This window comes from Gemmatimonadaceae bacterium, assembly GCA_035606695.1.
Lineage (GTDB): Bacteria > Gemmatimonadota > Gemmatimonadetes > Gemmatimonadales > Gemmatimonadaceae > JAQBQB01.
Genome location: DATNEW010000012.1, coordinates 57,672 through 110,931, shown reverse-complemented (window position 1 = coordinate 110,931; position 53,260 = coordinate 57,672). Strand labels below are relative to the sequence as shown.

Sequence of the window (53,260 nt, the reverse complement as noted above, 5' to 3'; positions counted from 1 at the left end):
CTTGCCCGACTGGAAATCGCCGGGATCGTGGAAGGCATCGGCAAGGGCACCGCATTCGTCGCAACGGGCGCCGTGCTTGCGCTGCTCGGCGGACTCTCCTTGTTCACCGGTCTCGTGCTGCTCGTCGGCGACCAGTGGCTCCCCGAAGATCTGTACTGGCTCGGGGCGCTCATCGTGTTGGTGATCACCGGCGCGCTCGCGGTCTGGTTTGCGAAGCGTGGCCTGGCTCTCTTGTCGCCGGCGGCCCTCGCGCCCGACGAAACGGCGACGACGCTCAAGGAGGACAAAGAATGGCTGAAACAACGGCTGACGTCCGGCGCGACATCGAGCTGACCCGCGAGCGGATGTCGAGCACGCTGGCCGAGCTCGAGCAGAAGCTCAACATGATGCAGCTGGTGAAGGATCATCCGTGGCCGGCGATCGCGCTGGCTGTGGGCGCGGGTGTGTTGCTCAGCGGATCGGGCGCGGACATCAAGGCGGCGGCGGTCACCGCGACGGCCACGAAGGGCGCGAGCAGCAAGGTCGGCTCGGCGCTCGACGACATGGTGGCCACGTTGTTGTCCGGCGTGCATCAAGCGTTCGATCAGCGCGTCACGAGCTGGGTGGACGAGCTCAAGGGCGCGATCGGTGCGCCGCGTACGTCCGGCTCGTCTGGGGTCGCGGCGCGAGCAGACTGAGCGCGCATCGCCTGGAGCGCTCGAGGTTCCAGCAGTACAAACAAGCATTGACGCGCGGGTGTCGAGAGCGTTTGTGAGCATTCTCTCAACACCCGCGCGTCGTCTGTTGTCGACTTTGCAATTGGACAAACGTTCAGGCACGGCACGTGCTTTAGATCACACTCGAAGGGCAAGCCAACTTGAACCCCCGAAGTCGTGGAGAAGCACAATGCAGCGCGTCGTCCAGTTTCTGAAGAATGAAGATGGTCTGGCCGTGACGGAGTACGGTCTGCTCCTCGCGCTCGTGGCCGTCGCCGTGATCGCCGTCATCAAGACGTTCCGCGATCAGCTGAAGTCGATCTTCACGACCGCCACCAGCAGCCTCGCGGCGCCCTGATCGCGCGTAGCGCCCGATCCGGGCCTTGCATCGACCAGTCGCCCAAGAGGAATGCAGGACATGCGGTATGTGAAGAGTTTTCTGAGCAATGAAGACGGGCTCGCGGTAACGGAGTACGGGCTGCTCCTCGCGCTCGTGGCGGTCGCGGTCATCGCCGTGGTGAAGGCGTTCGGCCAGCAATTGCAGAGCATCTTCACGACGTCGACGAGCAGCCTCGCCGCGCCTTGAGCGCGGCGAGTCGAGCGGAGTGAACCGCCCCGACATGTTTCACATGTTTCACATGTTTCACATGTTTCAGCAGAACATGGGCACGCTCGTCGCGGGCGTGATCTTCACCGCCCTGCTCGTCGCCGTCGCGGCGAGCGATCTGCGATCGCGCCGCATACCAAATCGCCTGGTGCTGATGCTGTTCGTCGGCGGCATTGCGTTCTCGATGTCGTCGCTGCCGCCGCTGTACGGACTCGGCTTCGCCGTCGGCGGGCTCGTCACCGGATTGTTGCTCTGGCTTCCATTTCATGCGCTGCGATGGATCGGAGCAGGTGACGTGAAGCTCGCCGCGGCGTGCGGCGCCTGGCTTGGCTTTCATGGCGTGTTGCGCTCAGCCGCGGTCACGGCGATCGCCGGCGGCGTGCTCGCCGTCTGCATGTTGCTGTGGCAGCGCCGGCCGAATCACATCGCGGCCGACATGATTCTTCTCGTCAACACGATTCGCCGAAAGCCGATGAGCATCCGCGTGCGTCCCGACGCGGCCGCCGTACCGACCGCGCAGCTCATGCCCTACGGCGTGGCGCTCGTGATCGGCGCGCTCGCCGTCGGTTGGTTCCGTGTGTAGAACGCGAAGCGCGCGCACATTCTTGCGCGGCGAGCTCGGTTCATCGTCGGTCGAGTTTGCGCTCATCGCCGTTCTCTTCTTCATGATGGTGTTCGGCATCATCGACATGTCGCGCGTGTTCGGCATGCACGAGCGATTGCGCGCCGCCGTGCGCGAAGGCGCGCGTGTCGCCGCCGTACAAACGGATCCAGTAGGGAACGCGTCGCTCGCGCGCACGGCGGTGAAGAACGCCGCGTTGCCCATGGGCGGCTCGGGCGTGACCGACGCGCAGATCAACGTCTCGCTCGACGCTTCGTCGAAGCTCGTGACTGTGAGCGTACTGAGCTATTCAATGCCTCTCATAACGCCGTTCGCCGGGACATTCGGGCACTCGAGCGTCACGCTCAGCGCGACGTCGACGCTGCCCTGGCATCGCGCCCCTTGAGCATGAAATAGGAGGTCCGCGTTACCGTCGGGAGCGGTCCGATTCATGCCTTGTCGTACTCCACAAGTGATCCTTGTCACAACTTGACAACCGCTGGTTGTCTGTTGTCGACAAGACCGTTGCGCAGTCCGCTGTCGATTCGGGTTGTCGCCTCATGCCGAAGCGTCGTCTCAGCATTCGTTCGATGTTCTATCTCGCGATCTTCGTGGCGCTCGTCGCGACGGTCGGAGCATATCGCGCGTTGCAGGCCTCGAAGCCGCAACCCGAACAACGGACGCGTCGCGTCGTCGTCGCGGCGGCCGACATTTCCGAAGGATCGACGATCAAGCTCGATGCGCTGAAGATTGCCGAGCTGCCGTCGGCCGCGGTCGCGCCGAATGCGTTCACGGTGACAGATTCTCTCGTCGGCCGCATCACGCGCGTCCCGATCTTCGCCGGCGACGTCATCGTGCCCGGACGACTCGCCCCCAAGGGCAGCGGACCGGGACTCGAGGTGAAGATCTCGCCCGGCATGCGCGCGATGGCCGTGAAGGTGGACGACGTCGCGGGATTGAGCGGTCTCATTAACCCCGGAAGTCACGTCGACGTGCTCGTCACGCTCACCCCCGAAGCGAATGGCCGGCGAGTGTCGAAGCTGTTCATGGAAAACGTCCGCGTGCTGTCGGTTGGCAGCGTGGTGCAGCGTGACAACTCGGGCAAGCCCATCGAAGCATCCACAGCGACGCTCGAAGTCGATCCGGCGCAAGCGGAGCGTCTCGCGGTCGCGATGAATCAGGGCACGATTCAACTCGTGCTGCGCGGCTACGGCGATCCCGCACAAATCACGACGGCCGGCGCGAGCTCGTCGGACGTGCTCTCGCAGCTGCGCAATGCGCCGGAGCGCGTCGAGCCCGCGCCCGAGAAACCACGGTCCGAAGTTCGGCACAGCGCGCCCGCGCGCGTGCAGGCGCCGGCAGTCGCGCCGCCGCCCGTCACACCGGTGCCGGCGGCGCCAAAGGCACAATCCGAGACCGCGGTTGTGCGCATCTATCGCGGAGGCGGGGAAGGGGTGGAGAAGAAAGTCGAGAAGGCCGATAGCCTCAAGCACAAGCCGCGGGGTTCGCGGTGAATCGATCGTCGCTTCGTTCGATTGCTGTCGCGCTCGTCGCTGCGACGTTTGCGCTCTTCGCCGTCGCCCCGAGCGCGAGCGCGCAAGGCCCGGCGTTACAGATCGCGCAGGAAGGGCCGATCACGCTGCTGAATCTCGGAACGGGTCGCTCGTTTCCGATCACGACTCCGCAGGCGATCACGCGCATCTCCGTCGCCGACACCGCCGTTGCCGACGTGGTCGTGGTCAGCGATCACGAGCTCGTGATCAACGGAAAGAAATCCGGAACGACCGACGCCATTCTGTGGCTCGCCGGCGCGCCGCGACAGCAATATCGCGTGCAGGTGCGCTCGTCGTCGGATCGGCAGCAGATCGTGCTCTACGTCAAGTTCGCCGAAGTCCGGCGCGATCTCGTGCGGTCCATCGGCAACTCGATCCTCTTCCGCGACGATCACACACGCGCCGGAACCGGCACCTTCAACACCGACAATCCGTTCACGACCGATTCCAAGGGCAAGGACATCATCAACCTGCCCGGCGACTCGAAGTTCGGGACGATTCTCACCGACTTCGGCACCAAGCATCTGCTCGACCTGCTGCAGCTCGAGGAACAAACGGGCCGCGGTCGCGTGCTCGCCGAGCCGAACTTGATGGCGGCGAATCGCGAAGAGGCGACGTTCCTGGCCGGCGGCGAGCTGCCGATTCCAGTGGTGCAAGGTGGAACAACGGGCTCCAACGGCCCCGCCGTTTCCATCATGTACCGTGAGTTCGGCGTGAAGCTGCGCTTCATCGGCGAGATCATCAATGACAGTTTGATCAAGCTCACCGTCGCGCCCGAAGTGTCGAGCCTCGACTACTCGAATGCGGTGACGCTCGAGGGATTCCGGATTCCGGCGTTTCGCACGCGCCGCATGTCGAGCACCCTCGACGTGCATCGCGATCAGAGTCTCATCATCTCGGGCATGTTCGACAACGAGGTCGATGACATCAAGACGGGCATTCCGCTGCTCAAGGATCTCCCGATCCTCGGCGCGCTGTTCTCGAGCCGCGACTTCCAGCGGCACGAAACGGAGTTGATCGTCGTCGTGACGCCGGTCGTCATCGATCCGGCCAACCCGCGACCAGTCGACGTTGCCCCCGTAAAGCCGGACACCATCAAACCCGCGGTCGACGCGCTGAAGCGTGAACCGGCGATGGGGTCCAAGCCGCCAATCAAGAAACCGTAGCCGTGATGTTGTCTCGCCGTGCCCTGATCGTCGCCGATGCCGCAGGATCCGAGGACACGTCTGCGCCGGTGCTGAAGCGTTTCGGCTTCGCATCGATCGCGCGCGCCAACGATTTCGACGAAGCGCTGACGATCGTTCGCTCATCGCCGATCGATCTCGTCATTCTTCCCATCCAGGATCTCACGCCGGTGCAACTGGCGACGATCGAGCGACGCGTGCGCGCCGAACGCCGCATGGTGCTCATCGGCACCGCACCGAAGCTCGATCCCGAGTTGATCCTGCGCGCCATGCGCGCCGGCATTCAGGAATTCGTCGTTTGCCCGCCCGATCCATCGGAGCTTGCCGGCGCGCTCGATCGCGTCATGCGTCGCATTCCCGTCGAGCAACAGGCCGGACGGGTCGTGGCCGTGTACAGCAGCAAGGGCGGCATCGGCAGCACGAGCATCGCCGTGAATCTGGCCGACGCGTTCACGCGCAATCATCCGAATGGACGCGTCGCGCTCGTCGACCTGGTGGTCGAAGGCGGCGACGTTCGCGTCTTCCTCAATCTCAAATCCGCATACCACCTCGGCGACCTGGTCGAAAAGCTCGATCGTGTCGACGCCGAGCTGCTGTCGTCCCTGCTGACGCCCACGCCGAGCGGCGTCTGGGTGCTGCCAGGTCCGGACGATCCGGAGCTGGACGACGCACTCGACGCGAACACCATCGCCGCGATGGCCCGGCACCTTCGCGCGCATTTCGCGTTCACGGTGCTGGACTGCGAGCATCATCTGAGTGAGCGCACGCTCGCCGCCCTCGATGCGGCGGATCGCGTGGTGCTCGTGACGCAGCTCAACGTGCCGGCGCTCCGCAGCACGCAGCGTACGCTCGAGATCTGCAAACGACTCGGGTACGCGTCGGACAAGGTCATGGTCGTCGTGAACCGCTTTCAGCTCGACGACGTGCTCTCGCTCAAGGATGCCGAGAAAGTCCTCGGCGCCGAAGTATTTCAGAGTCTGCCGAATGACTATCAACTCGCCACGGCGGCGTTGACGAAAGGCGTCGCGGTCTCGCAGGCCGATCCGGATTCGAAATTGTCGCTCGCCTTCGACAAGCTGGCGTCGCGACTTGGCGGTTCGGGCGCGGAACCGGCGGTCGTGGAAGCGCCGCCGAACCGGCCGGGTTTGCGCCGTCTCTTCGTGCGTCGCCGTCGAGCGTGACGCGGAGCGTGAGGGTTTATGTCGCTGCGTGATCGTCTTCGCCGCAAAGGTGGCGCACCGCCGACCGACCGGGTCAGCGGCGAGCATCAGGTACCTGAGAACAGCGTCGCCACCGAAGTCGACGCTGCGCCGGAGGTCGAACGCGTTGGTTCGTTCCTGCCGCCGAACGATTCGATGCGGCCGGCAATCGAAACGAGTGCGCATTACACGGCGCCGACCGATGAGCTGAGCCAACTCGAGCAGCTCAAGGTCGACGTGCATCGCCGGCTGATCGAGCGGCTCGATCTCGAGGCGCTGGAAGAGATCACCGACGAGACGCAGCTCACCGCGCAGATTCGCGAGGCCGTCGTCGAATTCCTTCGCGGTGAAGCAACACCGCTCTCGCAGAGCGAGCGCGAAGAAATCGTCGAGCAAGTCGTCTACGAGATCACGGGACTTGGACCGCTCGAGCCCCTGTTCCGCGATCCAACGATCTCGGACATTCTCGTCAACGGCGCGCGCGACATCTACGTCGAGCGGAAGGGCCGCCTGCAGCCGGTCAACGCGTCGTTCCGCAACGACGCGCATCTGATCGCGGTCATCGATCGCATCGTCAGCCGCGTCGGCCGCCGCGTGGACGAATCGTCGCCGATGGTGGACGCGCGTCTGCCCGACGGCTCGCGCGTCAACGCGATCATTCCGCCGCTGGCGCTCGACGGCCCGGTGCTCTCGATCCGCCGCTTCGGCAGCAAGCTCGCGATGGACGACATGGTCGCGACGGGCACGCTGACGCGCCAGATGGCAATGCTGCTGGCCGGCTGCGTACACGCGCGACTGAACATTCTGATCTCGGGTGGTACGGGCTCGGGCAAGACGACCCTGCTCAACGCGCTCAGCTCGTACGTGCCCAGTTATGAGCGTATTGTAACAATCGAGGATGCCGCGGAGTTGCGGCTGCAGCAGGAGCACGTGGTGCGGCTCGAGACACGACCGCCGAACGTCGAGGGACGCGGTGAGGTGGTGGCGCGCGACCTCGTGCGAAACGCGCTGCGCATGCGACCGGACCGTATCATCATCGGCGAGGTGCGTTCGGCGGAAGTGATCGACATGCTGCAGGCGATGAACACCGGCCACGAAGGCTCGCTGGCGACGATCCACGCCAACACGCCGCGCGACGCGTTGGCGCGCCTGGAAACGATGATCCTGATGTCCGGCACCTCGCTGCCGGTGCGCGCCATGCGCGAGCAGATCGCCTCGGCCATCGACGTGATCGTGCAAGTCGCGCGTCTGGCCGACGGCACGCGGCGCGTCATCAGCATTGCCGAGGTCGCGGGCATCGACGGCGACGTCGTCACGACGAGCGAGATCTTCGAATTCCGCCGGCGCGGCATGGTGAGCAACAAGGTGGTGGGAACGTTCGTGCCGACCGGGGTGCGCCCGCGCTTCATGGAGCGCTTTCAGATCTCCGGCATCACGCTGCCGCCCGGAGTGTTCGACGAAACCGTCGAGGTCACGGCGGAGCCGACCGTCGATGGTGAGACACCGGCGACGCCAAAGCCGTGGACGCCGAGCGTGGCGGACGCCGATCTTCCGGCGCGCCGAAGACTCGCCGAGCTCGAGACACGACTTGCGTCGGTCGAGCGCGAGCATCAACGCAGCACCGAGCGCACGCGCGGTATGTCGATGGCGATGCTCGCGTTCCTCGAAGCGCTCGACGAAGCCCAGGATGCCGCGCGCGCATCGTCGGACAGCGGTATTGGTCAGAGTGTCGCGGCGCTGTCGAAGCGCGCGCAGTGGTTCGTCGACGCATTCGGCATGTCGCCGATCGAGCCCAAGTCGGGCGACAAGTTCGACGAATCGATTCACGAAGCCGTGCGCACCGTGCCGCCGAACGGCGTGCCGCGCGGGCGAATCGTACAAGTCACGCAGCGCGGCTTCCGTGCCGACGGCAAGATCGCGCGCCGCGCTCAAGTCGTCGTCGCGGGGTAACGGCACATGACGACGCTGCTCGTTCTGATCGGCGTATTCGTCGCCACGCTGAGCTTGTGCGTCGGCGCGTACCTCTACGTGAACCGGGACCAGCTCGCGGCCGCGCAAACGGCGCGCGAACGCCTGCGCACCGTGATGAACTTCGCGCGTATCGACACGCGAAGCATTCTGCGCGACGACAGCGCGAGCGAGTTGGAGCTGCTCAACAAGCTGTTGTCCGGCAAGGCGATCACGACGCGCATCGCGCGCACCATCAGCGACGCGGGGCTCGACATCAAGCCGGGAACGTTCTTCCTGGCCGTGCCGATCTGCGGCGTGACGGCAATGCTCGTCGCCGGCACGTTCGGCATCGGCGGCGCGCCGTTGTGGCTGATACTCGGCGGCGCCGCGCCGTTCATCTGGCTGCGGCGCAAGCGCAAGGAGCGCCGCGCCGCGTTCGAGGAGCAGCTGCCCGAAGCGATCGACATGCTGATGAGCGCGTTGCGCGCGGGCTATTCGTTCCAGGCCGCGACCAAGTTCATTGGCGAAGAGCTTCCCGCGCCACTCGGCCGTGAGTTCGCGCAGTTTTATGACGAACAACGACTGGGTGTCGACGTGCGAACCGCGCTGTTGTCGCTGCAGGACCGGGTGCCGAGCACCGATCTCAAGATGTTCGTGACGGCGGTGCTCATCCAGCGCGAGACGGGCGGCAATCTCACCGAAGTGCTGGGCAACATCGCCGAAGTGATGCGCGAGCGCGCGGACATCCATCGGAAGATCGACTCGTTGACCGCCGAGTCGAAGATGTCGGCGCGGTTCCTGTCGCTCTTGCCGGTGATCGTGTTCGTGCTGATGCTCGTCTTCGATCCCAACTTCGTGCATCCGATGATCGCCACGCCGATCGGCCTCATGCTGCTGATCTTCGCCGGCCTCTCGGTCGGGATTGGCTATTTCATCATGATGCGCATCGCCACCATCGACGTCTGACGCGGAGCGCGAGATGATTCCATTTCTCTTCCTCGTCTTTGTCGCCGTCATGTCGGCCATGCTCGCCGGCTATGCGTTGGTGATCGACCACCGGCGCCGGCTGATGATCGACCGCGCGCTGGGCCAGGATACCGTCGTCATGTCGCCGATACCGCGCGCCAAGCTCCTGGCCGCGCGACGTTCGGCGGCGGTCGACGAGCTGCGCAGGCGCCTCGATCGGTTGGTGCCGAATGCGTGGGTGAACGATCCGGCGACGCGCGAGCGCATGGTCCGCGCCGGATACGACGGCGACGCCCCGCTGTTCCTGTACGCCGTGTTCCGTGTCGGCTTGCTCGTCATGCTGCCGCTCATGACGCTCGCCTTCGGCGCGGGCGAGACGCCGCTCGAGCGATTGCTGTTCTTGTTCGGCGCGCTCGTGCTCAGCTGGATCATTCCGCGCGGCTCGCTCGACAGTCTGGTGCGGCAGCGGCAAGAGCGCATCAAGCGCGCGATTCCCGACGCGCTCGACTTGATGATCGTATGCGTCGAAGCAGGGAGCAGCCTCGAGTCGGCGATTCTTCGTGTGTCGCGCGATCTTTCCGGGATTCACCGCGATCTCGCGTTCGAGCTTGGCAATGTCGTGCGGCGCACGAAGGCCGGCGTTCCGCGCGCGGAAGCGTTGCGCGGATTGTGGGATCGAACGGGCGTTCCGGAGTTGAGAACGCTGGCCGCGAACATCGCGCAGAGCGAGCGCTGGGGAACGAGTGTCGGTCGCGTGTTGCGCGTAACGGGCGAGACGCTGCGGCGGAAACGGCGTCACAGTGTCGAGCGCCGCGCATCGATGGCGACGCTCAAGATGACGATTCCGCTCGTGACGATGATTCTGCCGCCGCTCTTTCTCGTGGTGCTCGGCCCTGGTGTGCTGCAGTTGATCGGCGCGTTTCACGTGGTGAAGTAGCCGTGCTACTGCGTGCTACTGCCTGCTACTGCATCAACATCGGCTTCGGCGCCGAGATCGCCGACGCGTTGAGATTCAACCCGGCGCCGTTGATCGATACCTGATTCGCCATCACGGATCCGTTCACGAACCACGTGCCGGAGCTGTTCATCGTGAGCGAACCATTCGGCGCGGCGACGATGCCCGTCCACGTGCCGCCCGAGCCGGTCATGAAGGAGCCGCCGGTCCCGTTCGCGTACGCCAGCACGTTCCCCGAACCACTCGCCGGAGACAACGTGGATCCCGAGCCGCTGATGTTGAACGTGGTCCCCGCCACGAACGTCACCGCTCCCGATGCAGTCGTACTCAGCGTGATCGATCCGCTCGCGCAGATGAACTGCGACTTCAACTGGCCCGGCGACGTCCAGTATTGAGTCATCGACGCGGTGATCGTGAGATTGCCCGCGAACGTCGATGAACAGTGCGAGGTGAGATCGCTGTACGACGGCGTCACGCCCGCCGATCGCGCGCTGACTTGTTTAGGCGCCGGCACGCTGCCGCCCGCGCTCGTCACCGACGGCGGCGGACACACGTACTCGAGCGGCCCCGTGATCGTCGAGCCGGACGTCGTCATCGCGAGCGTTCCATTGCTGTGAATCGGTCCGGTGATGTTCGTGCCGGACGCGTTCCAGCTGATTCCTCCCGTCGACCCACCGCTGCATCCGCCGCCCGCATACACCGCATCGAGACCTCGACCCGACGTCGCGACCGCGCGCGCCGAGACGACGACCTGCCGAAAGCCGAACATCCGCATGAACATGATGTTCACGGTGTCGTTGACCTTCACTTCGATTTGCGTCGAATCGCCGAGATACGGCGTCGTCACGATGACACCGATGCCCGCCGTTCCATTCGGATGCTTGTTCGCCGTCGCGATGCGCTGCGCGGTCGTTTGAGCGCTCGTCGGACTGCCCGGCAGATCGAGCGTCGCGCTCATCGCCGCGAGATCGGCCGCATTCTGCGCGGCATCGCGATGCGTGAGCAGGTTCGACGTATCCAGCGCGAGACCAGCCGCGCCGAGAAGTACAGGGAGCACGAGCACCATGAGAACGAGCACCTGTCCTTTCCGCGCGCGAAGTCGCACGGAGCTCGGAGTGCTCACGGTGCTCACGGTGCTCGCGGCGCTCGCGGCGCTCACGGCGCTCACGGCGTCACCCGAGTCACCGCGGCCGCGTTCACGGTGATCGTTCCGGTCGGCCACACCCAGCGCGACAGCGGCGCGAACGACGTCACGGTCGTCGACGCATTCACCACCAGCGAATCGCTCGCACGCGTGATGGTGATCGAGGCCGGGCTGAGGTTCAACGACCCCTCTGCCGCGATGACGATCGATTTGACGACTGAATCGGTGAGCGTCTTGTCGATGGCGCGGATGGCGCCCGTCGCGACGGCGCGATGCAGCGCGGCCGACGTCGTCATGACCCGACCGACGTCGGCGATGCCGAGTATGAAAATCATGAGCACCGGCAGCGCGAGGACCAACTCCACCGTCGCGTGCCCGCCACGTACGCTATGTGCGCGGTGTACGCCGTGTACGCGCTGTCCGCGTGGCGACGCCATCACAACCCCCTAAGTACGACTGTGCACCCGTCCAACCACGACGGGTGCAAAGGGTATTCCAGCTCAGCCGTACAATGACAATGCTGTGGGTGCTGTCTGATACGTCGTGACGCCTCGAATCAGCGTCCGCGGAAATCCTCGAGACACGCGCCCGCGCCATCGCCGAACCCGGCGCGGAAGTTCTGCACGCGTTGGTCACGCGTGCCGTGACTTTGCTTCGCCAATCGCGCCTGAATGATCGCGTCGTAGCGTGCGTTGCCCGTCGGCTCGGGCGTCGGATCGCCGGCAAGCGACATCCCGTACAACGCCTCGTCGACGTCGCCAGCCTCGAGCTCGCCATCATGCTCGGCCTGCTTGGCGAATGCACCGGCCAGGCAATCGGCGGTCGCTTCGTTGTCGTACGACGTGCGATAGAAATGGCCGAGTTGCATCGCGACGGCGTGGCCGGTCTCGTGGGCGATGATGCCGATCGCCGCCATGTCGCCGTCGGTGTTCAACGCGGTCGCGGCGCGCTTCGCCATGCCGGCGGCGAAGACCTCGTCATAATAGATCGTGTTGTCCCGCTCGCAGTATTCGGCATTGTTCGGCCGAATGACGCCGCACGGCGACATGACGGTCGATTCGTACCGCGCGATGCGCGGTACGACGAAGCGATGTCCGATCTGTCGGAAGTCGTTGGTCCACATGGTCGCGAGCGCGTCGTACGCACTCTTGATCTTGGCGTTCGACGCCTGGACGTCGCGCGTCGTGACTTCAATCGGGCGACCCGGGGCTTTGGGCACTATGGGTGCGAAGGCCATCGCGCCCATCGCCAGCGCGCCGAATCGGCTGCGCCACATCGTGATGAAACTCATACGCCACCTCCTCCCTGATACCTGGTACCCCGGGGAGGGCGGCGGGTTGCTCGAGCGGCTGGGCAGCGCCCGGCGGTCATTGGAACGTTGGAACTCTTGGAACTTTGGAACCGTGATGCGACGGCGAGCCGGTGCGATACCAAGGGGGCTCAGATCACACCGGCGTCGCCGACGCGCGGCCGTCGTACAGAGTGCTACGCAGTGCTATGCAGTGGTACGCAGTGCTAGACCTGCCACTCTCGGCCGAGAACCTGCCAGGATCCCGCGCTGTCGTCGAAGTACTCCCAGAACGCCCACTCGGATTTGTCCGAGGAGATGCCGCGGCTGGCCGCGCCGGGCGAGTCGTACGTGCGGCCGTCGACGAGAATCTTGCCGCCTTGCACCGTGGCCTCGAGATACTTGCCGCGCACGCTGGTACGCAGCCGCTGACCGTTCCGCACCTTGCCGTTCGACGCGTAGGAGAGATTCTCCGGCTGCGCGACAGCCGCGCGATCGAGCGGCTCCGGCGTGATGTCCTCGAAGTCGACGTTGAAGCCGGTGAGCACGTCGCGCTGCTCGGTGCTGACGCCGACGAGATGATACGGGCTGCCCCAGATGCCCTCGGGCGTCAGATCGTCAAACGGGGTGTGCAGCCGCTGCAACGCGGCGACGGTGTCCTGGTGGATGCACAACAGGCGCATGATCCAACTCTCCAATTAGCGTTTTATAATTAACGACTACTTACAACCGTCAGGATGTCTGGCCCGGCTGCCAGTCGCGATCCAGCATGCGCCACTTCCCGGCGCCGTCGTCGAAATACTCCCAGAACACCCAGTCGCCCTTGGAGGGCGCCACCGAGCGTGTGGCCGCGGCCGGATTGTCGAACGATTGGCCGTCGAGCAGGATCTTGCCCTGCTGTACCGAGGCTTCGCGATACTTGCCACCGATGCTGACCCGAAGCCGCTTCGGCGCGTGGTCGGTCGCCGGCGCGGTGTCAGCCGAAGAAATCTTGCCGCTGGTCGCCGGTGCATTGGCAGCGCGCGGCCGCACGGCGGTCGCTGCCGTCGCCGCCCCGTTCGAGGCCCCGTTCGAAGCGCCGTTCGTTGCCGCCGGCGCGACATCCGAGCGCGCCTCGGCCGCCGCGGCCGCGCGTTCGACGATCGCACGCTCGGCCGCCGCATCGCCCAGCGGATCGCCGTGGTGCTTTGGCTCCTCGTGCATCGGCACAGGGACTTCCGAATCGCGTTGCGACGATCGGTCCGGCTGTGCGGCGGATGTGTCGGCGGCGAATGCGGGTGCGGGCTGACGAGGACTTGTCGCCCGCTGCTCCGCCGCGGCATCGCTCACGGGACGCGGCCGCTGCTGCGGCCAACTTTCCTTCAGTTGCGGTGCGACGTCGGCTGACGTGAGTACGTCGGGCGTGATGTCATTGACCTCGAGGTTCCACGAATCGAGGACCGCCCGCTGTTCAGCAGTGACGCCGATCAGATGGTACGGTGAGGCCCAGAGCCCTTCAGGTGTGACGTCGTCGAATGGAACGCGGAGCCGTTCGAGCGCACGAACGGCGTCTTCATGGAGTGAGATGAGACGCATCGGTGTCCGTCCCTAGGACAAAGGGGACATTGAATTGGCGTGAACACCTGATGCGGGAAGCGTGCCGGGCGGTAGTCGTAGGGACGGGCCCGCTTCAGTGAGGGCGGCGACGCGCTTCGCGCGCACCAGTGGTGAGGCCGGCGCGCGAAGCGCCGCCGGCCTCACCGCTCGCGCGAACCGGCTCTCTCACGCGTATCGAATCCATTTAGCGAGCTCAGAAAAGCTCGGCTTCTTCCCATACATCAACATCCCCACTCGATAAATCCGCGCCGCCAACCACACCGCGCACACCGATCCCAACAACGCAACCACCAGCGATCCCGCGATCGACGCCGGCGACACCGCCGTCAATCCCATGCGAATCGGCATGATGATCGGCGATGACCATGGCAACCACGACAACACCACGGCGGTCGTGCTGTTCGGATTGATCAAGACCGGATTCACGAAAATCCAGCCGCTCATCAACAGCAGCATCACCGGCATCACCGCCTGCTGCGCTTCCTGCTCGCTGTTCACCATCGAGCCCGCCGCCGCGAACAGCGTCGCGTAGAACGTGAAGCCCACCAGGAAAAAGCCGAGCGAAATCGCCATGACCGCCGGGCTCATGCCGCCCATCGAGAACGTTGGCGCGGCACTACCCGCCGCCGCGGCACCACCACCCGCCGCCTTCAGCACCAGCGGGCCGAAGAACGTCGTCAGATACAAACCAATCCCCAGCCACGCCACGATCTGCGTCAACCCGACACCGCCGACGCCGAGTACTTTTCCGGCGAGCAGCGACTCCGGTTTGATGCTCGAGATCACCACTTCGGCAACTCGCGTCGTCTTCTCCTCGAGCACACCCCGCATCACGTTCTGGCCATGGACGATGATCGCCATCAATAACAGCACGCCAATGATGATTCCCGCGAACAGTCCCGCTTCGCCCGATCCGCCGCGTCCTTTCTCCGTGAGCCGTTCCGCGGCAAGCTGCAGGTGCGATTTCGCCAACTCGTCGATCGTGCTCTTGTTCACACCCTCGCGCTCGAGTCGCGCCATCAACACGGCCTGCCGTGTCGACGCCTCCAACTTGTTCATGTCCGAGATCGTCGACGCATTGCGGCCCTCGTAGCGCGCGCGCTTGCCCGCGAGCGAGCTGTCGTCCAGCACGAGGAATCCCACGAGGCCCTTCGGCTTCATCACTTCCGCCTCGGCCGCCTTCTCCGCGGCGGGCAGCTCGGCCGGCGTCAGCGTCATGACGAACGGGCCCTGGACCGTGTCCGACACCGTGCTGTCCGCGCGCAGCGTCGTCGCGAGGCGGGCGCCCACCGACGCACCCGTCGCATCGAGAATGCGAATGCGCCGCACGTTCGGCGATGCACTCGACTTCGCGCTCATGTAAAGCGGAATGAGAAACACGCCGGCCATCAATACCGGCACGAGCAGCGTCATCACGACGAACGAGCGCGAACGCACGCGCTCCAGGTACTCGCGCTTGGCGACGATCAGAATCTTATTAACCATGTCCGGACATCCCCGTCTCGACGCCAGAGGCACCGACACGCTGCAGGAAGATTTGGTGGAGCGAGGGTTGCACGAGCTCGAAGCGCTCGATGTTCGCGCCGGCGTCGATCAGTCTGCGTAGAAGCACCTGCGCGTCCGCATTGGGCGCGAGCTCCAGCTCGAAGTAGTTGTTCGTGTCGTCCAGCTTCGACACGAGCTGCGGATCATGCAGCACCGCGCCGACGCCGTTCTGCGCACCGCCCGCCAGCGCGAGCGCGATGTTTCGCCGGCCCGCGGCACCCTTGACGCCGGCGACCGTGCCGTCGAGCACCTTCTGACCGCCCGCGATGATGCACACCGAATCGCACATCTTTTCGGCGTTGTCCATCACGTGCGTGCTGAAGATGACGGTCTTGCCGCGACGTTTGAGCTCGAGCACCGCATCCTTCAACGCCTGCGCGTTGATCGGATCGAGCCCGCTGAACGGCTCATCGAGAATGACGAGCTCCGGATCGTGCAACAGCGTGGCGATGAACTGCACCTTCTGCTGCATGCCGCGCGACAGCTCGTCGACCTTGGCGTCGCCCCAATTCTTGTCGGCGTTCGAGAGGCTGAACCGCTCCAGCCACTCGTCGATGCGTCGATTTGCCTCGGCCGGCTTCACGCCCTTCAACTCGGCCAGAAAGCCGAGCACGCGGCGCACCTGCATCTTTTTGTAGAGGCCGCGCTCCTCGGGCAGGTACCCGACCTGGTCGAGGACCTGAGCATCGGTGTTTGGTCTGCCGAGAATCGAGATCGAGCCCGAGTCCGGCAGGATGATGTCGAGAATCATGCGGATCGTCGTGGTCTTGCCGGCGCCGTTGGGGCCGAGCAGACCATACACCGACCCGCGCGGCACCTGGAGCGACAAGTCGCGCACGGCGACATGCTCCTCGTACCGCTTTACGACATTGCGAATGTCGATGGCGAGTTCAGACATTGATGTAGGATGAGGAACGTGCGGAGGAGGCGGGAGCCAGGCGTCGCGTCGATGCCGCTACCTTAGTATAAGTCTGCTGGACGCAGCCCGTCATCCATACTGACGGCCGCCTTGCCCCGGAAGTTTCGACGCGGCGTTTTGGGGCGTCTTGGCGTTCTTGGCGGCCGCACGCTTTCTTATCTCATGCTCTTCGTCGCGGATACGCTCGTTCTATTCCTGGCAGCGAGTCTCACAAAACCGCTTCAGCCGGTCCTGGACAGCTTCGCGCTTCGCTCCGGCACGGTCATTCAGCGTGAGAGCGGCGCGTCGCTCGAGCACGCGCGCAAGCTCACCGAGCTGCATCGCGTTCCCGACGTGCTCATGCTTGCCGATGCCGACGTCTTTCCACAGCTCCTCGTGCCGGCGTATGCGTCGTGGTACGCCGACTTTGCGCGCAACCGCATGGTCGTCGCCTACACGTCGCGCTCGAAGCACGCGGCCGACATCACTCGCGGCAACTGGACGCGGGTGCTCCGCGGCCGCGACGTCGAAGTCGGCCGCACCGATCCCGATCTCGCGCCGGTCGGCTATCGAACATTGCTCATGATGAAGCTCGCCGAGCGATTCTATCACACGCCGGGCTTGAGCTCGGCGCTGCTCGACAACGCGCCAGCGCGAAACATGCGCCCGAACGCGGCCGAGCTCGCGGCGCTGCTGGCGTCGGGTGAGCTCGACTACATCTACGACTATCAGTCGGTCGCCGAGTCGAACGGCTTTCGCTTTATCGCGCTGCCGAGCGAGATCGATCTTGGCGACCCGGCGCGCGCGCGGGCGTACGCCAACGTGTCCGTGAATGTGCGCGGCACGGAGCCCGGCAAGCGCACCGTCTTTCGCGGCGCGCCGATCGTCTACGGGCTCAGCGTGCCGCGGGAAGCACCGCACTCCGCCGCGGCGATCGCGTTCCTGAGATATCTCGAATCGCCCGAGGTCATCGCCCGCCTTCGCGCCGCGCACGTCGACATGCTCGATGGCCTCGTGATTCACGGCAGCGGCGCGCCCACTCAGCTCCCGCGTGCACCCCGGCCTGCCCGACGTTAATCAGCTCGAGCCGATGGGCGCGCGCGCGCAGCCGAATCGGCTCGCGCGCGCGACGCTCAGCGTGTTCGTCGCGGTCCTTGCATCGCTGTTTCTGTTGTTCGTCGTCGGCCCCGTCGCGGGCTTGGTGTCGTCGGGCGGTGTACGCGGCTTGAGCGCGCTCGCGCGCGACACCGAGCTGCGTCAGTCGCTCATTCTCACCGCCCTGACCGCCACCACCGCGACGATCCTCGGTATCCTCGGCGGAACGCCTGTCGCGTATCTGCTCGCGCGCCGGTCGTTCACCGGCCGCGCGGTGCTCGCGGCGCTGATGGATTTGCCGTTGGTCATTCCGCATCCGGTCGCGGGCATCGCGCTGCTGCTCGTGCTGGGTCGCGCGAGTCCGGTTGGTTCGGCACTCTACGCCGCGGGACTCCGCGTCGCGGGCTCACCGACGGGCATCGTCTGCGCGATGCTGTTCGTCTCCGCGCCGCTCTACGTCAGCGCGGCGCGCGAAGCCTTCGCGCGAGTCGATGCGCGCTATGAATCGGTTGCACGAACGCTGGGCGATGATGCCTGGCGCGCGTTCCGTCGCGTCACGCTCCCACTCTCGGCGCGTGGGCTCACGGCCGCCGCCGTCGTGATGTGGGCGCGCGCCGTGAGCGAGTTCGGCGCGATCGTGATCCTCACCTACAATCCGAAAGTGGTGAGCGTCTTGAGCTACGATCGCTTCACGAGCTACGGATTGAGTGAAGCGCTACCCGTCGCGGCGGTACTCGTGCTGTTCGCGCTCATTCCGCTCGCCGCGCTGCGCGCGCTGCGTCACGGAGATCCGGCGCCGCGATGATCTCCCTCGATCACGTGAACGCGCGCGCGGGAAACTTCGCGCTGGCCGACATCACGTTCGAGGTGCCGCAAGGCGCGTACGGTGTGGTGATCGGTCCCGCGGGAGCGGGGAAGACGACGCTGCTCGAAACGATCGCGGGCGTCGTTCGCGCATCGTCGGGCACGATCACGCTCGGCGGGGACGACATGACACAGGCGCCGCCGGAGTCACGACGGTTGGGGATTGTGTATCAGCATGCGTATCTCTTTCCGCATCTCACGGTTCGGCAGAACGTCGAATATGGCGCCGCGAACGCGCGCGCGGCCGACGAGGTCATGGAGCGATTCGGCGTCGCACCGCTCGCGGGTCGTTCGGTCGTTTCGTTGAGTGGCGGCGAACGGCAGCTCGTCGCCATCGCTCGCGCACTCGCGCGACGCCCCGAAGCGCTGCTGCTCGACGAGCCATTCAGCGCGCTCGATCCGCGCACGCGCAACGTCGCGCGACGCGTGCTCCGAACGATCTACTACGAGCGCCGGTTCACCGTGCTGCAGGTGACGCACGATTTCGGCGAGGCAGGGCTGCTGGGCGACATCGCGATCGTACTCGACAAGGGTCGCATCGTGCAGAAGGGTGATCCAGAGCAGATCTTCCGCCGCCCCGCCTCGCCGTACATCGCGGATTTTCTCGGTGCCGAGAATGTCTTTGCGGGAATCGCGCAACCGATTCGCGCGGCCGCGCCGGATTGGGTCGAGAGCAGCGAACACGAATTTGTGCAGCATGCCGTCGCCTTCACGACGGGCGCGCTGACCTTCTACGCGCTCGGCGACGTGGTGCCGGGACCGACGCACGCCGTGATTCGCGCCGAGGAAGTGTCATTGTCCGCGGAGCCGTCGATGTCGTCGGTGCAGAATCAGTTTCGCGGGCGCATCGTGGAGATCGTGCCGGCCGGCGCGCTGAGCCGCGTCACCGTCGACGCCAGCGGCACGCCGATCGTCGCCGCGGTCACGGCGCGCTCGGTTCGCGAACTGGCGCTCGAAGTAGGATCCGAAATCGTCGCGGGATTCAAGGCGACTGCGGTGCATCTGTGTTGAGTCGAGCGTCATCAAATGTTACCATCCACTTCATGACCGACATGCGATTCATGTTTGCCGCGATACTGGCGTGCAGCGCACAACTGATCGGCGCGCAATCGCCGATTCCGTCGAACAACGCCAAGGTCCTCGCGGCCCTCGACATCATCAAAGCGGACAACGCGTGGACGCTGCAGCAGCAGACGGAGTTGACGCAGATTCAGTCCGCGCCGTTCAAGGAGGCCACGCGTGCCGCTGAGTTCAAGCGGCGACTGGAGGCGCTCGGATTCAAGAATGTGACGATCGACTCCGTCGGCAACGTCATCGTCGAACGCCGCGGTACGGGAAGCGGCCCGACGGTGGTGTTGGCAGGTCATCTCGACACGGTGTTTCCTGAAGGGACGGACGTCACGATCAAGCACCGGGGCGATACGCTGTACGCGCCCGGCATCGGCGACGACGATCGCGGTCTCGCGACGGTGCTCGCCGTGGCGCGCGCGTTCGAGCGCGCCAATGTGCAGACCCCGGGCACGATCTACTTCGTCGGCGACGTCGGCGAAGAAGGACCGGGCAATCTGCGCGGCATGCGCTATCTCTTCGGCCAGGAGTTGAAGGGGAAGGTCGACTACTTCATCTCTGTGGACGATGCGGGTCTTGGCATCGCGAGCCGCGCGGTCGGGAGCAATCGCTACAAGGTGACATACAAGGGACCCGGCGGGCACAGCTACGGCGCCTTCGGCATCCCGAATCCGATTCATGCGCTCGGCCGCGCGATCGCCGGGATCTCGAACATTCAGGTACCGGCGAAGCCGAAGACGACGTTCAACGTCGGCGTGATTTCGGGTGGCACCTCCGTCAATTCGATTCCGTTCGAGGCGTCGATGGACGTCGACATGCGTTCCGAGGACGCCAAGTCGCTCGCCGCGGTCAACGCGAAGATGATGAGCATTTTCAAACAGGCGCTCGTCGCCGAGAACGCGCGGTGGACCGGCCCGCGCGCGGCGAAGGCGAAGCTCACCATGACGATCGACACGATCGGCATTCGGCCGACCGGCGCGCAGTCCGACGCGGCGCCGATCGTGCGGACGGCGATTGGGGCGGGGAAGACGCTTGGCTTCACGCCCGCGACGAGTGCCTCGAGCACTGATGCGAACATTCCGATCAGCCTCGGCATTCCCGCCATTCGTATGGGGGGCGGCGGCAACGCCGGCGGCTCGCATTCACTCGGCGAGTGGTATGAGGATGGGCCGAAGGGATATGTCGGCGTGCAGTGGGTGGCGCTGACGGTGGCGGCGTTGGCGGGGGCGAAGCCGTGACGATGGGCCGCGATTGTGAGGAGCCGTTGTCATCCCTCGACTCCGGCGCGACGCGCCTCCATTCGGGACGACACAGCGCGCGTTCGTGATGTCGGCTTATATATGATAAAACACTCATTAGTATTTACGCTGTTCGCGGTATCGGCTGCGAACGCCCAGCAAGTCGCCCCGACGACGTTCCATCAGCTCGGCCACGCCATTCTCCGCGAGCTGATCGAAACGAACACCACGGGGTCGGCCGGCAACACCAGCGACGCCGCGGGGCAATTGCAGACGCGGTTCACCGACGCCGGATTCTCGCGCGCCGACGTCCAGCTCGCCGGCCCGACGACGAAGAATCTCAATCTGATCGTGCGCTATCGCGGCAGCGGCCGCGCGAAACCCATTCTGCTGCTGGCGCACCTGGACGTCGTTGAAGCGCGCCGCGAAGACTGGACGTACGATCCGTTCCACCTCACCGAAACCGGCGGGTATTTCTACGGCCGCGGCACGCAGGATCAAAAAGGCGGCGCGGCGATGCTCGTCACGACGCTCATCCGCCTCAAGAAGGAGAAGTACGTTCCCGATCGCGACATCATCCTCGCCCTGACCGCCGGCGAGGAAGGCGGCATGCCCTACAACGGTGTCGAGTGGCTGCTCAAGAACAAGCGCAGTCTCATCGATGCCGAGTACACGATCAACGTCGATGCGGGCGGTGGAGAGCTCGAATACGGCAAGCCCACGCTCTTCGACGTGCAAGCCGCCGAGAAGGTGTTCCACTCCGTCGCGCTGACCGTGCGGAATCCGGGCGGACATAGCTCGCTGCCGCGCAAGGACAACGCGATCTACACGCTCGCGCGCGCGCTCGATCGCGTGTCACACTACGAGTTTCCGCCAAAGCCGAACGACGTCGTGAAGGCGTACTTCGACAAGGCCGCGGCGACGGTTTCACCAACCGTCGCTGCCGACATGCGTCGCGTTGCCTCCGGTAAGGCGGACGCGGCGACGTTTGCGCGGTTGAGCGAGAACACCGAATACAACGCGCTGCTGCGCACCACGTGCGTCGCGACGATGCTCGAGGGCGGACACGCGCCGAACGCGCTGCCGCAGATGGCGAAGGCCACCGTCAACTGCCGCATGCTGCCGGGCGACAATCCGGCGGCGGTGGAACAGGCGCTCGTGCATGCGATCGGCGATACGGCGGTGCATCTCACGCCGATCGACACCGCGCGTCCCAGTCCGGCCTCGCCGCTCCGGCCCGCCTTGCTCGCCGCGGTCGACAGCTCGGTCAGAGCGATCTGGGGACCGGTGCCCGTGGTTCCCATCATGGAGACCGGCGCAACCGACGGTCTCTATCTGCGCAACGCCGGCGTGCCCGTCTACGGCTTCAGCGGATTGTTCATCGAGACGAACGACGTCCGCGCGCACGGCAAGGATGAGAGAATACTCATCAAGGCGTTCGACCAGGGGCTGGATTTCACGTACGACCTGGTGAAGCGCGTCACGCGCTGATTTGCAGATTCGTCATCCCGAGCGGAGGCGCGAAGCGCCGGAGTCGAAGGACCCCCTTCTCAGCGGAGCGCTGCGTAGAACTCCTCCGTCGTGACAGGGGTCCTTCGATTCGCTGCGCTCGCTCAGGATGACAGCGCCGCTTACTCCGACACCTTGTCCAGATCCTCTTTCCCGATCCCCACGTTCCACGCGATCACTTCGTACTGCGCCAATCCGAATGTGACATACGGATCGCCGTCGCGGACTCGATCCAGCGTGCCGTTCACGTCGTCGTCGGGCACACGCAGCAGCAGCACGCCGCCCGTACGCGGATCCATCGGCCCCGACGCGACCAGCAGGCCGTCGTCCTTCAGGTCCTTGAGGTAGGCCCGATGCTGCTCCGTGACCTCCACGACTTCTTCGAGCGGGCGGCGATAGCGAATCAACGCAAGTGCATACATCAGCCGAACACCTCGCGAGCGCGTTGGATGCCGGCGACGAGCGCGTCGACGTCGGCGTCGGTGTTATACACGTAAAACGAAGCGCGCGCGGTCGCATGCACGTGCAGTCGCCGCATCAACGGCTGCGCACAATGATGCCCCGCGCGCACGCACACGCCCGACTCGTCGAGAATCGTCGCGAGATCGTGCGGATGAATGTCACCCACCGTGAAGCTCACGACGCCGCTGCGATCCGCCGGCGGCGGCCCGTACACGCGCACGTCGCCGATGCCCAGGAGCCGCTCGGTCGCGAGCGCGGTCAATGCCTGTTCATGCTCGCGGACCTCGCGCATGTCGAGGCCGTCGAGATAGTCGCACGCCGCGGCGAGACCGATCGCATCGGCAACGTTCGGCGTGCCGGCCTCGAACTTGTGCGGCAGCACGTTCCAGGTGCTGCGGTCGTCGGCGACGTACTCGATCATGTCGCCGCCGGTCTGATATGGCGGCATCGACTCGAGAATGTCGCGCTTGCCGATCAACACGCCACAGCCCATCGGGCCCAACATCTTGTGCCCGCTGAACGCGTAAAAGTCGACGTCGAGCGAATCGACGTCCAGCGGCAGATGCGGCGCGGCCTGCGCGCCATCCACTACGACCAACGCGCCACTGCGCCGCGCGATCGCCGCCATCTCCGCGACCGGATTGATCGTGCCGAGTGCGTTCGAGACATGATTGAACGCGACGACGCGCGTCTTCGGGCCAACCAGCGACGTAAAATGTCCGACGTCGACCCGGCCCTCGGCCGTGAGGTCGGCGATTCGCAGCGTCGCCCCTTTCGCCAGCGCGAGCTGCTGCCACGGGACGAAGTTGGCGTGATGTTCGAGACCTGTAATAACGATCTCGTCACCCGCGCGCACGTTCGCGCCGCCCCACGCCGTGGCGACGAGATTGAGTGACTCCGTCGTGCCGCGCGTGAAGATCAGCCGCGCCGGATCGCCCACCCCAACGAACCGCGCGATGCGTTCGCGTGCATCGTGATAGCTCTGCGTGGCCCGCGCCGAGAGCGCGTACGCGCCGCGATGCGGATTCGCGTTGTCGCACGAGTAGTACTGCATCATCGCCTCGAGCACGGCACGCGGCTTCTGTGACGTCGCGGCCGAGTCGAGATAGTGCAGCTCCCGGTGCCGGGCAAGCAGCGGAAAATCATTGCGGTCGACCTTCATGCCGCCGCGTCCTTGGCGCTCGGCCCGACCAGCACGCGCCCATTCTCGATCCGCACGACATACACCGGCAACGGATCCTCCGCCGGTCCACGACATACGCGTCCCGTGCGGCAGTCGTACCGCGCGCCGTGCCACACACACTCGAGCGAGCCATCGCCGCGCAACGCACCATCCGACATCAAGAACTCGGCGTGCGTACAGATGTTGCTGACCGCGCCGATCGTCCCGCGGAAATTGAAAAGACAGATCTCCGTGCCGTCCGCGCGGCACACGCCGACGAGCGCGCCGTCGGGAAGGTCCGCGACGTCGGCGAGGTATTCGAATTCGCTCATGCGCCTTCGCCGGGCGGCGGCTCGGGCCCCTCGCGCTCGGTCGAGACGGCCTCCGCCTGGGATTCCAGCGCCGAATGCAGCGCGTGCCACGCCAGGCTCGCGCACTTCACGCGAAGCGGAAACTTCGAGACGCCGCCAAGCGCGCGCAGTGAGCCAAGGTCTGACTGCTCGGACTCGGGCAGTTGCCCCAGCACCAGCTTATGAAAGCGATCGAACAATCGCTCGGCATCGGCGCGCGACTTTCCCTTGACCGCCGCCGTCATCAGCGATGCCGAGGCCTTCGAGATCGCGCAGCCCTGACCCTTGAAGCTGACGTCGGCGACCGTGTCGCCGTCCATCTTCACCCACAGGGTGAGCGAATCGCCGCACAGCGGGTTGCGTCCCTCGATCGTGCGATCGGCGTCGCCCATCTCCCGGAAGTTGCGCGGCTTCCGGTTGTGCTCGAGGATGATTTCCTGGTAGAGGGCTTCGGTCGTCATGGGCGCATGGGCGTATGGGCGCGTGGGCGTATGGGCGATTTGACGGCGCTCTTTCGCCCATACGCCCATACGCCCATACGTCCATACGCCCGCCTCATACAAACCTCTCCAACGTCATCCTCTCCAACCCTTCTCGCACCTCGTCCACCTCGAGCGTCTCCAGCACGTCCGCCGCGAACGCATACGTGAGCAGCCGGCGCGCCAGCGCATTGTCGATGCCGCGGCTCTTGAGATAGAATAGCGCCATCTGATCGATCTGCCCCACCGTCGCACCGTGCGTGCACTTCACGTCGTCCGCGAAGATCTCGAGTTGCGGCTTCGTGTCGATCTGCGCCGTGTCGGAAAGCAGCAGCGTGTTGTTCGTCTGCTTGCCGTCGGTCTTCTGCGCGATCGGATGGACGTACACCTTGCCGTTGAACACGCCGTGCGAATACCCGTCGAGCACACCCTTGTACAGCTCGCGGCTGTAGCAGTTGGGCTGCGCGTGGACGATCTGCGTCTGATGGTCGGAGTGCTGCTCGCCGTCGAGCATGTAGAGGCCGTTGAGCGTCGAGCCGCAGCCTTCCCCGTTCAACGCGGTGTACACGTTGCTGCGCGACAGCGTCGCACCGGTCACGAACGAGAACGAGACATAGTGGCTGTCCTTTGCCTGATCCACATCGATCGTGCCGACGTGAAACGCGCGCGCGCCTTCACGCTGCAGCTTGTAATGCCGCAGCGTGGCGCCTTCACCGACGGCGACTTCAGTCACCGCGTTCGTGAGATACCTCGCGTCGCTCAGCGATACGTAGCTCTCGATCACCGTCGCCTTCGAGTGACGGCCGGCGACGATGAGGTTACGCGGATGCAGCATGCCCTTCGCCGCGGTCGCGTCGGTGACGAACAAGAGATGAATGGGCTTCGCGACCTCGGTCTCCTTCGCGATCTCGATCACCGCGCCGTCGTGCATGAAGGCGGTATTCAGCGCCGTGAACGCCGCATTCTCATAGCTCGTGATCTTCCCCAGCCGCTCGCCCACCACCGCCACCTTCCCCCACGCCGACGCAAGATCCCACACGCGCACGCCGTCGGGCAGCGCGGCGAGATCCGACAAATCGGGCTCGAATCGGCCGTTGACGAACACCATCGTGTGCCAGTCGGCGGCGAACGAGAAGGCCTCGAGCTCGTCGCGACGCACGTCACCCGAGCGCGCCGTGATGAGCTGGAATTCCTGGTCGGCGATCGAGGCCACGCTCGTGAAATGCCAATCCTCGATCTTCGTCGTGGGAAAGCCGAGCGCCATGAATCGCTCGAAGGCGGCGCGGCGCAACGCCTGGACGTCCGACGGCACGCCCGAGCTCGCGGCGAGCTCTTCGAACGCTCCGGCGTACGACTCCACGGCGCTCGGAACCGCCGCCGCTGCCGCCGTCACGCCAACGCTCCGACGCCGGTGCCCTTGCTGCCGGCCACGTTCGCGCTCGTCACCCAGTCGTAGCCCTTTTCCTCGAGCTCGAGCGCCAGGTCCTTGCCGCCCGACTTGAGAATGCGGCCATTCGCCAGCACGTGCACGAAGTCCGGAACGATGTAATTGAGCAAACGCTGATAGTGCGTCACGACGATCGTCGCGTTGTCGGGCCGCTTGAGCTTGTTCACGCCGTCGGCGACGATGCGCAACGCGTCGATGTCGAGTCCCGAGTCCGTCTCATCGAGAATGCCGAGCGTGGGCTGGAGCACCGCCATCTGGAGAATCTCGTTGCGCTTCTTCTCGCCGCCGGAAAAGCCCGTGTTCACGGAGCGGGTGAGCATGCCGGCGTCCATGTCGACGAACGCGAGCTTCTCGTCCATGAGGTCCGCGAACTCGAGCGGATCGATCTCCTCTTCGCCGCGCGCCTTGCGGATTTCGTTGAACGCCGCGCGCAGGAAATACGCGTTCGACACGCCGGGAATCTCGACCGGATACTGGAACGCCAGGAAGATGCCCTGCTGTGCGCGCTGTTCGGGCTGCATCTCGAGCAGGTCCTTGCCCTTGTACGCGACCGATCCGCCGGTCACCTCGTACGCCGGATTCCCCGCGAGCACCTGCGCGAGCGTGCTCTTGCCCGAGCCGTTGGGCCCCATGACGGCGTGAATCTCACCCTCGTTCACGGTGAGAGAGAGGCCCTTGAGAATTTCCTTGTCGCCAACGTTGGCGCGCAGATTCTTGATTTCGAGTAGTGGCATAAACCTTGGACAGTCACCCTCGCGAGCGGAGCGAGTCGAGGGCCTGCTCTCATGAACGCTGTTGAATTCCGGACGACAAATGTGACCCAGAAGCAGATCCTCGACTCACCGCTTCGCGGTTCGCGAGGATGACGATCAGCCCACGGACCCTTCCAACGTGATCCCCAACAACGCCTGCGCTTCCAACGCAAACTCCATCGGGAGCTCCTTGAATACCTCTTTGCAGAACCCGCTGACGATCATCGACACCGCCTGCTCGGCCGACAACCCGCGCGCCTTCAGATAGAAGATCTGATCTTCTCCGATCTTCGACGTCGACGCTTCGTGCTCCACGATCGCGCTGTTGTTCCCGACTTCCACATACGGGAACGTGTGCGCTCCGCAGCGATTGCCGACGAGCATCGAATCGCACTGCGTGTAATTGCGCGCGCCGTGTGCCTTCGGCAGCACCTGCACACGCCCGCGATACGAGTTGTTGCCCTCGCCCGCCGAAATGCCCTTCGACACGATCGTCGATCGCGTGTTGCGGCCGATGTGAATCATCTTCGTCCCCGTGTCGGCTTGTTGGTGGTTGTTTACAACCGCCACGCTGTAGAACTCGCCGACGGCGTTGTCGCCCTGGAGAATCACGCTCGGATACTTCCACGTGATCGCCGAGCCCGTCTCCACCTGCGTCCACGAGATCTTCGCGTTCTCCGCGGCCTTGCCGCGCTTTGTTACAAAATTATAAATGCCGCCGACGCCATCCTTGTCGCCCGCGTACCAGTTCTGGACGGTCGAGTACTTGATCGTCGCGCCCTTGAGCGCCACGAGCTCCACCACCGCCGCGTGCAGCTGGGTCGTCGCGCGCTTCGGCGCCGTGCACCCCTCGAGGTAGCTGACGTACGCGCCCTCGTCGGCAACGATGAGCGTTCGCTCAAACTGGCCCGTATCCGCCGAATTGATGCGGAAGTACGTCGACAGCTCGACCGGACAGCGCACACCCTTCGGCACATACACGAACGATCCATCCGAAAACACCGCGCTGTTCAGTGCGGCAAAGAAATTGTCGCTGTACGGCACCACCGAGCCGAGGTACTTCTCGACGAGATCGGGATGCTCGCGCAACGCCTCGCCGAACGAACAGAAGATGATGCCGTGCTTCGCCAGCTCCTCGCGCATCGTGGTGCCGACCGATACCGAGTCGAAGATCGCATCCACCGCCACGCCGGCCAGCACCTTCTGCTCGGTCAGCGGAATGCCGAGCCTCTCGTACGTCTTCAGCAGCTCCGGATCGACTTCGTCGAGACTGCCAAGCGGCTTCTTGGTCTTCGGCGCCGAATAGTAGCTCTGTCCCTGATAGTCGATCGGACCGTACGTAACGTTCGGCCAGTGCGGCTCCTTCATGGTCAGCCAGCGGCGATACGCCTTGAGCCGCCATTCGAGCATGAACGCCGGCTCGTTCTTCTTGGCCGAGATCGCGCGAACGGTCCCTTCGTTCAGCCCCGGCGGCAGCGTGTCCGACTCGATGTCGGTCACGAAGCCAGCCTCGTACTCCCGGCTGATCAGTGATTCGATGGAACTACTCATAAGTCCTTGTCCGTGAATCGTTTGCGGGCATGTTCGGCTCCGCGGTCAGCCGAATGGTCCGCCGAGGCGTCAGGCGAATTCAGCCAAGCAGATAAAATTACTCGGGTTTCCCGCCGGATGCAAAACGGACCCGACGTTTTGCCGTGTCCGCGCTCAGCGCACCGCGAACGCGGCGTACACGACGCCGGCCAGCACGACCGCGATCGCCACCCAGAGCCACGGCTTCCATTTCGTGGCCGCATCCGGCGTCACCACCGAAATCTTCGACGTCGCCAACGTCGGATTGCGCCGCGACCACAGCTCCTCGCGATCGTCCGCGGCTCCCGGCTGCTCCGCGTCCCCGACGTCGCCCGAGAATCGCAGCTTCGTGAACGCGACCTCCACGACGTCGCCGACGTTCAACAACACCGGCGCGGTCGCCGCCGCACCATTGATCGCCGTGCCCGACGACCCCATCGAGTGCAGCACGAACCCGCCAGCCTCGCGCCGCACTTCGGCATGAAAGCGTGAGGCGGTCGCATCGCGCAGCAGAATCGCGTTCGACGGATCGCGGCCAATCGTCGTCGACCGATTCACGAGCTCGTGCGCGGTGTTCGTCGCCTCGTCGATCAGAAACACGCGACTTGCCGCCCCCGCCCCCGCCGCCGTCACGACCGTCGGCGGCGCATTCTCGCCGAACACGAAACGCTCGTTGCCGGCCAGAATCTCGTCGCCGTCGTTCAGAAGGTGCGACGCGACGCCGAGCTGCCGACCGTTCACGACGACGACATTGTCCTGCGACGTCGGCTTGAGCGATGCGTTGAGCCCATGCACGATGATCGTGAAGTGCCGCGGCATGAGATCGGCCGACGGCACGCGCCAATCCGCATCGGCTCCGCCACCCACGACGATTTCGCCGTCGCGCAGCTCGCGCGTTGCCGAGCTGGTGGCGAGCCACACTTACGCGAGCTCTCCCATCGCCTGGCGCAGCAGCGACGCGGCCAACTCCACCTTATATGCATTCTTTGACAACGGTTTCGCGTCGTACAACGCACGCTCGGCCAGGGTCGAGATCGTGTCGTCGTCGAGCCCACCCGACGACACATCTTCTTCGACCGACGAGCTGACGCGCCACGGACGCGGCGCCACGCCGCCGAGCACGATGCGTACGTCGCCGTTCACGCGCTTGCACGCGGCGATGCTCACGAGCGCAAAATCCCACGCCGCGCGCTGCATCGCCTTGTGATACTGCTGCACGCCTCCGCGCGACTCGGGCGGTATCGTAATCGCGGACACGAACTCGCCCGGCGTGAGAATCGTCTCGTGATCCATCCGCTCGCTTGGCAGCACGTAGAACTCGGCGATCGGCACCGTGCGGCGACCGCCGACCGCCGCGAGCTCGACGCGCGCGTCGAGCGCCGTCAGCGCCACCGCCGGATCGGATGGATGCACGATGTAGCACGGCCCGCCGTCGAGAATCGCGAGATACTGATTCTCGCCATGCGCGGCCGGACAGCTCGATCCGCCGTTCTTGAGACACGGAATGTTCTGACGATAGTACCAGCAGCGCGGACGCTGGCAAAGATTGCCGCCGAGCGTTCCCATGTGGCGCAGCGCTGGTGTTCCCACGACTTCGCACGCCTGGGAGAGCAGAGGAAATCGTTCTCGCACGAGCGCGTTTCGCGCGATCTCCTCCACGCGCGCCGCCGCGCCAATGCGCAAACCGCCGCCTTCGATCTCCTCGATGACGTCGCCATGCGGGACGGTGCGCAGATCGACGAGCAGATCCGGCTGCACCAGCTGCTCCGCGACCGTGACGAGCAGATCGGTCCCTCCGCCGAGCGGAACGGCGCCCGCGTCTTCGAGCCGCTGCGCGGCGTCGTCGGTGGACGTCGCTCGATAGTAGAGGAACGGATGGGTCACGACAGGTAAGAAATGAGTTCAGTGCGCTTTGCGCAACGCGGGGCGGGCGCAAAAAAAAGGACCTCTGCGGAGCAGAGGTCCTTCGCGTCGATCGGGCGTTACTGGCCTTCCGGCGGCGCCGTATCCCCCGAGCCCTTGCCATGCCAGGTCACGTCGGTCGGATGCTTGTACGTCTCGCGGTGGATGTACGTCGCGACGACGATGCACAACACCACCAGGCCGATCACGAAACTGGCGAAGCCCCAGCCTCCGTTCGTCTCGGCAGGTACGTAGCGATCGATGTGAAGAGCCATCGTTCCCTCAGGTCGGACAATCGTTCGGTGAGCGAGAAATGTACTCGATTCGTCCCTGTCACAAAGCCCCCAACGAACGCGGCCGGAACGATCCGGTCGGGATTCGGTAAGAAATCGCGTAGCGCCGCAACCATTATAGACGTCCGTGCTGTCTTAAGTGGTGAGCGGGTCGTACTTTGATTCAACCCGCCGCTTCTCCGCATTCGACGTGACGGTTCTTCGAGACGAGCTTCAGCGCACACTAGGTACTGCCTACACCCTCGAGCGGGAGCTCGGCGGCGGCGGCATGTCGACCGTGTTCGTGGCGCGCGACAACACGCTCGGCCGCGCCGTCGTCGTGAAGGTCCTGCCGTACGAGCTCGCGGCAACGGTCTCGGTCGATCGCTTCAAGCGCGAGATCATGCTGTCGGCGGGACTGCAGCATCCGCACATCGTCCCGGTGTTGAGCGCCGGCGAAACCGACGGGCTGCCGTTCTTCATCATGCCGTTCGTCGAAGGCGAGTCGCTGCGTGCACGTCTCGCGCGCGGACCGCTGTCAGTGCGCGAAGCCGTGAGCATCCTCAAAGACGTCGCGCGCGCGCTCCAGTACGCGCACGGCCGCGGCATCATCCATCGCGACATCAAGCCCGACAACATTCTGCTCTCGGCGGGTTCGGCGACGGTGACGGACTTCGGCGTCGCCAAGGCGTTGTCCGCGTCGCGCGAAGCGAAGCCCGCGCCCGGAACGCGCACCGGAACGATCACGCTCGTCGGCACGTCGATCGGCACGCCGGCCTACATGGCGCCCGAGCAGGCGGCGGGCGATCCGTCCACCGACCACCGCGCGGATCTCTACGCGCTCGGCATCGTCGGGTACGAGATGCTCGTCGGCACGCCGCCGTTTCACGGACGCTCGCCACAGCAGCTGCTCGCCGCGCAACTCACCGAACCGCCGCCGCAGATTGGCTCGCGGCGCTACGACGTGCCCGAAGCGCTCGCGTCGCTCATCATGCGCCTGCTCGAGAAGGAACCGGGCAAGCGACCGCGCACGGCCGCCGAGATCGTGCGCTCGCTGGAGGATCCCGCGGTCGTCAGCGGGACCTTTGTTTCCGCGCCGGCGCCGACTTCCGTAAAACCGAAGCGCGTGATCTGGGCGCTCGCCGGCGCCGGTATTCTCGCGTCGGTTGCCGCGGGCGGAGCGTGGTTCAATAATCGGCGCACGTCCGGCACGGAGAGCGCGCCAGTTCCCGCCGCGGCCGCCGCGACGACCAAGTCCATCGCGGTCATTCCGCTCGTCAACATCAGCCGCGATACGAGCGACGCGTACTTTTCCGCGGGCATGACCGCCGAGCTCACGAATGCACTCAGTCGCATTCCGGGCCTGCGTGTCGCGTCGGGGACTGAAGTCGCGCCGAGCGATCAGGCGTCGAACCCGGTGGAGCTTGGAAAGGCGCTGAAAGTGAACATGGTGCTCGTGGGCACGGTGCAGCGCAACGCGAATCGTCTGCGCGTGACCGCACGCCTGGTGAACACGGCGGACGGGTTCACGATCTGGTCCGACATGTTCGATCGCGACGCGAAGGATGTGTTCAAGGTGCAGGACGACGTGACCTCGGCGATCGTGTCGGCGATCTCACCCGAGCTGTCGACCGCCGCGGCGGCGCCGGTGGCGACGGCCGTCGAGACGGGCAATCACGGCACGAACGATCTCGCGGCGTACGATCTCTATCTCCGCGGCCGCTACTTCTTCGACAAGCGCGGCGAGGCGTCGCTGCGTCGCGCGCTCGACTACTTCGAGCAGGCGACGAAGAAGGATCCGTCGTTCGCGCGGGCCTACGCGGGCATCGGCAACGTGTACGCGCTGCTGCCGCTCTACGCCAACGTGCGCGTCGACTCCGTGATGCCGCTTGCGCTCGCCGCGATCGATCGCGCGGTGACGCTGGACAGCACGCTGTCCGAGGGCTTCGCGTCGCGCGCAACGTTGTATCAGGCGAGCTGGAAGTGGGCGGATGCCGAGCGCGACTACCAGCGCGCGCTGCGCCTCGATCCGCGGTATGCGGCGGCGCATCAGTGGTATGGCGAGATGCTGTTGCTCGGCGGCCGGCCGACGGAATCGGTCGCGCAGCTCAAGCGCGCCTCCGATCTCGATCCGCTGTCGCCGATCATCTCGGGGTCGTACGCGTTGGCGCTCGTGGTGTCCGGCGCGAATGACGCCGCCGTCGCCGCCGGCCGCCGCGCGGTCGAGCTCGACTCGGGGCTGGTGGTAACGCACTTCATGCTCGGCGCCGTGTACTTGCAGGCGAATCGCGCGGCCGAAGCGGTCAAGGAGCTCGAGGCGGCCAGCCGACTCGACACCGCATCGGTGCAAACGCTCGGTCTACTAGGATTTGCGTATTCCAAGACTGGAAAGACGGCGCAGGCGGCCTCGATCGTGCGCGAGCTCGAGCAGGGCATCGGCCACATGAGTGGTGCGGCGGCGGCCGCGGCGCGCGTCTATCTGGGCCTCGGCGACAACAGCCGCGCGCTCGATTTGCTCGAGCGCGCGGCCGCCGGCCACGATTCGTTCTTCTCCAGCGAGTCGATGGCCGAACACTTCTTCGATCCGATCCGCTCCGACCCGCGCTTCGCGGCCGTCGTTCGGAAGGTGGGCCTCGACCCGGCGAAGCTCGTCAATCGGTAGGCGGCTACATCCCCATCGCCATCTTGTCGAGCATGTTCTTCGCCGCGTCGCGATGCGCGACAAACGCGGGCGCGACCGTCGTCACCAGGTTCTTCAGCTCGGCATTCTGAATCGCCGGCAGCAGCGTCTTTTGCACCGCCGCGATCACCGCGTCGTGATACCCGACCTCGTTTTCGAGGAACGCCTTGTCGAACTCGGCGCCCTCGAGGCTGCGCAGCTTCTTCATTACCGCCGCGTGCTGGCGGACGCTGTCGTCATCCTTCGGCGGCGTCGGGGTTACGCCGAGTTTCTTGGCCAGGTCGCGGCCCTGCTGCCGCACCGTCTTGTGATCGCGCGCGAGCATCGCGCCGAAATCACGGATGGCCTTGGTCGAACCCATCTTCGCGCCAAGCTCGCCTGTCTCGATGTCGGCGGTGTTTGCCGCGTCGAAGATCGCCACGATAGTCGGATCATCGAGCGCGGCTCCCGGCACGGATGAAACGACGGGTACGGGTACGGGGGCGGCGATGGCGGTGCGAAGCGTGAACGCAACGGCGCCGACAGCCAACACCGATGCGATCGGAAGAGCGCGTTTCCACGACATGTCGAGCATCTCCTGAGTGAAGTCTGAGTGAGGCCTGAGTGAAGCGTGAGCGAAGGTGGTCGGCAGGAGTACGCTCGATTGGCCGAACCGGATTTCCGGTTCTCTCGCGGCCGTGCAACCATCTGCGCGGCGGATCGTCAAAGGGGTGATGCGCATCACGACCTGCCTCGCGCTGATGCTGGCCTTTGCCGCCACGGCCTGCTCGCGCCCCGTTCTCTATTATCCGCCCGAGATCGCGCCGGTCGCGAAGCCCGAGCCACAGCCTGTGCTCGCCGGCAAGCCGACCGCGGTCGCGCCGGAAGCGGCCTCGCTCACCGACGTCGAGTATCTCACCGCGCGACACCTCGTGGTTCCGGTCGCCGGCGCCGACATGTCGAAAGTCGATGACACGTTCCTCGATGGTCGCGATGACGGTGGACGCACGCACCACGCGATCGACATCCTCGCGCCGCGCGGCACGCCCATCCTCTCGGCCGACGATGGCAAGATTCTTCGCATGTCGACGAACACGCTGGGCGGCATCACGATGTACACCGTCGATCCGCTGAACCGCCTCGTGTACTACTACGCGCACATGGATCACTACAACGATGCCATGACGCCCGGCCGCACGATCGCGCGCGGCGACACGCTCGGCTACGTCGGCACCACGGGCAACGCGCCGAAGGACACGCCGCATCTGCACTTTCAGATCATGCGTTGGCCGGCCGATGGGAAGTATTGGAACGGCGAGCCCATCGATCCGTTCGAGTTCCTGGGCGGCGTGCATCGCGAGCACGCGCACCACACCGGGGCGCAGCCGCTCGACTGGTAGCACGAGCCTTCGCTTAGACGCCGTTCCTTCCTGTAGTAAGCCGTTCGAGGCATTCCTGGCTTCGTTCGATGATGCGGCCGGCTAGCGGATCGACATGTTGTCGATCGAGCCCGTCCTTCGCGGCGCGATGCGCGACTTCCAATACCGCATCGGGAATCTTGGGAAGCAGGGACTCGATCCGACCGATCACGTAATCCGGTCGGAGACGGCTGTTCTCGGCTAACCTCATCCAATCGCGACGAGCAATTCGACGCGCTGAGTACTCCCGGCCCACCCGCATGGCCAACTTGACGTCATGCAGCCGGTCATCCGAGTAGGGGAGATAGCTCGCGAGGTCGTAGAACGGCGCCAATCGAACGCCGCCGCCAGGAACGTGAAGCAACGCATAATTCTTTGCGTGGGCGTCTGGCGCAGCGAGCACCCAATTGAGGGCCAGGATGTCGATGAACCGATCCACGTCGGATTGCGGATCGAGGGATGACTCTTGAATGAGCGCGACGATCTCAGCGACGCCTGGGCCGCCGTCGCTTTCGTATTTATTCCATGGCTGGACTGAAAGCGCCTGGCAAACATCTTCTTGATGTATCCGGCGATACCCGTGCTTGGTTGGCTGGCGATCGAAGCGTTGCACAACAATCGCGATTTGATCGTCGAATCGCTTCACCTCGGAACGAGCGGCTCCGAGGTCCAACTCAGACGCGAGCTCCAAACTGAGATGTTCGTTCTCGGCAAATCCGGAGTAATTGCCCGACGGAGGCTTGAGGATGTGCGTCGTCGGCGTGCGGCCGAGGGGGCGTCCCCATTTATCGCCGCGTCGGAACAACGCGATCTTGGGCTGGGCGCCGGCCAGGCTGAAGCGGCCGATCGTTCGCGTGTCGCGTCCCGGCAGACCAGTTTCCTTCGCCGCCCGCAACGCTCGCGCGATCTCGTCTTCCTCGATCCATTCCACTCGCTCGCGCGTAGTTGGATTTACGATTTCTGATAGCCGTTCGGGAGGAGTGAGTTGCACAGCACCGGCACAGTCGGCGCCGATGTGCGCGAGCAGCGCGACGGGGTTGCGTGCCGATACGCCGAACGTTCGTGCATAACGATCCAGGACACGCTCGTTGTCGGGCAACAGCCCCCACAAGTACGCGCTCGTCGCTGCGTGGTCATGCTCCGCGGCGGTGAGCGGCATGGACAGGGAGAGCGGATAACTCTCGTCGTCCGATCGCCATGCGTCGTCGTAACTGAAACGCAAGCGCGCGGTCGCGGCTTGCACGACGTGGCCGACCAGTCGGCCGTCCAACAGAACGACCAAGGCCAGCCGTTGTTGGCTTGCCGGCGTGGCGCTCATTCGGCGCGACGCTTCGTCGAGTTGACGATGTGACTGATTTCCCGCGCTGCCGGCGACTCACGGCGCGGTCGGACGGACATCTCGAGACCGAGCGCGAGGAGCGCGCGAAGCAACATGCGAAGGTCCGGGCTGGTTTTCCCTTGCTCGACTTGGACGACCCAACGACGACTGACGCCGATCGACGTCGCCAATTGGGCTTGTGTAAGCAGCCGCGCTTTCCGGGATTCGCGGATCAAGAGGCCTAGGTCTTTTCGGGTTCTGATCCGCATGGGCGGCCGCCGCCGGGTCAGGGTCGGTTCTGTGATGTTAAGATCACTACTTCGTAGTGTAATCTTTAGATTACTTCTGTCAATAGCGATCCAAAAATCACATATATGAAACGTGATCCATTGATCACCTCCCGATACAGATTAACTTCTGGTATGCCACTGTCATCGAAGGAGCGCGCCGCGCTACGCGGAGAAGCGCATCATCTCACGGCAGCCGTGCACATCGGCCAGCACGGACTCACCGAGTCGCTGAAGCAGTCGCTCGACGACGCGTTGCGCACGCACGAGCTGGTGAAGATTCAGTTCGGCAAGAATGCCGAAATCGATGTGCGGGACGCCGCGAACGAGCTGGCGCAGGCCATGGGCGCGGACGTCGTACAGGTCATCGGCAAGACGGCCACGCTGTACCGCGAGAATCCGGAGCTGGAACGGAAGAAGGGCGTTCCCCCGTGGCGGAGCAAGTAGTTGTCATCCTGAGGGAGCGCAGCGACCGAAGGACCCCTTTCATTGCGGAGAGAGCAGCGCCCGTAACACCCGCCACGGTGTCAGCGGTATCTCGCCCACCTCGACTCCGATCGCGTCCGCGACCGCATTGGCGATTGCCGGCGCGGTGCCGATGATCGGCGGCTCGGCCAGCCCCTTCGCGCCGACGTGATTCGCCACCGTGTCCGCCGCGCCGACGAAGAACGCGTCGATCTTCGGCACGTCGGCCATGGTGGGAATCTTGTAGTCGTGCATGTTCGGGTTCATCGGCATGCCGATGTGCTCGTCGAAGATACGCTCTTCAAATAATGCGTATCCAAGACCTTGAATGATGCCGCCCTCGAGCTGGCTTTCGGCCAGGGTCGGATTGATGATCCGCCCGGAGTCGTGCGCCGATACGATGCGCAGCACGCGCACGTGTCCCGTCTCCGTGTCGACTTCGACCTCGGCGAACTGCGCGCCGAACGCCGCGATCGCCGTCTTGTCCGGATTCGGCCCGCGACTGCCCTGGCCCATGATCATCACGTCGCCAAGCGTCTCGCAGACGTCGCGGAACAACATGCACTGATCGTTCGACTTCGCGTGAATCTCGCTGTCGTGCGACTCGAGGTCGTCGCGCGTCGTGTTCATCATGCCGGCCGCGGCGTCGAACAATGCGTCGCGTGCTTCTTCAGCGGCAACGCGCACGGCCGGCCCGACGGACGCGGTCGTGATCGAGCCCCAGGAGTTCGACGCGAACGGCAACCGCTCCGTGTCGCCGAGCACGGTGCGCACGTCGTCCACCTTCGCGCCGAGCACTTCGGCGGCGATCTGCGCCATGACCGTGCGCGCGCCGGTGCCGAGATCCTGTGCGCCGGTCAGCACTTCGATCGAGCCGTCGCGATTGAGCCGCACCGTGGCATACGCCGGCGGTCCGCCGCCCGCGCCCCACGTGATCGACGCCATGCCCACACCGCGGCGAAAACGCGATACCGTGTCGTGCTTCCGCATGCGTGCGCGCCCCCAGCCGAACCGCTGCGCGCCCTGCACGTAGCACAGATCGAGTCGCTTGTTCGAGTACGCTCTGCCCTTGTCCTGATCGGCGTCCGCGTAGTTGCGGCGGCGCAGCTCGAGCGGATCGAGATCGAGCTCGCGCGCGAGCACGTCCATCGCGGACTCGAGACCGAACGCGCCCTCGGTATGCCCCGGCGCGCGAAACGAGTTCATCGGCGAGGCGTTGATGTACACGAACGTCTCGTCCGTGTGGACGTTCTCGCAGCGATACATCTCGTGATAGATCTTTCCCGGACCCGACAACCACCCGCCGATGCCGAGCACCGTCGTCGACGCGAGCTTGATCGCGGTGAGTCGTCCGTCGCGTGTGGCGCCGAGCGTTACCTGTTGCACGGTCGACGGGCGATTGCCTGCATCCGATTGCTCACCCTCACGATCGAAGATGCACCGCACGGGCTGGCCGAGCTTGCGCGCGAGCGCGCATGCGGCGTACGTCGCGTGCGAGGCGCCGTTCTTCGAGCCGAAGCCGCCGCCCATGTAATTCTTGATCACCCGCACCTTCGAGAGCGGAAGCTCGAAGGCCGACGCAACGTCGGCGCGCGTCATGAAGATGCCCTGCGTCGACTCCCAGACGGTGAGAAAGCCGCCCGACCAGTCCGCAACCGCTCCATGCGGCTCGAGCGCCGTGTGCAGCGCGACCGGCGTGCGATACTCGCGCGTGATGGTGACGTCGGCCGCTTCCAGCCCCGCGGCAACGTCGCCTCGCGATGCGACGCGCGGTGAACGCCGCGGCATGTTGCCGGTCGATCGAATGCGCGGCGCGTCGGTGGACAGCGCGTCGTGCGCGTTCGCGACGTGCGGGTCGAGCTTCACATCCACTTCGATCGCGCGCAGCGCACGTTCGGCGATCTCGAGTGAGTCGGCGCAGATCGCCGCGATCGGCTGATGCGCGTAGTGGATGGTATGGTCGAACAGCGAGATGCCGTCCAGCTTGATGTCGGGCACATCGTCGCTCGTGACCGCGCCGCGCACGCCGTCGAGCGCCAACGCCGGCGAGAGATCGATCGACACGACGCGGCCGCGCGCGACCGGCGCACGAAGCAGCGCCGCGTACAACATGCGCGGCAGCTGCATGTCGGCGGTGTACCGCGCATCGCCGGTGATTTTCTCGAGCGCGTCCATGCGCGGAACGCTCTTCCCGACGACGTGCAGCTCGGCGTCGTCGCCCCACGGCGCGGGTTCGCGCGAGGGCAGTTCGACGATCTTCGTTTCTTCGCGTCCCTCGACTTCGACCTTCGTCGTCACGAAGCGTCTAGTCATGGGCGGCGTCCTGCGTCGTGTCCGGCGCGGTGTCCTGGCTCGCGGCCGCGAGCACGGCGCGCAGGATTTTCGGGTACGCACCGCAGCGGCACAGATTGCCGCTCATGCCGCGGCGCACGGCGTCTTCCGTCGGATTCGGGTTTTCCTTCAGCAGGGCGACAGCCGCCAGAATCTGTCCCGGCGTGCAGAAGCCACATTGCAGCGCGTCGTGCTCGGCGAACGCCGCCTGGACAGGATGCAACGTTTTGTCATGCGCCAAACCTTCGATCGTCGTGATTTCCCGCTCGTCACATGCTACAGTGAGCGTCAGGCACGCGTAGACGGAAATTCCATCCAGCAGCACCGTGCAGGCGCCGCACTCTCCCCGGCCGCAGACGAGCTTCGTGCCGGTGAGCTCCAATCGATCGCGCAGGGTAGAAAGCAGCGTCTCGTGGGCGGGCGCGGTGACGTCGTGCGTGGCTCCGTTGACGATGAGACGCATGGAACTAACTTAGGCTCTACCGCCCGTCATTGCAGCCATCCGAGGCAACCAATGCCCTACGTCATCACCGAAGCTTGCATCAATACAAAGGACCGCGCGTGCGTCGACGTCTGTCCCGTCGACTGCATCTACGAAGGGGAGCAGCAACTGTACATCCATCCCGACGAGTGCATCGACTGCGGCGCGTGTGAGCCCGAATGTCCGGTCACGGCCATTTTCCCCGAAGAAGACGTGCCGGGCCACCTGAAGCAGTACGTGCAGATCAATCGCGACGTGTTCAAGAGCGACAATCCGCCGGGCAAGCCGCAGAAGTGACGCGGCGCGGGTAGCGCCGCGGGGCTTGTCGCGGCTACGCCGCAGGGAGCGGCGCTGACGCGCGGGTGCGGTGGCCTTCGTCCACGCAAAACCAAAAAACCTCGAGACATTCGTCTCGAGGTTTTTTGTTGTCGCGCGAAGCTCAGCCCCGTTCCGCTCTTATGATTCTGCCTGCGCGCGTAGCCCGCGCCATCCCCGCGGCCTCCGGCCGCCACCCCCTGACGCGAAGCGTCGCCACTCCCTGCGCGCGCAGCGCGCGCCACGTCACTTCCACCAAACCTTCTGCTTCACCAAGAACAGCACCACCAGCGCCAGGTACTGCAGGAACGTCGAGATCTCGCTCCGCCACGCCTCGCGCCAATCATGCGGCCCGCTCTCCGGCTGCTTCGGCGGTCGAGGAAGCCACCGCGGCGTCGTCTGCTTGTAGTCGAGATACTCCTGCCCGAAGATCGACTCGAGCACCCCTTCCTCGTAGCGCACGATCAGCGTGTATTCCGCTGCGAAGATCAGCACCGCGAGCGGAAGGAACCACATCACGCCCGAGATGACGACGAAGCCCATCCAGATGAAGAAATTGCCGACGTAGAGCGGATTCCTCACCCAGCGGAAGACGCCATACGTCACCAGGCGCTGCACGTCGCGCGAGCGGCGGCGAGTCACCGTGCCGGCCGCCGCCACGCCCGACATGCGAATCCATTCGCCGAACACGATCAGGACCGCGCCGGCGATCCAGTTCCATCGCGTCGCGTATCCCGGCGCGAGCAGCGCGACCAGCAGAAACGGCACCGGCAGCCAACTGCGGTTGCGAAACAGCACGGCACCGACGCGCGCCGGCGCGCTGCGTTCTGTCGCGGAAGGGGCCGGCGGCGTAGTCGACTGGCTCGATTGGCGCGGTGAAGTCATCGCCGGAAAGCTAATCAACGCCCCGCGCTCACCGCCCATTGCCCAGCGCGGGGCTAGTTGTACATGAGACTCGCGAGAAACTCGCTCACCACGGTGTTGAACGCCGCCGGCCGCTCGAGACTCGACAAGTGCCCCGCCTGCTGCAGCACCTCGATCCGGCTGCCGGGAATCGACTCCTGCAGCCGCCGCGCTTCCTTGACCGGCGTGATGGCGTCTTCCTCGCCGACCACGACGAGTGTCGGCACCGAGATCGTCTCGCACGTCGCCGTCGAATCAGGCCGCGCCATGAGCGCCTCGAGCCCGCCGATGATTCCCTCAACCGGCGCCTGCGCCATCATCCGATGCGTCGCGTCATAGATATCCGGGCGCTTTTCACGGGTGGTTTTTCCCACCAGCCCCGCGATCTGCACGTTCGCCACCGCGATGCTCCCCTGCGATTCGGCGAGCTCGATCAAGTGTCGTCGCCGCGTGATGCCGTCGCGCGTATCGGCCGCCGCACGCGTGTCGGCGAGCACCAGGGCGCGCACGCGATCGCGATGCCGCCGCCACAATGCGAACGCGACATAGCCGCCCAGCGACAAGCCAACGAACACGGCGCGTTCGATCTGCAGCGCATCGAGTACGCCCACCACGTCGTCCGCATAACGCTCGACACTGTACGGCTCGGCCGGCGCGGATTCGCCGAGCCCGCGCATGTCGATCGCGATACACCGGCATTCGGCCACGAGCGCGCCGACCTGCGGGTCCCACATCGTGCGATTCAGCGGGAACGCATGCAGAAACACCACCGGCAATCCCGTGCCGACGTCGTCGTACGCGATCGCCGTGTCTCCGACCAGCGCAATCACTCGTGTTCCGGCCACTGCGGCAACATCTCACGCCACGAATCCGGAACGGGCACCGGCTGCCCCTGTTGATTGACCGCCACGAACACGATCGATGCTTCGGCCACCAGCGCGTTCGATCCCACTTTGCGCACGTCCTGCTTGATGATGTAGCTCGTGCGCCGAATCGCGAGGAGCCCCGAGCGAATCACGAGATCCTCGCCTGGCAGCGACTGCGCGAGATACCCGATGTCCACATGCCGCACCACCGAGAACACCGGCTGCTTCGCCCATTCGCGAACGTTGATCTGCGGCTCGAGCAGCGACCACCGCGCACGCTCGAGAAAGTTGAGCATCGTCGCGTGATTCAGATGCCCGAGCATGTCGCAGTCCGTCGGATAGATGTGAAACGTGACTTCGGGCAGTGTGGTCATGATGGCCGATGGGTAGTATGCGGAATTCCGAGCGGAGGTGCGAAGCGCCGAAGTGAGGAACTATGACAGTAGTATGCGGAATTCCGAGCGGAGGTGCGAAGCGCCGAAGTGAGGAACTATGACAGTAGTCGGAGGAACCATCACCATAGTCTAGAATCGAACGTTAACCAGAAAAGCGTAACACCGGATTCAGCCACCGCGATCGCGTGCGAGAACGCCTTCGCGCTATACGTGGCGTCGAGGCGAATTCCCGTCGTTTCAAGCAGTTGCGTTGCTGCCTCGCGCCCAGCGGTCGTCTCGCGGCCATATGCGCCACCGTACGCATGGTGCTCGACACGCACATGGTCGCGCACGCGCGGCACTCGCGTTCCACTCACACGCTCGATCAGCGCCGCCGAGCGATTCGCCAACGACCGCACATGCGACACCCGCCCAACGATCCTCGGCACCACCCGCACGCCGACGACTTCGATGTCCCGCTCGGCGATCGCGAACGCGAGTGCCAACCCCGCCATCGTTCCTCCGGTGCCGAGTGGCGTGACGACGTAGCGTGGCGCGGGCAACGCGCCCCGTTCGATTTGATTCACCAACTCGAGCCCGGCGTTCACGTGACCGAGCACGCCCAGCGGACTGCTTCCGCCCGCCGGCACCCAGAGCGCGCCGCGCAGCCGGCGGCCGACTGCCCACGCGTACGCGCCGACGGGCGATCGAAATACCGGAGCGCGCGCCGCTTCTCGCCCGATGCGTGCCGCGACACGTTCCGCCGTCGCGTTCATGACCTGCTTCCATCGCCCAACGAAAACGCCGGCGCCCAATCGTGATGCGTACATGGTGACGGCAAGCGCGTGCGTCGATCCCGCCGAGCCGACCGTGACGACGCGATCGCCGCCGCGAACGGTCCCGAGAAGAAACTCGAGCGCGCGCACCTTGTTCCCGCCGAGCGGATCGGCGCTCAGATCGTCGCGCTTGATCCACAGCCCCGGATGGATCGTCGCGAGATGCTCCACCGGCGTCGGGCCGTTCGTCAGCGCGACGCGCGGCAGTTGATCGAGCGCCGGGTACCGCTCGATGAGCGGCGACGAGAATTGTCCCGAGCTACTCAACGCCCTTGTGTGGATTCTCTCCCGGACCGATTTGCGGATCGCCGACGATGTCTTCGACATAGAGCATCTTGACCGCGACCATCGTCGCCGCGAGCAGCGGCACCGCGCACATCAGGCCAAGGAATCCGAAGAGAATCGCCATCAGCGCCTGGGAGAGAATCGTGAGCGCCGGCGGAAGATCGACCCCGCCTTTCATGAGCAGCGGGATCAAGAGATGGCCCTCGAGGAAATGCACGCCGACGAAGGCCACGCCCACCCACATCGCCTTCTCCGGCGAGTCGAGGAAGCCCATGAGGATCGAGGGCGCGGAGGAAATCAGCGCGCCGGCGGTTGGAATGAACTCCAGCAGCCCCGAGAGCAGGCCGAGCGCAAACGCCGCTTTGATGTGCAGCGCCAGCAGCACGATCGTCGTGACGATGCCCATCACCACCATCGCGATGAGCTGCGTCACGAGCCATTTGCGCAGCACGGCCGCAACCGCCGAGAGCACGTCGCCGGTCCGCCGGCGCCGTCCGTGCGGGAACAGGTGCATGATGCCGCTGCGGTACATGCCCGGATCGACCGCGATGTAGATCGATAAGAAAATTATAATGAGTATTCCTGTAACAACCTCGATCGTCGACGACAGGAAGGGAAACAACAGCCGAGTCGCGCCGCCAAGCTGGCCGCCGATCCGGCGGCGCAGCGTCGACACCACGGTGCTCTGCGGCTGGAGTTGCGTCCCTGCCGTCGGGACCGGCGCGGCGGGCGGTGCGGACGTCGCCGCCTGTGGCACCGGCGGGCCGGCAACCGGCTTCTGCCCCGAGACGGCCGAGTCCGCCTGAGAGACATCCGTCAGCCCGCTGAAAATCATTCCAACGACGCCGCTGCGGCGCGCATTCACCCACTGATCCAACCGGTCCAGCGCGTCCGGCAGCTGCCGCCGCAATTCGATCGACTGTTCATGGATCGTCGGTGCCATCACCGCCCCGAAGCCGAACAGCAGCCCGAAGAACGCGAGCACGATCAGCGCCGCGCTCAAGCCCCGCGGAATTCGCCAGCGCGACAGCACGTCCACGCCCGACGCGACGGCCAACCCGAACAACATCCCTAAGAACGCTGTGAGGAACAGCGGGTGCGCGAACCAGATCAGCCGTACGCCCAGATACATGCCGATCACGAGCGCGGCGGTGCGCATCACGTCCGCGTTGCGCCAGCCGGTTCGCCGGCGCCGCACGCGATGCTGCCGCGGTGTCGGCGTGTCTCCCGCTACGTTCGCCTCATCGCTCATCGGGTCGTCACGTCCTCGGTCTCCCGCGACGCGCTCCGCGTCTCGCGTCCGTTAGATTGCGCTGCGTGCATACGCCCGTGTATCTCGACACCGCGAGCGTCGTCGACAGCTTTCTGGCCTCGATCGGCGACATCAGCATCCTTGCCCTCGATACCGAGGGCGCGAGCTTCCATCGCTTCGTCGATCGAATCTATCTGCTCCAGCTCTCGACGCGCGACCAAACGGCAATCATCGATCCCATCCCGATCGGCACGCCCGCTCGACTCGGCGGTCTGCTCGAGGATGCCCGCGTCGAGATCGTGTTTCACGACGCGGATTATGATCTGCGATTGCTGCACCAGGATTATGGTTGGAACGTTCGGAACATTTTCGACACCCGCATCGCCGCGCAGCTGCTCGGGCTCAAGGCGTTCGGGCTCGCCGCGCTTCTCGAGCGATACTTCGGTCTCAAGCTCGACAAGAAGCATCAGCGCGCCGACTGGTCCATGCGGCCGCTCACGCAGGGCATGCTCGACTACGCCGCGCAGGATACCATCCACCTGCTGGAGCTGCGCGACAAGCTGAAGCACGAGCTCGAATCCGCGGGCCGCTGGGATTGGGCCGCCGAGGAATTCGCGCTGCTCGAGGGCACGCGCTGGGCGGGCGATGATTCGGCGAACGCGTTCCTGCGCATCAAGGGCGCGCGCGACCTCTCGCGCCGCGAGCTCGCGGTGTTGCGCGAGCTCGTGCCGTGGCGCGACGACGTGGCGCGCCAGCTCGATCGCGCGACGTTCCGCGTCGTCGGCAACGAGCAGCTGCTCGACATCGCGCGCCAACAGCCCGCGACGCGCGAGACACTCGGCGCCATCAAGGGCATGCCGCGGGGCATTCTCGAGTCGCGCGGGAATGAGGTGCTCGACGCGGTGAAGCGCGGGCTCGCCGTTCCCGAGAACGCGCTGCCGCGCTTTCCGAAAGCGGCGCGCTGGGATCGCGATCCCGATTTCGATGCGCGCGTGAATGCGCTCAAGACCGTGCGTGATGCTACGGCGACGCGCCTCGATCTCGATCCAGGTGTGTTGTGCTCGCGCGACCGCATGGAGGCGGTGGCGCGCCGGAACCCCGCGTCGCGCGAGGAGCTGGAGTCGGTCTCCGAGCTGCGCCGCTGGCAGCGGGCGGTGCTCGGTGAGAGTTTTCTAAAGGCCTTGGCCCCGCACCGCAAACAAGTGCCCGCGCAAGCCGACTCTCCCTATCGCGATTAGCCGCCCAGCGCCCAGCGCTAAAGCCCCATGTACGCCCTGACGCGCGGCTCGATCTTGTCCGGCGTCCAGAACGGATCCCACACCAGGTTGATGTTCACGGCCCCGACTCCCGGTACCGTTTTGAGAACCCGCTCGACGTCGCCCATGATCTGCGGGCCCGCCGGACAGCCCGGCGACGTCAGAGTCATGTCGACCTGCACGTCGGCCCCATCCACCATCACGTCGTAGACGAGCCCCAGGTCGACGATGTTCAAGTTGAGCTCCGGATCCTTCACCTTCCGGAGCGCCATCTTCACCTGATCGGCACTCGGCGGCGGCTCAGTGGGTTGGCTCGCGGGCTGAGTCTGCGGGTCGGCATTGGGTAGGTCGCTCATACCTCGTAAGGTCGGGGGGCGTCGTCACGGCGGCAAGCGGATCTCCTACGTAGTTCCAGGCCGCCGCCTACGTCATTCTCCGCATGGGCCGGCCGTTCGGACGTGAGCACCTTGGGTGCGAACGCCGAACGACCTTCACCAACGCGGAGTGCCCGATGCATCGCTCGACATCGCTCGCGGGGATCGCTTTCACCGCGTCCCTCATTTGCGTCGCGCCCGGCCGACTTTCGGCGCAGGACAAGCCGCGCCCGGTGGAAGTTTCGGGCGTCCCCGCTCTCAACTTCGACGCCGACGAAGGCCTTGGTTACGGCCTCATCATGGCGCTCTACGGCTACGACGATCGCGCGACGTCATATCGCTGGACCGCGCAGCCGACCGTCTTTCTCACCACGCAAGGCCGCCGCGACTACACGCTCTTCTTCGACGCGCCGTCGCGTCCAGATCATCCGTGGCGATACACGGCATTCGTCGGTCGAGAGCAGCAGCTCGCCGCGCCTTACTACGGCATCGGCAACAACACGCCGTACGACCCGGCGCTGGAGACGGGCAGCACGCGCTACTTCTACCGGTATGGGCGAGATCGTCTCAGCGCCACGGGCGACGTCCAGCACGCACTCATTCTACCGAGCGTGCGCGTGCTTGTCGGCGGCGGCGTGTCGAACGACCGCATCGATCTCACGCCATTCGACAGCGGTACCACACTTCTCGAGCGCGACTTGCACAACCGCACACCACCTCTTGGCCACACGAACTACCTTCGCGCCGGCCTCACGTACGATACGCGCGACCGCGAGATCGGCACGCACGACGGCACCTGGGCTGACCTCATCGTTCAGCGCGTCGACAAATCACTCGGTGCCACGAATGACTACACGCGCTGGACGGCCTCGGTGCGGCGCTATCAGCCGCTGAGTGAACGCGTGACCTTCGCGACACGTGTCCTCATGCAGAACACGATGGGTGACGCGCCGTTCCACGCGCTGGCGGAAATTCAGACTACTCAGAAGTCGCAGGACGGACTCGGTGGCTCGAGCAGCGTTCGCGGACTCCCCAAGGACCGCTATGTCGGGAAGGGAATCGCCGTCACGAACAACGAGCTTCGTTGGAACGCCGCCGACTTCATGTTGCACGGCCGGCCGTCATCGGTGATTCTGAGCGCGTTCGTCGACGCGGGCCGGGTGTGGGACAATGGCGTCGATCTCTCGTCGATCACGCACGAGCTGCACGCCGGGTATGGCGGCGGCGCGCGATTAGCGTTCGGGCCGAGCTTCGTGGTGTCCGCGGATGTTGGGCACTCGGGGCAGTCAGCGGCGCCGATCTACATCGGACTCGGATACATGTTTTGACGCCGATAGCAAAAAGGCTCTCCACAAGGAGAGCCTTTCCATTTCGAGCAACGCCCGGCCTAATGCTTCTTCTTCGCCGACTTCTTCGAACTGCTCGCCTTGCTGGCAGCGACTCTCTTCTTCGACGAGGTCGACGCCTTTGCGGACTTCGACTTCTTCGTCGAATGCTTCCGCGCGTGCCGCTCCGGCCGGTTCCAGTCGACAGCCTTGTCGGCGCGGAACTTCGCCGGCATCACCATCGGCCCGTCGCCGTAATCCGTCACCGCGAGCGCGGCCGCGTCGGCGAGATCGGCGCGAACGTCGGCGATCACCTTGGCCGGACGCTTCGCCCGCGCTTCGTGGACGCGGTTCGTGAGCAACACCACGAACATGTCGCGGTCGGGGTCGACCCAAAGCGACGTTCCCGTGAAGCCCGTGTGTCCGTAGGCATCCTCACCGAGATACTTGCCGCAGCTGCCCTTGTCGTTGCACGTGTCCCAGCCGAGCGCGCGCGTTCCCACGGCGCGCTTGGTGAACAGCGCCACGGTCGAATCGGCGAAGATGCGAAGGCCGTTGTACTCGCCGCCGTTCAGCATCATCTGCGCGAAGACCGCGAGGTCTGACGCGGTGCTGAACAAGCCGGCATGTCCGGCAATGCCGCCGAGCGCGTACGCGTTCTCGTCGTGTACTTCGCCCTTGAGCGGGTAGCCGCGCGGCGGAGCGACTTCCGTGGGCGCCACCCGCGCCTTCAGCGAGTCGGCGGGCCGGAAGAACGTATCCGTCATGCCGAGCGGGCCAAAGACGTTCTGTTCCAGGAATTGGTCCAGCCGCTGGCCGGACGCCGCCTCGACCACGAAGCCGAGCATGTCGGCGCCAAGGTCCGAGTATTCGTAGCAGTGGTCCGGTTCGCAAACGAGCGGCGTCGAGATGACCGCGGCCCGTGCTTCCTCGGGCGTGTGCGCGATGCGCCACAGATCCCGCCCGGCCGGCAGCCCCGAGCGATGCTCGAGGAGCATCCGGATCGTGACCTGATCCTTTGCGCCGCCCGAGAACTCGGGGATGTACTTCGACACCGGATCGTCGAGGTGGATCTTACCCTGATCGTACAAGATCATGAGCGCCGACGTGGTGCCGACGACTTTGGTCAACGAAGCGAGATCGTAGATGGTGCGATCGGCGGAGACGGGCGTGCTGCCTTTTTCCCAGCTCTGCTTCCCGAAGCCCTTTTCCCACACGGCTGCGCCGCGCCGGCCGACCACGACGGAAGCGCCCGGGTATCCCCCAGCCGAAATTCCGCATTCGACGACGTGATCGATCTTGGCGAGCCGCTCGCTGGACATGCCCACGGCCTTCGGCGCCTTCACGGGAAGGCCGCCGCCGCCGTTAGCCGTCGCGAGCGAGAGTGAGACGAGCAGTGACAGCACCAGAACTCCGACGAACGGAATGCGGTCTCAGCAGCTGGGACTGGATGGACCAGACCCGCTACCTGACACCTGAGCTAGGTATATGCAGAACGCGTGCGTCTCTGTAGGTGAGTATCGGCCGGGAGGAGAAAAACGGCCGATGGGCCACCAAACCACACCAAGCCACCACGTGCGATACGTCACATTCGCACCAAATGTTCCTGATGGGAAGGTGGACGACGGTCCCATTCTGCCTTCTAATCGCGGGACGAGCAAGGGTTTGCGATGTAACGGTCCGCGATGAATCGTTCAGCCTGGGGCTGCGCGCGAGTAAACCCTTTCCGAACGTTCGGGGACTAATCAGACGCATGGATCACGAACCGCTCCTCATCCGCCGAGCGATCGATGGCGATGAGAGCGCGCTCCGGGCCCTCTGGACCCGGCACGCGCCTCACATCGACATGGTCGTACGTCGCCTGGTGGGCGGAGATGCGGACCTGGCGGCGGACATCGCGCAGGAAGTCTGGATTCAGATCTTCCGCGCGTTGCCGAGTTACCGCGGCGACTCGCAGTTCAGCACCTGGGCGCACCGGATTGCCGTCAACCGGACGCTCAACGCGCTGCGGAAGACGCGGCGCCTGGCGAGCATCGAAACCGAGGTGGACGAATCGTCGGCCTCGATCGAGCCGGATACCGAGCGCTCGTTCGTTGCCCAATCGATCGAAGAAGCCGCCGCCCAACTGTCACCGGGTGCGCGCACAGTGTTCATGATGCACGACGTCGAAGGCTACACCCACGAGGAGATCGCCGAGCAGCTCGGCATCACGCCCGGCGGGTCGAAATCACAACTGTTCAAGGCGCGCGGCAAGTTGAGACGGCTGCTCGCGCACCTCATCGATGTCAAAGAATCCTCAGATGTCCGATTACCAAGCAAAGGATCCGAGCATGTCGCACCTGCCTACTGAACGCCTGGCGGCATTGGTCGACGAAGCGCCCACGGCGGCCGAGCTCGCGCACTTGTCCGCGTGTGCGGCGTGCGCGCGCGAGCGTGTCGCATATTCGAGCGTCGCCGATCTGGCCGGCGCGGAAACGGCGCGCCTGGGAACGCCAATCACGAGTTGGGAATCGCTGCGGCCGGCGCTCGTCGCCGACGGTATCATCGACTCAGGCCGCGGGCTGCAATTTCGTGCGCGGCAGGTGCGCCGTCCGTGGCTCCAGGCCGCGGCAGCGGTGCTGTTGGTCGCGGGCGGCGTGATGGGCGGCCGCTATTCCGCCGGTGCATCACCGCTCGCCAACTCCGCGGTCGACTCGCCGGTCGCGTCGGCGCCGGTGTCTTCGCATTCGGCGGACTCCGCGCAGACGTTCAAATCGGTGGAAGATGCAGTCGCCGCGCAGACGCGCGCGCAGCTGCTCTATCAGAACGCGGTGGCGTTCATCGCGCAGCACGATACGGCGAACGACGCGCCCGCGTCGCCCGCGGCCATCCGCACGCGCCTCGCCGCGCTCGACGAAACCGGCCGCGTCCTCAGCCAGGCGCGGCAGAAGTCGCCGTACGATCCGGTCATCAACGGCTACTACCTCACGACGATGGGCCAGCGTGAGGCGACCTTGCGGCAGCTCAACACGGTGCTGCCGGCCAGCATGCAGATTATGAGTTACTAATGAGAAGTTTGATACATCGATTCGTTCATCCGCGCATGGCCGTCGTCGCCTTCGCCACGTTCGCGTCGGCCGTCGGCGCGGAGCGCGTCCAGGCGCAGTCGGCCGGCGCCGTCCGCCGGGATACCATCGCCGTGCGCAAGCTGACGGCGTCGCGCGTGACGATGGACTCGCTCATGACGATCATTCGCTCGCTCGATCAGACCGAATTCGGGTCGGATCAGTGGCTGGTGCTGTCCAAGCATCTGGAAACGCTCATGGGTGCGCCCACGGTGGGAAAGGTCACGTTTCGGATCAATGGCGGCTCTGAGCTCGCCATGCCTAAAGGGTGGATCGGGCTCAACCCGAGTGGACCAAGTGAGACCTACGCCGACTCGAACGGTCAGCGGGTGACGTATCTGGCATACCCGCTGATCGTTTCCGTCGAGCCGGACTCGCCGGCCGGCCACGCGGGGATCGCACCGGGTGATGTCCTGCTCGCCTACAACGGCGTCGACGTTATCGGCCACGAGCTCAACATGACGCGCTTGCTCATTCCCGATCACAAGCTCGACGTCACCGTGCGCCACGACGGTGAACCGAAGGATTACTCGCTCGTCATCGCGAAAGCGCCGTCACGATTGATGTACCGGCGTCTCGATCTGGGCGCGGCACCGAACTTCCCGAACGAGTTCTACGAGAAGCGGGCGGTCGCCGCCGCTCGTGCCAGTGTGGCGGGTGGTGGTGTTCTCGAGGCTGTCCCGAGGGCAACCATGATCCGCGGCCCCATGCTGCCCGGCGGCATGTTCATCATCTCTCGCGACGGCGTGCTTGGCGCGAGCATGGTGGACGTCGGACCTGACCTCGCGAAGGTGCTCAAGATCAGCACCGGGATTCTCGTGAAGCAGGTGCCCGAGACTTCGCCCGCCTGGACTTCAGGCCTGCGCGTTGGCGACGTGATCGTGAACGCAGGCTCGCAGCCCGTCACGACGCTCGATGAGCTGCGCGCTGCCTTCTCCGCGCACATGCGCGCGCGCGAGCTGACGCTCAAGGTCGTGCGCGATCACAAGACGCACGACGTCACGTTGAGCTGGTAGCCCGCTCACGCGGCTCGAGCTTCCGCTCGGCCGGTACCAACGATTTGTGCATCGACAACGCGGCGGTCGCCCCTTCGGCGGCCGCCGTGATCGCCAATTGCGATCCCGGTGTGAGATCGCCCGCGGCGAACACGTTGAACACTGACGTGTGACAATGCGCATCCACCACGGCGTGGCCTTCTTCGTCGCGCTCGCAGCCTAGCTGCACGGCCAGATCGTCGGCCGGATATTGCGCGATCGAGAAAAACACCTTGTCCGTGTCGAGCTGCGCGCCGTTCTCCAGCTTCAGGCAGTGAATCCGCCGATCCACGCAACAGACTTGGGTGATGCGGTCGGTGAGCACCGGGATGTTCAGCGCATCGAGCTTGCCGCAGTATTCCGGCTCGTCCATCTCCGGCGGGCGGCCGTTCGTGCAGATGATGATGTCGTGCGTCCACGTCGTGAGATTGAGCGCCATGCCGACCGCGCGGCGCCCGTTGCCGATCACGACGACCTTCTTGCCGCGCGCGTCGTAGCCGTCGCAATCCGGACACACGTGCGCGTTCGCACCGTACGCGTGATCGAGTCCGGGAATGTCGGGCCACACGTCGCGAATGCCGATCGCCAGCAAAAGCCGGCGGCACACGAGGCGACTTCCGCCTTCCAGCGACAGCACGAGCTCTTCGTCTCGCGGCTGCTCGGCATGCAGCACGATACCATCGACAAGCTCCACCCCAAGTTGGCGGCAGGTGTCACGACCGCGCGCGCGCAATTCGGGCGGACAAATGCCCTCGAGGCCGAGGAAACCGTTGATGCCGCGCGTTTGCCAGTTGCGCGGGTCGCCGCTGTCGACGAGCACGACCGAATGCAGATATCGCGCGGACCAAATGGCCGCCGAAAGTCCCGCGGGCCCGCCGCCCACGATGCCGATGTCGTACACGCGTTCGCGCTTCATGCGCTTACGGCGAGGCAAGAAGGGTGCTTACCGCACTTCCTTACCGCACCGGGCCCGGAGGCAGCGTGTACAACAACGCCAGCGTCGCGCGGTCCGCCGGCTGGATGTCGGTCGTCGTTTCGACGGGATACATCTTCGTTTTGGGATCGCTCGAATGTCCGAGCCCGATCGCATGTCCCGATTCGTGCCGGACGATGCCGGCGAGCGCGCTTCCGGGAATGACGACGCCCAAGCTGTCGTGAAGCGTGATCGTGATCGTGGCGCCGGCAATCCATCCGAATTGATCGTAGGTCAGCGCTGTCGTGCCGACGCGAAGTCCCAGCGACGCCGGAAACTGATCGGCCCACTCCAAACGAATCTCGGCCCCTACGGAGTCGAGAACGAACTTGAAGCGCAACGGCACTTGGGCCTCTTGCCAATCGCCGATTGCATCGCGCGCCATCTGCACGTAGGTGTCATTCCAGTCGCGCAGCGTCGATGCACTCTGGACCCACACGCGCAACGGCTGGCGATCGCTGTCGGGCCAGCGCACGAGTTGATTGCCCTGCTCGCCGAGAATTTCGCCGAGATACGTGCCGGGGACTTCGGCGATCTTCGCGCGGACGTCGACGGTGCGTGACGGCGCAGGCGCGTCGGTGTTGCGAACGATCTTTCGCGCCGCGATGTCCCGCACGATCGGATTGTCGCTCGCGGCGGCTGACGAGAGTCGTGGCGCGTGCGCGATCGAGACGCCGACGAATGCCGCCAGCGCCACGACGAGAAGCATCAACCAGTTTTCGATGCGGCGCACGACGGAAGTCTAGTGCGGCAGACCAGGCAGCGGACCGGTAGGCAACGCATAGAGCAGGCGCGCCGTTGCGCGATCCGCCGACGAGAGTTGCCGCACGCGAACCTTTGGCGCCATGATGCTCAGCGAGTCCGTCGTGTGATCGAGGCCGAGCAGATGTCCGATCTCGTGCATCGCCATGGCGCGCATGGAGTCGTCATCGAGCAGATCGCCCTGGTTGTGATGCAACGCCAGAATGATGTTCGCGTCGGTGATCACCCAGTCGTCGTCGCGCGCCCAGCGCGTGCGTCCGCTGATTGGCTCGTCGAAGTGATCGATCCAATT

General features: G+C 65.1%; 57 protein-coding genes (1 of these 57 running past the window's edge). 26 read left to right on the top strand and 31 right to left on the bottom strand.

Translation table 11 applies throughout. From position 1 onward, the window contains the following. From VN706_04010 to VN706_03955, 12 genes are all read left to right on the top strand, one after another. Positions 1-333, top strand: a 333-nt coding sequence (locus tag VN706_04010) for a phage holin family protein (GenBank protein ID HXT14767.1), incomplete at its 5' end; no start/stop codon positions are given. Continuing rightward, positions 291-677: a DUF3618 domain-containing protein gene (locus tag VN706_04005; GenBank protein ID HXT14766.1), complete on the top strand. Its 387-nt coding sequence runs from the start codon at positions 291-293 to the stop codon at positions 675-677. The genes VN706_04010 and VN706_04005, both read left to right, overlap by 43 nt. 208 nt (positions 678-885) lie before the next feature. Continuing rightward, on the top strand, positions 886-1,053 hold the full coding sequence (locus VN706_04000) for a Flp family type IVb pilin (protein HXT14765.1): 168 nt from the start codon (positions 886-888) through the stop codon (positions 1,051-1,053). A 51-nt stretch (positions 1,054-1,104) separates the two neighbouring features. Next, the gene (locus VN706_03995; protein ID HXT14764.1) at positions 1,105-1,281 is read left to right on the top strand and encodes a Flp family type IVb pilin; all 177 of its coding nucleotides are present in this window, start codon (positions 1,105-1,107) and stop codon (positions 1,279-1,281) included. Positions 1,282-1,300: 19 nt separating this feature from the next. Continuing rightward, positions 1,301-1,885, top strand: a complete 585-nt coding sequence (locus tag VN706_03990; GenBank protein ID HXT14763.1) for a prepilin peptidase — start codon at positions 1,301-1,303, stop codon at positions 1,883-1,885. Beyond that, positions 1,878-2,309, top strand: a complete 432-nt coding sequence (locus VN706_03985) for a TadE/TadG family type IV pilus assembly protein (GenBank protein HXT14762.1) — start codon at positions 1,878-1,880, stop codon at positions 2,307-2,309. Before VN706_03990 ends, VN706_03985 begins: the two co-directional genes overlap by 8 nt. Positions 2,310-2,463: 154 nt before the next feature. Beyond that, positions 2,464-3,417 (top strand): Flp pilus assembly protein CpaB, encoded by a 954-nt coding sequence (gene cpaB / locus VN706_03980; GenBank protein ID HXT14761.1) that lies wholly within the window; start codon positions 2,464-2,466, stop codon positions 3,415-3,417. Continuing rightward, a complete protein-coding gene (locus tag VN706_03975) occupies positions 3,414-4,622 on the top strand; it encodes a pilus assembly protein N-terminal domain-containing protein (GenBank protein ID HXT14760.1) in 1,209 nt (402 codons plus the stop codon). The genes cpaB and VN706_03975 overlap by 4 nt, the downstream gene beginning before the upstream one ends. Positions 4,623-4,627: 5 nt before the next feature. Beyond that, positions 4,628-5,821, top strand: coding sequence for a hypothetical protein (locus tag VN706_03970; protein HXT14759.1), 1,194 nt, complete (start codon positions 4,628-4,630; stop codon positions 5,819-5,821). Positions 5,822-5,839: 18 nt separating this feature from the next. Then, positions 5,840-7,789 (top strand): nucleotide exchange factor GrpE, encoded by a 1,950-nt coding sequence (gene grpE / locus VN706_03965; GenBank protein ID HXT14758.1) that lies wholly within the window; start codon positions 5,840-5,842, stop codon positions 7,787-7,789. Between the two features lie 6 nt (positions 7,790-7,795). Next, complete coding sequence (locus VN706_03960; GenBank protein ID HXT14757.1) at positions 7,796-8,755, top strand: type II secretion system F family protein; 960 nt, start codon at positions 7,796-7,798, stop codon at positions 8,753-8,755. Between the two features lie 13 nt (positions 8,756-8,768). Beyond that, entirely contained in the window at positions 8,769-9,692 is a 924-nt protein-coding gene (locus VN706_03955; GenBank protein HXT14756.1) for a type II secretion system F family protein, read from the top strand. Between the two features lie 25 nt (positions 9,693-9,717). Here the strand turns inward: VN706_03955 and VN706_03950 are convergent, their stop codons facing one another. The 7 genes from VN706_03950 to VN706_03920 all read right to left on the bottom strand — a co-directional run bounded on the left by VN706_03950 (position 9,718) and on the right by VN706_03920 (position 16,181). Beyond that, positions 9,718-10,878, bottom strand: coding sequence for a pilus assembly protein TadG-related protein (locus tag VN706_03950; GenBank protein ID HXT14755.1), 1,161 nt, complete (start codon positions 10,876-10,878; stop codon positions 9,718-9,720). Next, positions 10,875-11,291 (bottom strand): TadE/TadG family type IV pilus assembly protein, encoded by a 417-nt coding sequence (locus VN706_03945; protein ID HXT14754.1) that lies wholly within the window; start codon positions 11,289-11,291, stop codon positions 10,875-10,877. The genes VN706_03950 and VN706_03945 overlap by 4 nt, the downstream gene beginning before the upstream one ends. A gap of 119 nt (positions 11,292-11,410) precedes the next feature. Then, positions 11,411-12,145 (bottom strand): neutral zinc metallopeptidase, encoded by a 735-nt coding sequence (locus VN706_03940; GenBank protein ID HXT14753.1) that lies wholly within the window; start codon positions 12,143-12,145, stop codon positions 11,411-11,413. A 224-nt stretch (positions 12,146-12,369) separates the two neighbouring features. Further along, complete coding sequence (locus tag VN706_03935; protein HXT14752.1) at positions 12,370-12,825, bottom strand: hypothetical protein; 456 nt, start codon at positions 12,823-12,825, stop codon at positions 12,370-12,372. Between the two features lie 49 nt (positions 12,826-12,874). Then, positions 12,875-13,717, bottom strand: a complete 843-nt coding sequence (locus VN706_03930; GenBank protein HXT14751.1) for a hypothetical protein — start codon at positions 13,715-13,717, stop codon at positions 12,875-12,877. 186 nt (positions 13,718-13,903) lie between these two features. Further along, positions 13,904-15,223, bottom strand: a complete 1,320-nt coding sequence (locus VN706_03925; GenBank protein HXT14750.1) for an ABC transporter permease — start codon at positions 15,221-15,223, stop codon at positions 13,904-13,906. Next, positions 15,216-16,181: an ATP-binding cassette domain-containing protein gene (locus tag VN706_03920; GenBank protein ID HXT14749.1), complete on the bottom strand. Its 966-nt coding sequence runs from the start codon at positions 16,179-16,181 to the stop codon at positions 15,216-15,218. Before VN706_03920 ends, VN706_03925 begins: the two co-directional genes overlap by 8 nt. Positions 16,182-16,364: 183 nt before the next feature. Here VN706_03920 and VN706_03915 point away from each other — a divergent pair, with 183 nt between their 5' ends. From VN706_03915 to VN706_03895, 5 genes are all read left to right on the top strand, one after another. After that, positions 16,365-17,258, top strand: a complete 894-nt coding sequence (locus VN706_03915; GenBank protein ID HXT14748.1) for an extracellular solute-binding protein — start codon at positions 16,365-16,367, stop codon at positions 17,256-17,258. Then, entirely contained in the window at positions 17,233-18,081 is an 849-nt protein-coding gene (locus VN706_03910; GenBank protein ID HXT14747.1) for an ABC transporter permease, read from the top strand. The genes VN706_03915 and VN706_03910 overlap by 26 nt, the downstream gene beginning before the upstream one ends. Then, the gene (locus VN706_03905; GenBank protein HXT14746.1) at positions 18,078-19,151 is read left to right on the top strand and encodes an ABC transporter ATP-binding protein; all 1,074 of its coding nucleotides are present in this window, start codon (positions 18,078-18,080) and stop codon (positions 19,149-19,151) included. Before VN706_03910 ends, VN706_03905 begins: the two co-directional genes overlap by 4 nt. Before the next feature lie 32 nt (positions 19,152-19,183). Beyond that, the gene (locus tag VN706_03900; GenBank protein ID HXT14745.1) at positions 19,184-20,446 is read left to right on the top strand and encodes a M20/M25/M40 family metallo-hydrolase; all 1,263 of its coding nucleotides are present in this window, start codon (positions 19,184-19,186) and stop codon (positions 20,444-20,446) included. A 102-nt stretch (positions 20,447-20,548) separates the two neighbouring features. Then, positions 20,549-21,937: a M20/M25/M40 family metallo-hydrolase gene (locus tag VN706_03895; protein ID HXT14744.1), complete on the top strand. Its 1,389-nt coding sequence runs from the start codon at positions 20,549-20,551 to the stop codon at positions 21,935-21,937. 140 nt (positions 21,938-22,077) lie between these two features. On the opposite strand, the gene VN706_03890 is transcribed toward VN706_03895, so the two are convergent. The 10 genes from VN706_03890 to VN706_03845 all read right to left on the bottom strand — a co-directional run bounded on the left by VN706_03890 (position 22,078) and on the right by VN706_03845 (position 30,353). Continuing rightward, positions 22,078-22,377, bottom strand: a complete 300-nt coding sequence (locus tag VN706_03890) for a YciI family protein (protein HXT14743.1) — start codon at positions 22,375-22,377, stop codon at positions 22,078-22,080. Then, positions 22,377-23,579 (bottom strand): cysteine desulfurase, encoded by a 1,203-nt coding sequence (locus VN706_03885; GenBank protein HXT14742.1) that lies wholly within the window; start codon positions 23,577-23,579, stop codon positions 22,377-22,379. The genes VN706_03890 and VN706_03885 overlap by 1 nt, the downstream gene beginning before the upstream one ends. Further along, the gene (locus VN706_03880; protein HXT14741.1) at positions 23,576-23,911 is read right to left on the bottom strand and encodes a Rieske 2Fe-2S domain-containing protein; all 336 of its coding nucleotides are present in this window, start codon (positions 23,909-23,911) and stop codon (positions 23,576-23,578) included. Before VN706_03880 ends, VN706_03885 begins: the two co-directional genes overlap by 4 nt. Then, complete coding sequence (locus tag VN706_03875) at positions 23,908-24,390, bottom strand: SUF system NifU family Fe-S cluster assembly protein (protein ID HXT14740.1); 483 nt, start codon at positions 24,388-24,390, stop codon at positions 23,908-23,910. The genes VN706_03880 and VN706_03875 overlap by 4 nt, the downstream gene beginning before the upstream one ends. A 94-nt stretch (positions 24,391-24,484) precedes the next feature. After that, the gene (gene sufD, locus VN706_03870) at positions 24,485-25,801 is read right to left on the bottom strand and encodes a Fe-S cluster assembly protein SufD (protein HXT14739.1); all 1,317 of its coding nucleotides are present in this window, start codon (positions 25,799-25,801) and stop codon (positions 24,485-24,487) included. Next, positions 25,798-26,589 carry a Fe-S cluster assembly ATPase SufC gene (sufC, locus tag VN706_03865; protein ID HXT14738.1) on the bottom strand — a complete coding sequence of 264 codons (792 nt, stop codon included), beginning with the start codon at positions 26,587-26,589 and terminating at the stop codon, positions 25,798-25,800. Before sufC ends, sufD begins: the two co-directional genes overlap by 4 nt. 135 nt (positions 26,590-26,724) lie before the next feature. Next, positions 26,725-28,158: a Fe-S cluster assembly protein SufB gene (gene sufB, locus VN706_03860; GenBank protein HXT14737.1), complete on the bottom strand. Its 1,434-nt coding sequence runs from the start codon at positions 28,156-28,158 to the stop codon at positions 26,725-26,727. 153 nt (positions 28,159-28,311) lie between these two features. After that, entirely contained in the window at positions 28,312-29,097 is a 786-nt protein-coding gene (locus tag VN706_03855) for an FHA domain-containing protein (protein ID HXT14736.1), read from the bottom strand. Further along, entirely contained in the window at positions 29,098-30,060 is a 963-nt protein-coding gene (locus tag VN706_03850; protein ID HXT14735.1) for a xanthine dehydrogenase family protein subunit M, read from the bottom strand. A 98-nt stretch (positions 30,061-30,158) separates the two neighbouring features. After that, positions 30,159-30,353 (bottom strand): hypothetical protein, encoded by a 195-nt coding sequence (locus VN706_03845; GenBank protein ID HXT14734.1) that lies wholly within the window; start codon positions 30,351-30,353, stop codon positions 30,159-30,161. A 208-nt stretch (positions 30,354-30,561) separates the two neighbouring features. On the opposite strand from VN706_03845, the gene VN706_03840 reads away from it, so the two are divergent. Further along, the gene (locus tag VN706_03840; protein ID HXT14733.1) at positions 30,562-33,012 is read left to right on the top strand and encodes a protein kinase; all 2,451 of its coding nucleotides are present in this window, start codon (positions 30,562-30,564) and stop codon (positions 33,010-33,012) included. 4 nt (positions 33,013-33,016) lie between these two features. Here VN706_03840 and VN706_03835 read toward each other — a convergent pair whose 3' ends face one another. After that, positions 33,017-33,595: a DUF4142 domain-containing protein gene (locus VN706_03835; GenBank protein HXT14732.1), complete on the bottom strand. Its 579-nt coding sequence runs from the start codon at positions 33,593-33,595 to the stop codon at positions 33,017-33,019. A gap of 112 nt (positions 33,596-33,707) precedes the next feature. Here VN706_03835 and VN706_03830 point away from each other — a divergent pair, with 112 nt between their 5' ends. Then, the gene (locus tag VN706_03830; protein HXT14731.1) at positions 33,708-34,409 is read left to right on the top strand and encodes a M23 family metallopeptidase; all 702 of its coding nucleotides are present in this window, start codon (positions 33,708-33,710) and stop codon (positions 34,407-34,409) included. Positions 34,410-34,422: 13 nt separating this feature from the next. Here VN706_03830 and VN706_03825 read toward each other — a convergent pair whose 3' ends face one another. Continuing rightward, positions 34,423-35,745, bottom strand: a complete 1,323-nt coding sequence (locus VN706_03825; protein ID HXT14730.1) for a type II toxin-antitoxin system HipA family toxin — start codon at positions 35,743-35,745, stop codon at positions 34,423-34,425. A 422-nt stretch (positions 35,746-36,167) separates the two neighbouring features. On the opposite strand from VN706_03825, the gene VN706_03820 reads away from it, so the two are divergent. Further along, a complete protein-coding gene (locus VN706_03820) occupies positions 36,168-36,479 on the top strand; it encodes a YhbY family RNA-binding protein (GenBank protein HXT14729.1) in 312 nt (103 codons plus the stop codon). Between the two features lie 39 nt (positions 36,480-36,518). On the opposite strand, the gene VN706_03815 is transcribed toward VN706_03820, so the two are convergent. Together VN706_03815 and VN706_03810 are read right to left on the bottom strand one after the other, a co-directional pair. Further along, positions 36,519-38,810 carry a xanthine dehydrogenase family protein molybdopterin-binding subunit gene (locus VN706_03815; GenBank protein HXT14728.1) on the bottom strand — a complete coding sequence of 764 codons (2,292 nt, stop codon included), beginning with the start codon at positions 38,808-38,810 and terminating at the stop codon, positions 36,519-36,521. Further along, on the bottom strand, positions 38,803-39,291 hold the full coding sequence (locus VN706_03810; GenBank protein ID HXT14727.1) for a (2Fe-2S)-binding protein: 489 nt from the start codon (positions 39,289-39,291) through the stop codon (positions 38,803-38,805). Before VN706_03810 ends, VN706_03815 begins: the two co-directional genes overlap by 8 nt. A 51-nt stretch (positions 39,292-39,342) precedes the next feature. Between VN706_03810 and VN706_03805 the strand changes: the two genes are divergently transcribed. Continuing rightward, positions 39,343-39,606 carry a ferredoxin family protein gene (locus VN706_03805; GenBank protein HXT14726.1) on the top strand — a complete coding sequence of 88 codons (264 nt, stop codon included), beginning with the start codon at positions 39,343-39,345 and terminating at the stop codon, positions 39,604-39,606. A gap of 264 nt (positions 39,607-39,870) precedes the next feature. On the opposite strand, the gene VN706_03800 is transcribed toward VN706_03805, so the two are convergent. The 5 genes from VN706_03800 to VN706_03780 form a co-directional block, all read right to left on the bottom strand. Then, entirely contained in the window at positions 39,871-40,509 is a 639-nt protein-coding gene (locus VN706_03800) for an isoprenylcysteine carboxylmethyltransferase family protein (GenBank protein HXT14725.1), read from the bottom strand. Between the two features lie 53 nt (positions 40,510-40,562). Then, complete coding sequence (locus tag VN706_03795; protein HXT14724.1) at positions 40,563-41,372, bottom strand: alpha/beta fold hydrolase; 810 nt, start codon at positions 41,370-41,372, stop codon at positions 40,563-40,565. After that, positions 41,354-41,767, bottom strand: coding sequence for a thioesterase family protein (locus VN706_03790; protein ID HXT14723.1), 414 nt, complete (start codon positions 41,765-41,767; stop codon positions 41,354-41,356). Before VN706_03790 ends, VN706_03795 begins: the two co-directional genes overlap by 19 nt. A 140-nt stretch (positions 41,768-41,907) precedes the next feature. Continuing rightward, positions 41,908-42,870 (bottom strand): pyridoxal-phosphate dependent enzyme, encoded by a 963-nt coding sequence (locus VN706_03785; protein ID HXT14722.1) that lies wholly within the window; start codon positions 42,868-42,870, stop codon positions 41,908-41,910. Then, complete coding sequence (locus VN706_03780) at positions 42,863-44,140, bottom strand: AI-2E family transporter (GenBank protein HXT14721.1); 1,278 nt, start codon at positions 44,138-44,140, stop codon at positions 42,863-42,865. Before VN706_03780 ends, VN706_03785 begins: the two co-directional genes overlap by 8 nt. A gap of 65 nt (positions 44,141-44,205) precedes the next feature. Between VN706_03780 and VN706_03775 the strand changes: the two genes are divergently transcribed. Next, on the top strand, positions 44,206-45,378 hold the full coding sequence (locus VN706_03775; protein ID HXT14720.1) for an HRDC domain-containing protein: 1,173 nt from the start codon (positions 44,206-44,208) through the stop codon (positions 45,376-45,378). Between the two features lie 17 nt (positions 45,379-45,395). Here the strand turns inward: VN706_03775 and VN706_03770 are convergent, their stop codons facing one another. Beyond that, positions 45,396-45,752, bottom strand: a complete 357-nt coding sequence (locus tag VN706_03770) for a metal-sulfur cluster assembly factor (protein HXT14719.1) — start codon at positions 45,750-45,752, stop codon at positions 45,396-45,398. Between the two features lie 155 nt (positions 45,753-45,907). Here VN706_03770 and VN706_03765 point away from each other — a divergent pair, with 155 nt between their 5' ends. After that, positions 45,908-47,098, top strand: coding sequence for a BamA/TamA family outer membrane protein (locus VN706_03765; protein HXT14718.1), 1,191 nt, complete (start codon positions 45,908-45,910; stop codon positions 47,096-47,098). A gap of 59 nt (positions 47,099-47,157) precedes the next feature. Here VN706_03765 and VN706_03760 read toward each other — a convergent pair whose 3' ends face one another. Then, positions 47,158-48,501 carry a serine hydrolase gene (locus VN706_03760; protein HXT14717.1) on the bottom strand — a complete coding sequence of 448 codons (1,344 nt, stop codon included), beginning with the start codon at positions 48,499-48,501 and terminating at the stop codon, positions 47,158-47,160. Between the two features lie 347 nt (positions 48,502-48,848). On the opposite strand from VN706_03760, the gene VN706_03755 reads away from it, so the two are divergent. Genes VN706_03755 through VN706_03745 form a run of 3 tightly spaced genes read left to right on the top strand, consistent with a single transcriptional unit; the run spans position 48,849 to position 51,215 of the window. Further along, positions 48,849-49,445: a sigma-70 family RNA polymerase sigma factor gene (locus VN706_03755; GenBank protein ID HXT14716.1), complete on the top strand. Its 597-nt coding sequence runs from the start codon at positions 48,849-48,851 to the stop codon at positions 49,443-49,445. Beyond that, positions 49,426-50,142, top strand: a complete 717-nt coding sequence (locus VN706_03750) for a hypothetical protein (protein ID HXT14715.1) — start codon at positions 49,426-49,428, stop codon at positions 50,140-50,142. The genes VN706_03755 and VN706_03750 overlap by 20 nt, the downstream gene beginning before the upstream one ends. Then, positions 50,142-51,215, top strand: a complete 1,074-nt coding sequence (locus tag VN706_03745) for a PDZ domain-containing protein (GenBank protein HXT14714.1) — start codon at positions 50,142-50,144, stop codon at positions 51,213-51,215. The genes VN706_03750 and VN706_03745 overlap by 1 nt, the downstream gene beginning before the upstream one ends. On the opposite strand, the gene VN706_03740 is transcribed toward VN706_03745, so the two are convergent. The 3 genes in view from VN706_03740 to VN706_03730 are tightly spaced (at most 40 nt apart) and all read right to left on the bottom strand, a layout consistent with a single transcriptional unit that may run on beyond the window. Further along, a complete protein-coding gene (locus VN706_03740) occupies positions 51,199-52,149 on the bottom strand; it encodes an NAD(P)/FAD-dependent oxidoreductase (protein ID HXT14713.1) in 951 nt (316 codons plus the stop codon). The genes VN706_03745 and VN706_03740 overlap by 17 nt on opposite strands. Before the next feature lie 40 nt (positions 52,150-52,189). Then, positions 52,190-52,939: a matrixin family metalloprotease gene (locus VN706_03735; GenBank protein HXT14712.1), complete on the bottom strand. Its 750-nt coding sequence runs from the start codon at positions 52,937-52,939 to the stop codon at positions 52,190-52,192. A 9-nt stretch (positions 52,940-52,948) separates the two neighbouring features. After that, a protein-coding gene (locus VN706_03730; protein HXT14711.1) for a matrixin family metalloprotease crosses the window boundary here: on the bottom strand, positions 52,949-53,260 show its final stretch. 435 nt of this gene lie beyond the right edge of the window; the window shows 312 of its 747 coding nt (coding positions 436-747); its start codon lies beyond the right edge, outside the window — the gene reads right to left on this strand; it ends in the stop codon at positions 52,949-52,951.

Coding starts and splice junctions, on each gene's coding strand:
- VN706_03875 (HXT14740.1), bottom strand. CDS start 24,390: ATGACGACCGAAGCCCTCTACCAGGAAATCATCCTCGAGCACAACCGG.
- VN706_03880 (HXT14741.1), bottom strand. CDS start 23,911: ATGAGCGAATTCGAATACCTCGCCGACGTCGCGGACCTTCCCGACGGC.
- VN706_03765 (HXT14718.1), top strand. CDS start 45,908: ATGCATCGCTCGACATCGCTCGCGGGGATCGCTTTCACCGCGTCCCTC.
- VN706_03755 (HXT14716.1), top strand. CDS start 48,849: ATGGATCACGAACCGCTCCTCATCCGCCGAGCGATCGATGGCGATGAG.
- VN706_03900 (HXT14745.1), top strand. CDS start 19,184: ATGACCGACATGCGATTCATGTTTGCCGCGATACTGGCGTGCAGCGCA.
- VN706_03845 (HXT14734.1), bottom strand. CDS start 30,353: ATGGCTCTTCACATCGATCGCTACGTACCTGCCGAGACGAACGGAGGC.
- VN706_03940 (HXT14753.1), bottom strand. CDS start 12,145: ATGAGTTTCATCACGATGTGGCGCAGCCGATTCGGCGCGCTGGCGATG.
- VN706_03960 (HXT14757.1), top strand. CDS start 7,796: ATGACGACGCTGCTCGTTCTGATCGGCGTATTCGTCGCCACGCTGAGC.
- VN706_03930 (HXT14751.1), bottom strand. CDS start 13,717: ATGCGTCTCATCTCACTCCATGAAGACGCCGTTCGTGCGCTCGAACGG.
- VN706_03915 (HXT14748.1), top strand. CDS start 16,365: ATGCTCTTCGTCGCGGATACGCTCGTTCTATTCCTGGCAGCGAGTCTC.
- VN706_04000 (HXT14765.1), top strand. CDS start 886: ATGCAGCGCGTCGTCCAGTTTCTGAAGAATGAAGATGGTCTGGCCGTG.
- VN706_03935 (HXT14752.1), bottom strand. CDS start 12,825: ATGCGCCTGTTGTGCATCCACCAGGACACCGTCGCCGCGTTGCAGCGG.
- sufC (HXT14738.1), bottom strand. CDS start 26,589: ATGCCACTACTCGAAATCAAGAATCTGCGCGCCAACGTTGGCGACAAG.
- VN706_03745 (HXT14714.1), top strand. CDS start 50,142: ATGAGAAGTTTGATACATCGATTCGTTCATCCGCGCATGGCCGTCGTC.
- VN706_03885 (HXT14742.1), bottom strand. CDS start 23,579: ATGAAGGTCGACCGCAATGATTTTCCGCTGCTTGCCCGGCACCGGGAG.
- VN706_03810 (HXT14727.1), bottom strand. CDS start 39,291: ATGCGTCTCATCGTCAACGGAGCCACGCACGACGTCACCGCGCCCGCC.
- VN706_03770 (HXT14719.1), bottom strand. CDS start 45,752: ATGAGCGACCTACCCAATGCCGACCCGCAGACTCAGCCCGCGAGCCAA.
- VN706_03890 (HXT14743.1), bottom strand. CDS start 22,377: ATGTATGCACTTGCGTTGATTCGCTATCGCCGCCCGCTCGAAGAAGTC.
- VN706_03895 (HXT14744.1), top strand. CDS start 20,549: ATGATAAAACACTCATTAGTATTTACGCTGTTCGCGGTATCGGCTGCG.
- VN706_04005 (HXT14766.1), top strand. CDS start 291: ATGGCTGAAACAACGGCTGACGTCCGGCGCGACATCGAGCTGACCCGC.
- VN706_03800 (HXT14725.1), bottom strand. CDS start 40,509: ATGACTTCACCGCGCCAATCGAGCCAGTCGACTACGCCGCCGGCCCCT.
- VN706_03995 (HXT14764.1), top strand. CDS start 1,105: ATGCAGGACATGCGGTATGTGAAGAGTTTTCTGAGCAATGAAGACGGG.
- VN706_03780 (HXT14721.1), bottom strand. CDS start 44,140: ATGAGCGATGAGGCGAACGTAGCGGGAGACACGCCGACACCGCGGCAG.
- VN706_03925 (HXT14750.1), bottom strand. CDS start 15,223: ATGGTTAATAAGATTCTGATCGTCGCCAAGCGCGAGTACCTGGAGCGC.
- cpaB (HXT14761.1), top strand. CDS start 2,464: ATGCCGAAGCGTCGTCTCAGCATTCGTTCGATGTTCTATCTCGCGATC.
- VN706_03970 (HXT14759.1), top strand. CDS start 4,628: ATGTTGTCTCGCCGTGCCCTGATCGTCGCCGATGCCGCAGGATCCGAG.
- VN706_03835 (HXT14732.1), bottom strand. CDS start 33,595: ATGTCGTGGAAACGCGCTCTTCCGATCGCATCGGTGTTGGCTGTCGGC.
- VN706_03945 (HXT14754.1), bottom strand. CDS start 11,291: ATGGCGTCGCCACGCGGACAGCGCGTACACGGCGTACACCGCGCACAT.
- VN706_03750 (HXT14715.1), top strand. CDS start 49,426: ATGTCGCACCTGCCTACTGAACGCCTGGCGGCATTGGTCGACGAAGCG.
- VN706_03740 (HXT14713.1), bottom strand. CDS start 52,149: ATGAAGCGCGAACGCGTGTACGACATCGGCATCGTGGGCGGCGGGCCC.
- sufB (HXT14737.1), bottom strand. CDS start 28,158: ATGAGTAGTTCCATCGAATCACTGATCAGCCGGGAGTACGAGGCTGGC.
- VN706_03820 (HXT14729.1), top strand. CDS start 36,168: ATGCCACTGTCATCGAAGGAGCGCGCCGCGCTACGCGGAGAAGCGCAT.
- VN706_03815 (HXT14728.1), bottom strand. CDS start 38,810: ATGACTAGACGCTTCGTGACGACGAAGGTCGAAGTCGAGGGACGCGAA.
- VN706_03790 (HXT14723.1), bottom strand. CDS start 41,767: ATGACCACACTGCCCGAAGTCACGTTTCACATCTATCCGACGGACTGC.
- VN706_03905 (HXT14746.1), top strand. CDS start 18,078: ATGATCTCCCTCGATCACGTGAACGCGCGCGCGGGAAACTTCGCGCTG.
- VN706_03805 (HXT14726.1), top strand. CDS start 39,343: ATGCCCTACGTCATCACCGAAGCTTGCATCAATACAAAGGACCGCGCG.
- VN706_03920 (HXT14749.1), bottom strand. CDS start 16,181: ATGTCTGAACTCGCCATCGACATTCGCAATGTCGTAAAGCGGTACGAG.
- grpE (HXT14758.1), top strand. CDS start 5,840: ATGTCGCTGCGTGATCGTCTTCGCCGCAAAGGTGGCGCACCGCCGACC.
- VN706_03955 (HXT14756.1), top strand. CDS start 8,769: ATGATTCCATTTCTCTTCCTCGTCTTTGTCGCCGTCATGTCGGCCATG.
- VN706_03825 (HXT14730.1), bottom strand. CDS start 35,745: ATGAGCGCCACGCCGGCAAGCCAACAACGGCTGGCCTTGGTCGTTCTG.